Genomic DNA, 57,280 nt, shown 5'->3' on the forward strand with positions numbered 1-57,280 from the left:
GCCGGCAGCACCGCCGACGAGATCACTGGCAACGTGCTTGGTCGATTTATTGGTCTCTTCACCGGGCTCTTCATTGGCTTCTTCGGGACATTCGGGGAAGAAAATCTGAACCGATGTGCCCTCATCGGGACTGCTGTGAAGCTGAACATGGCCGCCCGATTGCATGACGAATCCATAAACCATCGGCAGCCCCAGACCCGATCCTTGGTCTTCTGGCTTGGTGGTGTAAAACGGTTCCCAGACGCGGGCGCGAACCTCTTCGGACATGCCGGTGCCTTCATCGCTGACCGTAAGCTGAACATGGCGTCCGGCACCCATATCGAGGAGCCTGCCGGGATCATACGACTCATCGGTTGAGATCAGCTCGGTCTGAAGGGTCAGCGTGCCGCCTTCGGGCATGGCATCGCGCGCGTTGATTGCGAGGTTGAGCAGGGCGCTTTCGAACTGGGTCCGATCCACCTTTATGTTGCACAGATCGTCGGCAAACACCCTTTCGATCCGGATCGACGAGGGCAGGGTGCGGCGGAACAGATCGTGCATGTCGCCGATCGCCTCGTTGATATCAAGCCGCTCTGGGTTGAGCTCTGATTTGCGCCCGATGGCCAGCAACTGCCGCGTCAAGGTGGCCCCCCGGAAAGCAGCCTCCAAGGCGGCATTCAGCAGGTTTTGCGCATCAGGCTCTTTGCATTCGAGCAACGCCAATTCGATGTTTCCGGTGACAACCGTGAGGATATTATTGAAATCATGCGAGATTCCCGCCGAGAGCCGACCCACCGACTCCAGCTTTTGCGCCTCGGAGAGCAGTTTTTCTGTGGCCTTGAGTTCGGTAATATCGCGCGACGCGCAAATCTCCCGCTCAATCTCGCCGGCCTCATTGCGGATCGGGTGGACAATGCAACGGAGCCAGCGCTCGCCGCCCGGACCGGCGAGCCGATAGACCATTTCGACCTGATTGCCGCGCTGCACCTTCTTGTACCAATCGCGCACCTTGTCGCGGTCGTCGGGATGAATCAGCTCATAACTGCCGTCCAAACGCGGGGCTTTTCGCAGATAGGTTTCCAACGAAACGCCATGATTGCGGGCATGTTGTTCGGAAACGACGATGGGCTCATCTTTTGGAACATTCCAGATGTAATAGCCCAAGCCGGTGATCTGACTGGCGATGTTCAGCGGCTCTTCGTGTTCGCGGCGCTGCTCTTCGAGCGCGCCGGTCATGCGCTGATCATGCCGTTTGAGCGCCAATCCGGTGAGATATCCACTCAGCGTATAGAGGGCCATGGCGACGGCGGCGTTGATCGGAGACCCGATCAGCGTTACGGGGCCGATCCCGACCCAATACACATGAAGGACGTTGGCCGCCGCCATCATCCCGGCGATCAGACCGCCAAGGCGACCGCCAAGGTATCCGGCAAACAAGACACTGGCCATAAGACAGACATAGGGCACAGGAATAAGCAGACCGGTGGTGTGACGCAGTTCGATGCCAACAAGGACAATCATCGCGGGCACGACCGAGAGTATACATTTCAACCACGCAGCCGAGTTCATATCACGCCGCATTAACCATTTTCCCCCTGTAAGCGGGCCGATTTACTGACTTCTGCAGTACTTTTAAGGGAAATTATTGACCGAAGGGTTAACAGGTCTGCCCCGCGCCGCGGCCTCTTATCTAAAATGTAAGACAAATGCGGGCTTCGGCTGGCATGGTTCGGCCGGCACGGTTCGGCGGGAAGGTTCGGCTGGCAAGCACTGCGCAGAGTTGTGGCGGAGTTGGTAGGCCCGGCAGGACTTGAAGTGGACCTGTCACGCTTTAGTGCCGCCCCAAGTGCTCGTTTATGCCACCTTTCGTTCAAAAGCGACCGGGCTTTTCCAGCCGAGTGCCGAGTGGCGTCGGCGAGGATTGTAGAAGCCGTTGATGTATTCGAAGATCGCCATCTCAGCCTTCCGTCGCGTTTCCCAAGGGTGTCTCCAGATCAGCTCAGCTTTGATGGTTTTGAAGAACGTCTCGACCGCTGCATTGTCGTAGCAATTTCCTTTACCGCTCATGGACACTTTGAATCCATGCTGACGCAGGATCTTCTGATAGTCGTGAGAGCAGTATTGGGCGGATTCAACTGGTCGTCGCAACGGTTGGTTTATATCTTACCGCAGGACGTCGTCCAATGCCTCTGCAGGCGTTCTCCAGCCAAGCGTTTTGCGGGGTCTGCTGTTGAGTGTGTGTGCCACGGCGTTCAACTCGTCCTCACCATGCGCACTTAGATCCGTTCCTTTGGGAAAGTATTGGCGCAGCAGGCCGTTGGTGTTTTCGTTAGAACCGCGTTGCCAGGGGCTTTGAGGTTCGCAAAAGTAGACGTCGATCCCGGTTTCAGACGTCAGCGTTTCGTGCTGAGCCATTTCAGCACCTTGGTCCCACGTGAGTGATTTACGCAAGTGTTCGGGCAGATCCTGAATGGATTTGGCGATGGCGTCGCGCACGGCTTCAGCGCCGTGCCCGGCAAGAGCTGGGCCGTTCTTGAGGCGCAGGCCCGTTCCATGGCCGGGCATAGGTGGCAAATGAAGCAGCAGCGTAAAGCGGGTTTTGCGTTCAACCAATGTGCCGATCGCAGAGCTTTTAAGACCGAGGATCAAATCTCCCTCCCAGTGTCCTGGAACCGCACGATCCTCGACTTCGGCTGGACGTTCACTGATCATTATCTCGTCCGTAACGTAAGCCTTGCCTTTACCCTTTCGTCGCGCGCGAGGAACGCGCAAGGCGCGGCCAGAGCGCAGGCAAGCGACCAATTCTCGACGCAGCGCACCACGCCCCTGAATAAACAAGGACTGATAAATGGCTTCATGGCTGATACGCATCAAGGGGTCATCCGGATAATCCAGCGGTAGGCGGCGTGCAATTTGCTCAGGGCTCCAAGCCAGGGCCCATTTGCGGTGCTGGCGCCGCACCGAACGCCGCTTTGTCCAGCGTACGGTAGGACCAGCGACAACATCCCCATCGGGGCCCGCTATCTGACCCGACAGCCGCTCTTCGACATAGTGCCGCAACATATCATGTCGTGCCAGTTTTGTTGTCTTGGGTCTGCGCGCTGCACGATCAGCGTGCCATTGGGCGGTTGTCGCGCGATACTCAAAACCGCCGCTGCGCGTTGCTGCATTACGACGCAATTCTCTGGAAATCGTAGAAGCAGCTCTGCCAATCTTACGGGCGATCGCGTTGACGCCCAAACCTTGAGCCCGACAAAGCGCAATCTCTTCACGTTCTGCAAAACAGAGATAGCGCCCCGAAGGTGGCGGTGCGGAACTGGAGTATTGTGATGGCGGCATGCCTCCGGCCTCTCGAAACCAACGACTGCCAACAGGGGCAGACGCTCCAGCTTGAACTGCGGCTTCTTCGCTGGAAATGCCCTGTTCAATCAATCGCCAAAACAAAACTTGCTGAGCGCGATCTGCCACTTTGGGCCGTCCTGGCGAGCGCATCTTGTCTCGGGTGCTTCGATCCGAAGCTCGTTTGTGTGTTGTCATCACAACCTCCAATCTGGAACCGTTGCGACGACCAGTTGAATCCGCCTTGGCTGCCGCGATCCGTGTGGTGGATGCAGTCTTTCGGCGGTGACCGGAACGCGATGGCCATTTTCAAAGCCCGGATCGCAAGATCGCGCTTCATGCGATTGCTCACAGCCCACCTGTTACCCGGCAGTGGTTTGCCTTTGCAAACCATGAGAGGGCGATGACACGACGGGAATGCAAATCTATGACCACAGCCAGATACAGCCATCCCTCACGGGTCCAGACGTAGCTTATGTCACCAGCCCATTTCTGATTTGGCCCATCTGCGTTGAAGTCACGATCCAGCAGGTTTGGCGCGATATTGAACTTGTGATTGCTGTCTGTGGTCACCTTGTGTTTGCGCGTCCTGACCACAGATATGCCGTTCTGACGCATCAAGCGCCCGACACGGCGGTGCCCGACATCCAGACCAATCTCTTTCAGTTCTTCGGTCATCCGTGGCCTTCCATAACTGCCCAAACTAAGACGGGACTGTTCTTTGATGTGGGCCAAGGTCACCAGATCTGACCGCTGCCGACGGCTGGCAGGACGACTGCGGAAGGCACGTAGACCGCGTGCGCTGACACCAACGACATCGCACAAGCGATTGGCTGGGAAGCTGGACATGTGCTCTTCGATGAACCTAAACCTCATTGCTTTAGACCCGCGAAGAATTGGGTGGCCTTCCTAAGAAACAGCCGCTGTCTCCGGGATGGGCGCCAATGCAAATCCGAGGGTCTTGGCGCGCCGTTGAAGGTTTGACAGCACACGTTGCCGATGTCGTTCGTCATAAGCTGCGGCGCCTTGATCTTGGTAAGTCATGCCGTGCCGCACAGCGTTGTAAAACAGAACTGCGATCTTGCGCGCCGTTGCGGTCACCGCCTTCTGCTTGCCGATCCGGGCCGAGAGGCGTCGATAGAACGCACCGAGGGCCGTGTCACTTCGGCCAATCGTGACGGCTGCAAGACGCAGAAGTGCAGCGGCGCGGCTTGAAGATCGGCGTGTCCGCGAAGACAGCAGCTTGCCACCAGAGATCTTGTTGCCCGGCGCCAGACAGAGCCACGACGTGAAGTGCTTGGCGCTCTTCCACGCGCGCAAATCCGTGCCGCATTCGGCCACCAGCTTCAAAGCCAGCGACGGCCCAAGGCCATGGATCTGCGTCAGGTCCGTGCCCAGCACCCCGTAAAGTGCAGCGCGCACATCGAAAGACGGCGCGTTGTGCTGCTTGCACTTGATCCGTGCCTTGGGCAGTGGGGCCAGATCTCCATCTGCCTTGGCAGTCAGCGCTCCGACCGCCGTCTCGAGCCTGCGGTCGCATGCTTCGATCTGCGATTTGTAGAAATCGTAAAGTTCCAGCGACTGTGTCAGGGCAAAGACATGCTCCTCACGGTCGTTGCCGACCAGCGCGGCCTTGATCGTGTCCATAGAGGATTTGCAGCGAACATCCCGGAACGCGGCGAGAGCCTCCGGATCACGCTCGCCAGCGACGATGGCGCGGATGATCCGCATACCGGTCCCGCCTGTGATATCGGAGACGACATGATGCAGTTGCAGGTTCATCTCCATCAGCGCCTTCTGCATGTGTTGGATGTGAGCGGCGGCATATTCTGTCAGGCGTTCGCGCTGGCGCATATAGGCGCGCAAGGTGGCGATCTCGGCCTCAGGCCGAAAACTGCCACGCAACAGACCATAGGAGTGTAGCTGACGCAGCCATCCGGCATCGCTGACATCGGTTTTGCGGCCAGGCACATTCTTGGCGTAACGGGCGTTCACGAGGATGACCTCGAAGCCATTCGCTTCCAAGATCTCGAAGGCCGGTATCCAGTAAACGCCGGTCGACTCCATGGCCACGCTGGTGACACCGCACGACCGGAACCAGTCGGCAAGGTCGTGCAAATCTTGTGTGAATGTCCCAAAGGCGCGCACTGGCATGATGTCGGTGTCAGGGTTCACAGCCGCCATGTGCATCGTCGAGCCGATGTCGATCGCGGCCGCATTGGGATTGACCATCTTCAAGTCCGGGTGGCCACCGGATTTACGCTTCGTCATGGCACCTCCTCCGTTCAAGGCGAAGGGCGTGGGCTATGCAAGTTCGTCATCTTCCTAACCGGGATCACCGCGATGGCGGCGTCACCACTCTCAAGTGCGCATCAGCCCATGTGCCACGTTTTTTAACGGGGTCCAGCCCACCAATAAGCCATCGGCAACTGCCCTTCAGGCGCAGCATAGCACAGGCTGTTTATACTGCGCACAGGCGGGCTGCGGCCGGGAACGGTTTTTTAAGATCTCCCTCTCCTCCTTGAGGAGCCTGATCTCGCGCCGAAGCCGATCATTCTCTTTGGCGAGGTCTAAATCCTCTTTGGAAACCACGTCTGTATCTCGGTGCGCGGTGATCCATTTGTTCAGCGTTGACATGCCAACACCCAGATCGTCAGCCACCTGCTTACGTGTTAGCCCACTGGTTAGTGCGATACGAACCGCATCTTGGCGGAATTCGTCCGTCCGTTTCAGTCCCATAGTCAATCTCCTTTGTTGCAGTAAATGCTATCAAAGGAGCGGCATCAAACCGCGACAGGTCCAAACCGCCAAACTCACCCGAAGGCATGGGATATGTTGTCGATATAGCATCGCTCTCAGCCACCAGGTCGATAAAACCGAAATCCATATCCTTGCCGGTAAAACGGAACTTGTTGGCGTTAGCTTCAAACCGGCACTCGATCACCGGACCGTGCTTGATCGGCACGTTCTGCTCATCCTTTACATGTTCGCTCACCTGCTCGAAGCGCTCTACGTTGCCACGGAAAGTGACGGAAACTGCATGGCTGCTGTTCTCGGTGTACATGTTGATTTGAGACCCATTGTTCACCACCGAAACATCTTTTCGCCAGACGTGCGAACAGCCACCGCCTGAACAACCGACGAAAGCGGCGCTGTAAAAGCGAGTTTCGTTCGGTTTTGGCGGGACGGATGCACGCGGAATGCTGCGGGAATGATGAAAGCGGTGTGTAATGACTTTGCTCGAACTGGTTGCATGTCCGCTCGGCAGGCCGATCGAGTAGTCGCGGTTGAGTTCTGCCCGCTGCACCCAGGCGAACTCAGCAATGGTGGCGGCAGCAAAGATCTCGCCTGAGATACGTGGTGCGATCGTAAACTTCAGTGGCTGAACCTTCCGGAATTTCTTGTCGAAGAACAGTAGACGATCCTTCTTGATCAGAATATCCAGTTCAGCATCCAAAGTGGTAATTGTGAAATCCGTCCTGTGTTCTTCGATGAATTCGATTGGAATGACGAACTCGACTTCACTGGCACTAAGTTCTGCGGCTGGAATTTTCAGCTTCGGCCCGTTAGGCTGTTTGATGATCAGTGTGAGTAAAGACTGAATGTCTTCGGAATCATAGCCTACGTTGAGGCCGGTGACGCGCAATCCCCAGTCAGATGAAACATCAGATAGTATGAGTGTACCGTTAATCTCATCTAAGGCAAAGTCCTCAGAATAGATCACTGTGCGGCTAAGAGTTTGCCGGAATCTGCGTATCGCCTCGTCAGTGACGTTGTCCAGTTCGTCTGAAATCATGTGAACCAGCTGTTCCGCTGCCAACGATAGACTATAGATCTGCACCCGAACCTGTTCTGTCACATCTCGGACCAGCTTATTCAGATCGTCGGATACCTCGCGCCAAATTTCTCGGAACGAAGACTGCATTTGCGAGATCAGATCCTCTACCACATTCGTAAAGATGATTGACGTGTTTTGTGCGATCCGGTCGACTGTTTCTTCAATCTGATCCAGCACAGAGCCTATCAATTCATTCCCAATTGCCGATGTGGCCGCTGATGCGGTGATGGTTGCCACCGATTCAATTACAGGCATCTTTTCCCTCCATAAAAAGTTCTAACTCATTGGATAGTGCGTTCAAATAAGTCTTGTGGCGGAGCCGGATCGACTCCGTCATTTCGACGCTACCCAGAAATGAGTGGGCAAAGTCGATTGCCTCAAAGCAGAACAAGAAATCGATCTGGGGCATCGTTTCCATCATCCGGTACAGCATTTCTGCATTTCGCCGGGCGATATGCGCTTCGTCGCCGGGGCCGAATTTCCAGTATTCGGGAGCAACGGTACAGACATATTGAAAGTCGTAGGGAACCGGGATCTGACGACCCTCGCTTGAGATCAAAAGCGTGTTGTGAAGCTGCAGGCGTCCTCTGTCGGAAAAATCGAAGTGGTAGTCGCTGTTCCCCACTAGGCATTGAAAAAGAAAAAAGTTAAAGACGTCTGTGGCTTCAAAACTGGGATCGCCGTCGTGGGACAGATGCCCCCTCCGATTGAGTGCGGCACTCGCGAAGTCTTCGATTAGAAGGCAGTCGAACCTGCGCCAGATTTCACCCTCCGTCTTGATGTCGGCAACGGTCAAAACCGCGTCGAGATTTACATCTGACAGAGCTCTGAGCATCAGATAGGAATAGCATTCGGCCGCAAATATTTCTTCTGAAACGACCCCTCTGAACGGATACAGACTGCCGTAATTCGCCTCGTCCAAATCACGAAAAATGACATGCGCGCGCAAAGGGGTAAGGGAACTCTCCACGGAGATGCCTAACATTGGCAAACCCAGTCTGTGTCGTCCGCGCACATGGAAAGTGGCAGGTTCCGAAAGACCGACACCCTGAAGCGACGATAATTTGCCGTGAATAGCGCCTTCGTCGGTCGAAAGCAGATCAGTCAGCAGATCTTGTAGATTTGAGTCGCCTTTAAGGCGAATTCCTGTTGCAAGCTGACTGAGGCTTGCATCTTTACGTGCAGTGTTCTGCCTTGTTCCAAAAGCAAGATTGCATCCCGTGAATTTAGCAACGGTGTTTTGTTCGACAAACATTCGATTAATAGATGGATAGTCGCGTCGACTATTTTCCTAAAAAAATTTAAATACAACTCAAGATTGCAACTTAAGAATTTAAGTTCAAGTTGTTTTTTCCGAAGTCGCCTTTTTCTGAGGTCATGATCCTTTGGCAAATCATCTGACGGCGGTTACTGCCTATCGGCATCCTCATCGAATCCGACATTCGCTGCACTACGGAAAGCTGGTACTCTGGGCTCTTAGCCGCCTTGCGGCGGTGCGGCACACGGTTTTCAGCCAAGACCGACCTTCAGCCCCGCTGCGGTTGACCGCTGCCAGCCCAGTCTGGACATTCGACCGATCCTGGAATCAACTGGCGCCACCCGCAAGTCGGGCGGAGAGCGGTCGTTCGCTGCGGGCGCAATAGAGCCCCCCGCGACATTAAGATCAGACGCTCGCGCAATGCATCTGACATACTTGTTTATGACGTCCTTGTGGTCATGTTAGGCTGCCGCGTCGCATGCTCTCGAAGCGGGGGCTGGCAGCAACTTGGCGACCTTAGAGCATCGAACCGATATCCGACGCCCCCGTTGGATACGCCGCGGGCATCGTCTTGATCTGACCGACCGTGAGCCCCAGCTTAATCGCCAGAGAAAAGAAGTTGATAAGTTCCGCGTAGTCCGGACCGAACATATGTGCGCCCAAGATCTTGCCCTCTAAAGTCGAGATGATCTTGGCACCTGCATGGGTCTCGCCCAGACGTTTCTGAGAGAACCAGCCGGAAGTATCTGTGAATGACACCTCTAAATCGCCGGTCTCGCGCGCTTCTTCTTCCAGCATGCCGACCCGTGCGAGTTCAGGGATGGTGAACACCACGCTGGGCACGCCCGTGTAATCCGGCTCGGTCTGCTTGCCTTTCAGCATGTTGGACGTGGCGATCTTGGCTTCGAAGACAGCCACCGGGGTTAGAGGCTTGCCCGGGGAGGCCGCGGCGTCTCCGGCTGCGTAGACGCGGGGGTTGGAGGCAGATTGCAGCCATGCGGTAACCTTCACGCCGCCATGCTCGGTTTCGATCCCGGCTGCGTTTAAATTCAACTCATCAACGGCGGGCACCCGACCTGCGCCGTGAACGATAAGATCGGCCTCTTTGACATGAGTATTGCCGTCTTTGCTGTAAAAGATGCGCTGCGCCTTGGCGGCAGCTTCAATCTTTTCGGGGGTTGCTTCGGAAATGATCTCGATCCCCACCGCACGACTGCGCTCCAGCAGCATATCGACCAGATCGGGATCGAACATTTTCAGCTGCCGTGCGCTGTGATCAAGGATCGTGACCTCGGCACCTGCTCGTGTGGCGATATGCGCAAACTCAAAAGAGATATAGCCACCCCCAACGAAGATGATGCGCTTTGGCAGTTCCGGCAGGTTCAAAAAGTCTGTGCTGTCGATGAGATGATCAACACCGGGAAAATCCAGCGGACGCGGTTTCGCGCCAGTGGCGATCAGCGCATAACCGAATGTGATTTCGCCATGGCCCTCGATTTCGATCCGATCCGCTGCGGTGAAGCGGGCTGATCCATGCAAGGTTTGCACACCGGCTTTCTTTAGCCCGTCTTCCATGTTCTCCGGCACCGGGTTGGTAAAGCTTTCCTTGTGCTTCATCAGCGCGGGCCAATCGATCCGCGTGTCTCCGGCCACTCCCTTGCCGCTCAGCAGTCGCGCGGCGTCGACCGCCTCGGCCCCGGCGCGCAGCATCTTCTTCGGATCACAGCCCCGCAGGGCGCAGGTGCCGCCGTAGGGCAGTTCGTCCACGATGGCGACAGACCAGCCTGCCTGCGCGGCCTTTTTCGCTGCGTTGACCCCAGCCATGCCGGCGCCGATGACGATCAGATCAAGTGTTTCGGTCATGAGGCTTCCGTGGTCCTGAATGGTAAGAGGGGTCGGCTCGACGGCTTAACGATAGCGGCCAAGCAATCGTTCACTAAGCCACCAAATCCCAGCCATCCCGAGACCCGTCGTCAGGCCCAACCAGAGCCAGCCTTGTTCTCCGAGCGACAGCAAGCCGGACCCATGGCCCAGCACCGGCAAGATCATGGCCAGTAGAAATGGGCCGGTATAGCGGCAATGCACACGTCCGCAGCGGCGGGAGTTTGCCACGCAGGCCCCACCCATCCAAGCCAGGGCGGCGACCCAGATGACAGTTTTAAGCCCATCGCCAAAGGAGATGGCGACCAGCATGGCACCAAGCGGCAGCCACCACGCAAGGATACTGTTTCGCATCGTGCCGAGCAGGTCTTTCGAAGATCGATCTATCATGTTTTCACCCCGCACAGCACGACAGAGCGGCAACGTCCTTCTCGAAAGTTTGGGCCGCCAGCTTCATCCCTTCAACGGTGGTGAGATAAGGCATGATGGTATCGCCAAGTTCCTCGTAGGTCAGCCCCGCCTTCAGCGCCATCGATGCGGTCTGGATGCTGTCGGCACCCTCCGGCGCGATGATCTGCGCGCCCAGCAGCCGTTTGCTCCCGGCCTCGGCCACCAGTTTGATCAACCCGCGCGTGTCGCGGGCCGCCAGCGCACGCGGCACGGCGTCAAGGGGGAGGACGGAGGTCACGACCTCATGGCCCGCGGAGCGGGCCTGGGCTTCGCCAAGCCCGACACCGGCTACCTGCGGATCAGAGAAGACGACCCAAGGCATGGTTGCGTTGTCGTAGGTGCGTGTCTCACCCGCCACAGCATTCCGGGCGGCGATCTTGGCGCCATAGGCGGCCATATAGACGAACTGATCGCGGCCAGTGACATCACCTGCCGCCCAGATGTTGGGGCTCGTGGTGCGCATCTGAGCATCAGTCTGGATACCCCCGCGCACATCCACCGTAATCCCGGCGGCAGCGAGGTTCAGCCCGTCACTGTTTGGCACGCGGCCCGTTGCGAGCACGAGCCGTTCTGCTGTCAGGAATTCGTCATCCGAGAGGTGCAGTGCGATGGCGTTGTCCTGCTTCGAGATGCGATCGTAACCTTTTGCGCGCACCAGTCGGATGCCCTCGTCGGCCAAGTAACCTTCAAGCGCTGACGAGACCTCAGGCTCCGCTTCGGGAAGCACACCACGGCGGCTAACCAGCGTCACGGCAACACCGGCGCGCGCGAAAAGCTGCGCCAGTTCCACGCCGATATAGCCCGCGCCGAGAACCAGCATGGAGGCAGGCAGAGCGGTCAACTCCAGCGCTGACGTGCTGTCGAGCGTGTCAACTTCCTCAATCCCCGGAATCGCAGGCGCATGCGGGCGGGAGCCGGTGGCAATGATGATTTTTGCCGCCGGGAAGAGGCTGCCATCGACCGTCAACTTGCCTTCATCATCGAATGTCGCCCGGCCTTCGACATAATCGACATTCTCATGCCGGGTCAGAACATCCGCGTATTTCGCCCCGCGCAATTCTTCGACCAGCGCTTGTTTCTGCGCAACTGTAGCCGCCCAATCAGTCACGCGGGCCTCGGCCTCAATCCCACCAAACCGGGTCGCAGCACGCGCGTGATGCAGGCTCTCGACCGCGCGGATCAGGGCTTTGGACGGCACGCAGCCCACGTTAACGCAGGTGCCGCCGATGGTGCCTGCGCCGATCAGTGCCACGCGGGCACCGGCCTCGGCGGCGGTGATGGCGGCGGAGAAGCCAGCGGAGCCGGCGCCGATCACGGCGAGATCATAGGAGCGGTTCTTGGGGGAAGTGCTGTCTTTCATGAGGGGTTCTCCGAATTGCGGCGCTTCCAGAGCGCGTAAATTGTAATAGCGATGAAGATGGCGAGTGCAGGCAGCAGCACGTAGTCGAGCCAGCCCAGCAACGCCGACAGTCCGACCGCGCCAAATAGGATCACCAGCACAGGCGTGAAACAGCAGAGGGCGACAATGACCGTGCCGATAAGACCGACCTTCAGCAGACGGCTCTGGTTATCGGGTGCCTTTTCCTCATTCACGATCCGCTCTCCGCGGCCAATGACGCGCCATAGCCAACGCCAGTCACGGCGGCGATGATGGCCTCCGGATCGGTGAGCGCATCATCGTAGCGCAGGACATAAAGACCGGTTTCCGCATCGCCCTCGATGAACTCCAGGATTTCAACGCTTTCCACGCGCTTCATGGCGGTGGCGACGATGTAGCTGCACGAAGGACAGGTGAGCCCTTCGACAGCCACGCTTGTGGTGGCCTCTGCGGCCATTGCTGCGCCGGCCGAAAGGATAAGGGCCGTGATGGAGATAAGAAGTTTCATAGGAGACCTCATGGTCAGAATGTCAAAAGGAAGGGCGAGAGTGCCGGAAAGGCAAGGGCGAGAAGCACGACAAGCAATGCGCCCCAAAGCATCCCGCGCATCAGCCCGCGATCAATCGGGCGCGCACAGGTGCCGTCCGTGCAGGTTTCAGTGGGCACCGGGCTGTAGGCCTTCCAGAACCCGTAGGCGAGCGCTGCTGCCGCGAAGCTCAAAGTCACCCACTTGTAGGCATAGAGAGCGGTAAGCTGCCCGATGAAGACCCCGGTCACACCCAGACTGACCAGAACAAGCGGTAGGATGCAGCAGGATGTCATGGCGAGCGCGCCGAGAACGCCAGCGCCGGTGGCGAACCAACCGGATCGGTCTTCGTGCTGGTTGGTGGTCGCGGTGGTGTGATCTGTCATCGCTTTGCTCTTTGTTGCCCTGTGATGACTTGCAAGATAGGGTCTGTAGCAACTACAGGATCAAGGAGGAAATGCATGTCTGGTGATCACGGTATTGCGAGCGACCTTAAACGCTCTGACCTTGCGCGCCTGACCGGCTGCAACCTCGAGACCATCCGCTATTATGAAGGCGTCGGCCTGATGCCCGACCCACCGCGCAGCCCCGCCGGGCACCGCCGCTATGGGGCGGCACATGTTGAGCGGCTTGGCTTCATCATGCGGGCGCGTGAACTTGGCTTTACGATGGAGGAAATCCGAGGGCTGCTCAGCCTGGTAGATCGCGGCAGCCACACTTGCGCAGAATTTGAGAAGCGTGGGCAGCATCATCTCGACGTCGTGCGGGCAAAGATAAGTGATCTTCAGAACATCGAGACTATCTTGGCGCAAACGATTGCGAAGTGCAGCGGTTCGGACGCGCCAGAGTGTCCTCTCCTCACAGTTCTGTCGGATGCGGCTGTGGCCGAAGCAGATTAACCCGCACCGGACGAGACATGATGAATTGGTGTTTTAAACGTTTGAAGGCGCGGCAAACACGCGAAGATTGCCCAGAACGGATTTCGACGGTTCCGAACGTTCGCCGACCGCAGTGGAATGTCGGCTTTCTGCATGCTGTTGCGCAGCAAGTTTCTAAGACCCGGACGGCAGCTACGGGCCGTCTTTGTCAGTGATGGCGCGCGCCAGATGTGAAAATGCTGCAAACGATCTAATGGCGGCAGAGAGCCCCAATATACATGATGCTGCGCAGGGCACGAATGGCAGCTCCCGCGCGCCTCTTACTTCTCCCACTCCATCATCGTGAGGTAAGGCATATTGTCGTAGGACTTTACGCGCTCCGGCGGTCCCCCCGAAGGAGAAGGCTCATCAAAATAGCGCAATGTGAGGCCCGCAGAAAGAAACGCACGCATGTAGGTTGAAAGTGGTCTGTGCCAGTTTTGAATTCGTAACCCATCCCATTCGAACCATGCCTTTTCTGTCGCAAGGTATTTTCCAAGCGGGCGTAGTTGCTCACCTGTTTCTCTACAATGGCGTTTGCCAAAGATGGCACTGGACGTGGAGAAACTGGAAAGATTTGCAATAAGAAGTCGCCCGCCCGGCTTCAGGACACGCGTCATTTCCGCGACGGCGTCGTCCAATAGATCTATGTCAATCAAAGATAAATATGACACTGCAAGATCGAAAGTGCCTTCGCCGAAGGGTAAATCCTCTGCAAAGGCGACTTGGTACTCTCCATACGGATGACGAGTTCTCGCCTCTTGAATCATCGCTTCAATAGGGTCGATGCCAACGGTCGAAACTTGATGCTGTGCAAGCATACGGCAGAATCGACCCTCTCCGCATCCGACGTCCAGCGCACTTGCCGGTCGCTTGGATAAGACGCGAGCGAGCATTGGCTGATCGAGAACATGCTGGCGCGAGAAATCTCCATCATCTCCCATGCGCTTTATCCAAGCAGGCGCGGAAGACGTCCAGCCATTCTCATCCGATTCTGGCATTGTTTCTGTACCTGACAAGGAACTTTGTGTCCTTATACTCAATGCTCCCTCGTAAAGCAGCCATTCAAATTACTTTGATCGACGCCGGCTTGTCCCGCGCTCCGGTCTATCAGCCGCCGAAAATGCTGCGAGATGCACAAACGGTTGGTCTGGGGAAGCCGCGCTGCGGCATTGGAAGGCTGGTCCAAAGTCTGCTGTGGGCCGAGGTTGCTATTTAGCCTGTGGGGTTTTAACGCCGATATCGGCTCGGCTTCGCGCAACTCGTGGATCAGCCAGTCCCGAAATGCGATGGTCCCAACCGCTCCACCACGCCCTGCGCCAAGCGGTGCGACGCCTCACCGAAGCAGTCGTGCAGGGAGTCGGCGGCCACAACGCTACCCAGTGCCAAACGGCCTAAAAGACAAAGCCCCGGTGACCTCTTTCCTTCCCGACCGATAAGCTGGCCATCCTTGGCGGTATGCGCAGCAAGCCCATCCGTGATTGGGCACAGCCGTCCTTCGTCTATCAGCCCAACCAGCAATGGGGTGCGCAAGATCGAAATTCGACATTTCCAGCACCAAGAGCGCATACTGAACAGGCGAAAAATTATGGGCCCGCCTGACGAAATAATTTGCCCACAGTACGCCTGTAGGTCGTTGCGCTGTAGTCTCTCGAACGAAAAAATACGCGCACCCCTACAACTGGGCGGGGATCACATCCAGCCGTTCCGACACATCTTCACCGATCACATGGCGTTCGGTCCCGCGAGCGCAGGTGGTCGCTTCCGGCTCGATCACCTCTTCGATCCGCGGCAGGTGTTTCGGCAGTGAACCGCGGTTGGTCTTGCGGGGCCAAGAGGTCTGTGTCGGCGTGACCAGCTCATTGGTTTCGCCCTCCGCCTCGACCACGGCGATCCCAGCCTCGATATCCTCCAGCGCCAGTTCGAACAGATCGGGATCGATCTTCTGGGATTTGCGCCCCAACATGGCTTGCCTGAGGGCCGCAATCAGAGCCTCCAGCCGCGCGTTCTGTTCACTCTGGGCCAAGCGTCTCGGCCACGATCCGCCCCTTGATCTCGTCCGGCCAGCGACGATGACCCTTGGCACCGATCACGATCTCACCGATGAAACCGGGCTCCAAATGGATATCCCGACGATCTCCCATGGAGCCCTCCAAACAAATCTACGCCCGAGCAGGGTCTCGCAAATTGTCAGGACGACCGGAAGGTGGGGCCGGGAAACTGCTTACTTTCTGGCGTGACGGGGACAAGCTCGAGATTGTCCCGTCTGTTGGGATCGACGGGTCAACGGTGACTCAGGCAGCACAGCGCCATTAAGTGACGCGGCAGCAGATTTACGCTTGGCGGCACGACCTCAAGAAGAAAGGCTGACCGCTGGCCCTGCCTGATGGGTTCCGCAAACCAAGTTCCTATCAGCAATGCGGGCTATGATGCCCGCGCCATTCTGAAGGAACGGTCGGGCTTGGAATGAGGACTGCCCGGCTGCCAAGGCGCGCAACGATACCCTGCGCGCCACGTGTCACTACGGTCGGGCATTCTGGAAGCAGTGGACCGGATACCACGCCCACAGCCGCGTGGAGGCCAAGATGCGATGTCTAAAGGCCTTCGGTGAGCGCATCGCCGCGCGGGATCCCGATCGCCAAACTGCCGAAATCCACATCCGGGTCGCCCTTATCAATCGCTTCAACGCGCTCGGCACCGCCGAGGTCGTCCGCGGGGCCTGAGCCTGCACGGGCAAGTGGAACTAAACGCCTCAGGCCGCCTTTCTGCAACAGCGCCCATTTTATATGACGACGGACAGTTGCAACAGTGTCGTAGGCGAACTTAGGGTCAGGACTCGTTCTCGTTTCATAGCCAGAACATGACGGTTGCGGCGAGGGCGATGGCGGAGAGGAAGACTTTCGGGCATCGGTCGTAGCGTGTGGCAATCCTGCGCCAGTCCTTCAGGCGCCCGAACATGATCTCGATCCTGTTGCGGCGTTTGTAGCGGCGCTTGTCGTATTTGACGGGCTTGGCGCGGGACTTCCGGCCAGGGATGCAGGGCTTTATCTCCTTGTCTTTCAACGCTTCCCTGAACCAGTCGGCGTCATAGCCCCGGTCGGCCAGAAGCCATTGTGCCGATGGCAGGCTGCCAAGAAGGGCCGCAGCGCCGGTGTAGTCGCTGACCTGGCCCGCGGTCATGAAAAACCGGATCGGTCGTCCCTCGGCATCGGTGACGGCATGCAGCTTGGTGTTCATGCCGCCTTTGGTTCGGCCGATCGCGCGCCCCCGCTGGTCGTCGGGCCCCCCTTTTTCGACCGCAGACTGCTCGCCGTGCGGTGCGCCTTCAGATAGGTCGCGTCGATCATCGCCGTCTTTGGAACCGCTGCCTCCGACGCAAGGCCGTGCATCATCCTCGCGAAAATGCCCTTGTCGCTCCATCGTTTCCAGCGGTTATAGAGCGTTTTGGCCGGGCCGTATTCCGCGGGCGCGTCGCACCAGCGCAAGCCATTGCGATTGATGAATATTATTCCACTCAGAACACGCCGGTCATCCACCCGCGGCTTGCCATGGCTCTTGGGAAAAAACGGCCGAAGCCGGTCCATCTGCGCGTCCGTTAGCCAGAAAAGGTTGCTCATCATCACCCCCGTCAGTTTGGGAGCTTGAATCACGCTGCCGACGTAGCCTCAAGCAGATCAATGGGTCCTGAGCCTAAGCACAAAGCCAATCGCGAGGTTCATCACCTAATGGACCCGATATCTGCTTGTTTTTCTTGGTCTCGCTCATCGGACACAAGACTATGATACCTTTCGTAATTTCTCAAACTTCGTCCTTAGATCAGACAGCACCGTGTCCGAATTTTCTTTAACAAAAATTGCAAATTCAGGCTCGATTTTTCGATCAATAGTTATTGATGTCTGCGTGCTTGTGAAGTGAATGCCAACACCGCTTTGAAGGTCGCGTTCGGCGATCACTTCATGTTCGGGATCGTATGCAAGTAACGGTGTAACGTCGAGTGCAGCCGCCTCAGCACGAAGAAAATCAGGTTGATAACGAGCATAGACTTTAAAAGTCTGTTGTATTGAGGAATGGCCGAGGTACTGACTAATTCGCTGAATTGATGAGCCAGACTCCAACATCCAAACCGCCGATGTATGGCGAATGTCATGAACTCTTACGTCTTGGAGCCCCGCTCTTTCTAAGGCTGCATAAAACGCCGTTTTGATAGATTTGATGTAACCGCTCCGTTGCTACCGCCTGCCTGATTTTGGCGTGATGGGCTAAGACACGTGCATAACGACGTCGTTTGCGACGTGTCTTATGCGGGGGTGTTGATGCGGGGTGAAATTCTTGGACTTGAGCGGCGGCGGCGGTGGAGCGATGAAGAGAAGCTCGGGATCGTCATGTCGGTCGGGATCGATAATGCGACAGTGACGCAAGTTGCGCAGCGCCATGATGTGACACGGCAACAAATTTATGCCTGGCGCCATGATCTGAAGAAGAAAGGGCTTTTGCCGCCGGAGAGCGGCGTGCTGTTCCTTGCTGTCGATATTCCACCCGCGCACCGCGTTCCCGCCATCTCCGAAGCGTCCCCCGGAGCAGAGCCCAAGCCGGTCGAATTGCGTCTACGCAGCGGGCGCTGCCTGCGCTTTGACAGCAACATGGACGCGGCGTTGCTGACGCTGCTGATCCGAGCGGTGGAGGCGGCATGATCGGCCCGGGGACCGGCGTTCGGGTGTATCTGGCCTGCGGCGTCACGGACATGAGGAAGGGCATCGCCGGTCTGGCAGCTCTGGTCCAAGATGTCTTGCGCCAGAAGCCGACAGGCGGTGCGGTTTTTGCCTTCCGGGGGCGCAGGGGCGACCGGCTGAAGCTTCTCTATTGGGACGGTCAGGGGTTCTGCCTCTATTACAAAGTGCTCGAACGCGGTCGATTTCCCTGGCCCGCAGCGACAGAGGGCGCGGCGCGGCTGACCTCGGCGCAGTTGGCAATGTTGTGGGAAGGGATAGATTGGCGTCGCCCGAACTGGGGCGCACCACCGGCTCGAGTTGGGTGAATTATCCGCCTGATTAGCCTTGTTTTTATGGCGCTTCCACTTGCGCCATGGTAGTTGGACGCATGTCAAACCATGTTGTAAATCTTCCTGATGATCCCGCTGTTCTGAAGGCAATGATCGCTGCTTTGCAGGCAGAGAATGCCAAGATATCGGCCACGTTGCGTGTCCATGACCAACTTGTTCAGGCACTGCGTTTGCGGATCGCCAAGCTGCAGAAACTGGCCTTTGGCAAAACGTCGGAAAAGATCGAGCGCGAGATCGAACAATTGGAACTGGCGCTGGAAGACCTGTTGGTCGCTGTCGCCGAAGGGGATGATGACCTCATCGATGAAGGTCAGAATGAGCCAGCACCCGATGAGACGGCAGTTCCGAAGCTCCGCCGTCGTCCGCGCGTCTCTGACGCAACGCCGCGCGAGCGTCGTGAACTCGATCCTGGCACTTGCTGCCCTGATTGCGGTGGTGATTTACGTGTAGTGGGCGAGGATGTCAGCGAACTGCTTGATATGATCGCAGCCCAGATGAAGGTGATCCAGATTGCCCGCATCAAAAAGTCCTGTCGTCGCTGCGAGAAGATGGTGCAGGAGCCCGCTCCAAGCCGCCCGATCCCCGGCAGCATGGCGGGTCCGAACCTGCTGGCCCATATTCTGGTCTCAAAGTTTGACGATCATCTTCCTTTGTATCGCCAGCACGAGATCTTTGCCCGCATGGGCGCAGATATTCCCGAAAGCACGCTTGTCAGCTGGTGTGGACGTGCCATGAAAACCCTCCAGCCGCTTATCGAGCGGATCGAGGCTGATATTATGGGCAGTGATCTGCTGCATGCGGACGACACGCCAATCCGTGTGCTGGACCGGTCCTTGCGCGACAAGGGCCTCGGCAAGGGCGTAAAAAGGGGCCGGATATGGGCCTATGTTCGTGATCAGCGCCCATGGGCGGGTTCAGCGCCACCGGGGGCGATCTATTACTTCGCCCCGGACTGGAAAGAAGAGCATGTTTTGCGGCACCTCTCGGAAGGCTGCGGCATCCTGCAGGCTGACGGTTATAAGGGGTATGCCAAGCTTTATGACCCAGAACCGGACGGAACCACGCGCTTCCGCGAGGCCGCCTGTTGGGCGCACCTGCGACGCGACTTCCATGACGTCTGGGCATCCACCAAATCCGAGATCGCCCGTGAAGCGCTCGACCGGATTGGGGCGTTCTACGATATCGAGCGCGACATCGCAGGCCAGCCTGCCGATCTGCGCCTTGCCGCGCGCCAAAAGCTGAGCAAACCGAAGGTCGAAGCCTTCCTCGCTTGGTCGGAACAACAGCTCCTGCGCATCCCCGGCAAAGGCGATCTCGCCAAGGCATTCCGCTATGGTCTGAGCCGTCAGACGCCGTTCTGCTTGTTCCTTGAGGATGGCCGCGTGGCAATCGACAACAACCCGGCCGAACGCGCCCTGAGACCGATTGGCATAGGCCGCAAAAATTGGCTTTTTGCCGGGGCCGATACCGGTGCGGAAACCCTTGTCCGGGCCATGACGATCGTTGAGACCGCCAAGCTCAACGGCCTCAATCCGCAGGCCTATCTGGCCAACATTCTCGACCGCATCCATGATCACAAGATCAACCGTCTCGACGAATTGCTACCTTGGAATTGGGTGCCCGTTGGAACCGCGCAATCGAAGGCAGCCTGATGGCAGCAGTGACGCATGTTTGCACAATCGCCCACGTCGCGAAAATGCTTGGCGAAGACCAAGACCTCCTCGAGGCAATCATCCGCAACGATGATAATCTGACCTACGGCAGCATCATCCGCATCTATACAGGGCAAGAGGAGGGCATGACTGGCCTCACCGATTACGGCATCGAAGAGCTGGCTGACATGATCAGAGAAGCACGCCTGACAACCCAGACCTGGCACGACTTCCTCGACGACTTTGTCGATGACACCGACCTTGTCGCCCGGATCAAGGCAAAATCACCGCGGTAGCAACGGAGCGGTTACGATTTGATTGGTTCATCATGATAGGATACAACTGTATCGCATTCTGAAACTCGCTGCCATTTCAGAAGTTCGGTTTTTAGGCCAGCATTCATGGGGACTACCGCTCGCCCCTTTCGCGGCCCTTTTTTCTCCAACCTCAAGTCAATGATATCTCGCTCGAAATCAACTCGGCTCCAATCTAATTCGAGGACCGCCAACAGCCGGCCCGCTGTGCCCAAAAGCAGCAATAATGCAATGTAGAGGTGTGGTACGGATTGAGATGCTTGCAGAAGTTTCGCCACTTCAGGTCTCGAGAGCGGCTTATCCCTCGGCGCAGGTTTAGATGGTCGGGGAATGTATGGTACGTCTTCAACCGATATCATTTTCCGTTTGCGAGCGTAGTTAAAGGCGTCACGGAGGGAACCCAGCTCTGTCCAAAGCGTTTCATCGGAAACTGGCTCTCCAGTTCGCACATGAACTCGACTCTTTTGGTAGCTTAATACCAGCTCTTCCGTGATTTGATGCGGTTTGAATGGACCAAAGAATTTTCGAAAAGCTTGATTTTCCGTCAATCGCTTCGCCGTTGGTCGATCTCCAAGGCTTTTTCGGTAAGCTGCGCAGATCTCATCGGTGGTTATCTCGGTCGGTGCCTTTTTAAAGAATTCAGTTACAATCTCCACTGCTTCAGGCGTCGCATCCTTCTTATTTTTTGCCTTAAGGGAGTATCGATGCCTTGTCCCGTCGGAGCTGTTGAATGTGACAGCGAGCCCACCCCGATATTTCCCAATTCTGAAAGGTTGCATGCTTCTATCTCCTCAATAACCGTTATCTCTATGCGGACATGGCTTGTGCGGTTTCGAACCGCCTTCAACTCGCCGTCTCGAATTAGTTTTCGTATTGTGTTGGGTGAACAGGACCAACGCTTTGCGAGTTGCGTTGAAGTCATGGACGAGATCCTATCGCCATCGCTAAGCTTACTGATCGTCCTCAAGTCCTATTTTTTCAGCTATTTGGCACGAATCGCCGCTCGAAATTTTCAACCGATTCTTGTGGAATGCGAAGAAGTCGACCGACACGAAAGGCCTGTAACTCTCCAGAAATGATAGCATTTCTGATTGTGTTGCTACAGCAGCTCCAACGCTCAGCAAGCTGGTTTGGGGTATAAACTTTCATTCTGACGTCTCCATTTCGTTCGGTACGTTTCGGGTGGGGCAGTGAAGTAATGATTCAGGATATGATGCTTCGTAATTTTGAAAAATCTCGACCTTTTATTCCGAATGAACCCTAAGCAAACCGCCAAACCTCGGTTTCTCTAAGGCGAAACAATAGCAATGTTTTCCAACTACCTTCATTAGATTTATCCACCAAACCTGTGCCATATCGGTTCCTCGTTAAATGCAAGATACATCTGATCTAATTGGCGTCAACATAATTATTTAACAATATCAACGACTTATTTTCTTTGGTTTCTCGAGGAATGGCCAATATAGATAGATTTTCGTTTTTTTTCCTGAATTTTGAGAGACCACGGGGGGGGGTGTCGAAGTTGGAGGGCGAAACGGATCAACGCATGATTTGAGAATTTTAAACGCTCAATGCCGAATACCTTTTTTGTGTCATGTTTCCCGCTCTTGGCCCTTCTCCAAAAAATGATTTCTCCGTAAGAAAGGGACAAATCTTACGTTTGATAAACTTTCTTTCAAAATCGGTTTCGTCATTTGAAGAAAGCGCCAATATATTCCCCAGAGGCGGCCGGATACGAAAACACTCAGTCCGCCTTCTTTCTTGTCAGCCGTGGCGACGCTTATCGTCGCCCAATCCGACGCGGCTATCGAGCGGAATGCTCCGGACTCTCAAATTCGAGGTTCGCAATGAACTTAACGACCATCGTAAATCCCGACTTATCTGCGCCGTGCTTTTCCCATGCAGAAAACGCGCTTTACAGGCTAAGCGTGTGGCTTGTTTCCGAGCGCGAACTGTTGGGACGCGTTATCACTAATTCGGGACATCGGCAGGCTCTTGGCGCACTTGCTGCGCTTGATCAGTTGCATATCGAGCCAGATGCGACGGATCAGGACCTCATCGAGTTTTTTGAGCATGCTCAGAGCTGCCTGAAGACCATTCTTAATGCCCTGTTTGCGTTGCCAACCGACTATCAGGTTTCGAAGCAGTCTCCCCAGTCAGATTCAGCGCCGGTTGAAACGCAAGTGTTGTGGTGCTCTGCACGTATCCACGAGGTTATTTTTTCAGTTGAGAGCGCTGTAAAACTTTAAAACCGGTAGGATGTGGATCTCAAAAAAAACTGGGGTCCACATCATATGCTTGAGGAGTATCCTGACTTTACAAATTCCCGGATTCGAGCGGCATTGTTGCAGAGCTCTGTCTGCATGGATTCACAATGTGAATCCATGCAGTTAGACGGGGTGAATGAGCAAGCCTGCACCCGCCCGCTGCCGCACGACGAACTGGTCCAGCTACACGGATTCGCTTCGCAAGCGCGGGTCGCTACTGATCTGGTTGGACAAGGAGATGACCTGGCTCGCACCGCATGACAGCAGCCCCGGTCGCCCCGCGTTGTTCTCAGATGCGGCGATCCAGTTCTGTCTGACCATCAAGATCCTGTTCAAGCTGCCGCTCCGGCAAACGACCGGGATAGTTGTCAGCCTGCTGAAGTTGGCGGGCCTGGACTGGGCGGTGCCGGATTACACGACCCTGTGCAGTCGGCAGAAGACGCTCGCCGTTAAGATCCCGTATCGGCGCGCCGATGGCCCCCTAAACCTGCTGAAATCATAAGACAAGAGGGATCGACCGACAGGCCACGCCGATCATCCCCATCCGCAAAAACAGCCGGCCGTGGAAAGAGGATTGCCAGGCGGCAATCACCCGAAACGAAACCCTTCGCGCAACCCGCCACTGTGGCAGGGCGCTCTGGAAGCGATGGACCGGATACCATGTCCGAAGCCGGATCGAGGCGAAAATGCGTTGCCTTAAGGCCTTCGGCGAGCGCATCGCCGCAAGAGACCCGGATCGACAAACCGCCTAAATCCACATCCGCATCTCCCTCATCAATCGCTTCAATGCGCTCGGCACCGCTAAGATCGTTCGAGTGGCATGACGCCGACGGGGAAAAGGGGCATCATGCCTCAGGCATGAGTTGCGCAACAACGCCGATTCGAGCGCTAAAACTAAGACTTGGTTCAATGAACCAAATCTTAGAATCGGGAGTTTAGGCTAAGTCTTTGAAAAGTATGGTAGGCCCGGCAGGACTTGAACCCGCAACCAAAGCGTTATGAGCGCTCTGCTCTAACCAATTGAGCTACAGGCCCGCCGTCGCCTGAATTAGCCAGCCCGGAAGGGGGCGTCAAGGCTTTCAGATTGCGTGTTGGCGCGCGATGTTCTAACCCGACCAGAACTCTACAAGCAGAACCTTGAACATGACGGAGCGGGCGATGAGCGCGGATGCGGGCAAGAGCGGGCTGACATATAGCCAGGCAGGTGTGGATATTGATGCGGGCAATGCGCTTGTCGAGCGGATCAAACCGGCGGCAAAGCGCACGACGCGCCCCGGCGTGATGTCGGGCCTGGGCGGCTTTGGCGCGCTGTTTGATCTCAAGGGCGCAGGGTATAAAGACCCGATCTTGGTGGCGGCCACCGATGGCGTTGGCACCAAACTGCGGATTGCGATTGATACCGGCGAAGTCGATGGCGTGGGCATCGATCTGGTGGCGATGTGCGTCAATGACCTTGTGTGTCAGGGTGCGGAGCCGCTGTTTTTCCTTGATTATTTCGCCACGGGCAAGCTTGAGACCGAGACCGCCGCGCGGATCATCGAAGGCATTGCCGAGGGCTGTGTGCAGTCGGGCTGTGCGCTGATTGGCGGCGAAACGGCGGAAATGCCGGGGATGTATCCCGAGGGCGATTTCGATCTGGCGGGCTTTTCTGTCGGCGCGATGGAGCGGGGCACGGCCTTGCCCGAGGGGGTGAAGCCAGGCGATGTGCTGCTTGGGCTGGCGAGCAATGGCGTGCATTCCAACGGCTACTCGCTGGTGCGCAAGATTGTCGAGATTTCGGGGCTTGGCTGGGACGATGATTGCCCTTGGGGCGAGGGCACGCTGGGTGCGGCGCTGCTGACGCCGACGCGGCTGTATGTGAAACAGGCGCTGGCGGCGGTGCGGGCGGGCGGCGTGCATGCGCTGGCGCATATCACCGGCGGCGGGCTGACGGAAAACCTGCCACGGGTGTTAAACGACGGGCAGGGTGCCGAGATTGATCTCGATGCCTGGGAGATGCCGCCTGTGTTCAAGTGGTTGTCGGAGCAGGGTGAATTGGCCGAGGCCGAGATGCTCAAGACCTTCAACTCGGGCATTGGCATGGTGCTGGTGGTCGACAAAGACCGCGCGCGCGACATCATCAAGGTGTTGATCGAGGCGGGCGAGCAGGTCCATGCGCTGGGCCATGTGACCGAAGGCACGGGGGTGAACTATCGCGGGTCTCTTGCATGAGCTTGCGGGTTGCGATTCTGATTTCCGGCGGCGGGTCGAATATGGTCACGTTGGTCGACAGCATGACCGGCGATCATCCGGCGCGGCCCTGTCTGGTGCTGTCGAACCGGCCTGACGCGGGCGGGCTTGATAAAGCGCGGGCGCGGGGCGTGCCGACTGCGGTGGTGGATCACCGGCCCCACGGCAAAGACCGCGCGGCGTTTGAACAGCAATTGCAACTGGCGCTGGAAACGGCGCGGCCTGATATCATCTGTCTGGCCGGCTTCATGCGGGTGCTGACGGCGGATTTCGTCACTCGTTGGGAGGGGCGGATGCTCAACATCCACCCGTCTCTTTTGCCTAAATACAAAGGGTTACACACCCATGCCCGCGCGATTGAGGCGGGCGACGCCGAGGCGGGATGTTCGGTGCATCTGGTCACGCCCGCGCTCGATGATGGCCCGGTTCTGGGGCAGGCGCGGGTGCCTGTTGCGGCGGATGACACGCCCGATACACTGGCGGCGCGGGTGCTGATCCAAGAACACCGGCTCTACCCGGACATGCTCCGGAACTTTGCGAAAACGTTGAAACAACCGTAATTGGTCCGCGCCTTTTCATCCGGGCGTATTGGTCATATGCTCGGATTAATGGAAGCGCCACGACAACAGAAAAGAGCGCCTATGCGTATCATTACAACGACTGCGGAGCTGGCCGAATTTTGCACGGCTGCGCGTCAGGAACGTTATGTGACGGTGGATACGGAATTCCTGCGGGAACGGACGTATTACTCGAAACTCTGCCTCATCCAGATGGCGATGCCGGGCAAGGATGACAGCACCGCCGCGCTGATCGACCCGCTGGCCGGGGACCTCTCGCTTGAGCCGATGTACGAGCTGTTTCGCGATGAGAACGTGGTGAAAGTGTTCCACGCCGCGCGGCAGGATCTTGAGATCTTTTTCGTCGATGCCGGGGTGATTCCGCATCCGCTGTTTGACACGCAGGTCGCGGCGATGGTCTGTGGCTTTGGCGAACAGGTTGGCTATGAAAAGCTGGTGCGCTCGATTGCGCGCAAGGGGCTGGACAAGACGTCGCGTTTTACCGACTGGTCGCGCCGCCCGCTGACCGAGGCGCAGCAGGTTTATGCGCTCGCCGATGTGACGCATCTGCGCACGATTTATGAATTCCTCGCCAAGAAAATCGAAGAGACCGGACGCGCGCCCTGGGTACGTGAGGAAATGTCGATTCTCGAAGCGCCGGAAACCTATGTGGTGCAGCCCGAGGATGCCTGGAAACGGGTTAAGACCCGCACAACCACGCCGAAATTCCTTGCCGTTGTCAAAGAGTTGGCGCGGTTCCGCGAAACCTATGCGCAAGAGCGCGATGTGCCGCGCAACCGGGTGTACAAAGACGATGCGCTGTTGGAGCTGGCCTCGACCAAGCCGCAATCGGCCGCCGATCTTGGCCGGTCCCGGCTGTTGCTGCGTGAGGCGCGGCGGGGCGATATTGCGGATGGTATCATTGCGGCGGTCGCGGCTGGGCTGAATTGCCCGCCCGAGGATATGCCGCAACTGGACCGGTCGCGCGACAAGCTTCAGGTCAACCCGGCGCTGGCCGATTTGCTGCGCGTGCTGCTTAAGGCCAAGACCGAGGCCAGCGATGTGGCGCCGCGTCTGGTGGCACCCTCTGCCGATCTTGATGCTTTGGCGGCGGGCTTGCGCGATGTGGCGGCGCTGCGCGGCTGGCGGATGGAGGTCTTTGGCCGCGATGCGCTTCGGCTGTGCGATGGTAAGGTTGCGTTGACCGTGCGCGGCAACGACGTGGCCATCGTCGAATTGGACAGCTAAAACCGGGCGTTACGAGGTGCGATAGGGGGGCTTTACCGCCCCCTTGGCACCACCTCGTATCCGGGTTCTTCCGGTTCCTCATCGGTCATTTCCGGCGGAAATCCCGGCGCGCGAATGTCGAGCCCGGTGGCGTCTTCCAACCTGCGGATGATGTTTGGCGAAAGCTCGCGCGGGCCATAGCGCGCGATGCCGTCGTCGATGATCTGCATCATCAGCGGGTTCATCTCGAGTGGCACGCCGGCCCGGTTGGCCACGTCCTGAAACAGGCCAATGTCCTTTTTCACCAGATCCAGCGTAAACGAAATATCGCGTGAGCCGTTGAGGATAACCTGACTTTCAGTCTCATGCACAAAGCTGGTTCCCGAGCTGATGGCGATGGCCTCATAAGCGGTGGCGAGGTCCATTCCGGCGCCTTTGCAGGTCACCAAAGCCTCGGCGCAGGTGATCAGATTGGCGGTGGCCAGGTAGTTGGTCACGACCTTCAACACCGAGGCCGAGCCGAGATCGCCAGTGTGCAACACCCGGCGGCCCATGCAGGTGAGCAGCGGCAAGACCCGCTCAAATGTCGCGCGATCACAGCCGGCGAAAATCGCGATATTGCCGGTGTCGGCGCGGTGGCAGCCGCCGGACACAGGGCAATCCACCGCCGCACCGCCGCGCGCCATGACCAGCGCGCCAAGGCGTTTGACCTCGGCCTCATCGGTGGTCGACATTTCGAGCCAGATCTTGCCGGGGCCAACCTCGGGCAGCATCGCATCAACCACCGCGGCGCTGGCGGCGGGCGAGGGCAGGCAGGTGATCACAACCTCGCAGTCGCGCATCACCGCGGCGGGGCTTTGGCCATCGCGCGCGCCACGCGCCACGAAACCGGCGACGAACTCAGGATTGAGGTCGTGCACCGCCAGATCGTGGCCATTGCGCAAAAGACTGCCAGACAGTTTGCCGCCGACATTGCCGAGGCCGATAAACCCGATTTTCAAGACCTGTTCTCCCGTCTGATATGTGCGCCAATTCGGCGGCAAAACAGCCGGGGGGTCAATGGAAATCGGGCCGTTTGGTCAGGGCGCGACGGGATGGTTGAGCAGTTCCGACATATGCGAGGCACAGCCCAAGAGCGCGGCCTCGTCATTTTCGATCAGAAACACCGGGAATTGCTGCATGAAATCGGCAAAGCGGCCTTTGTCGCGGAAGGCATCGCCAAAGCCCATCGTATCGAAATACGGCGCGAGAGAGCGGCTGACACCGCCGATGAAATAGATCCCGCCGAACGGCAGTTGCGCCAGCGCCAGATCGCCCGCGACCCGCCCGGTAAAGCGGACGTGATAGCCCACCGCCTCGACCGCCTGAGCATCGCTGCCATCGGCGGCCCCGGCCATGATCTCGGCGGGAGGCTTGGCACCGGGGTTGCCGGCCTCTTGACGGCGCCAGCGATAAAGCGCCTGCAAGCCGCGCCCGGCAAGTGCCTCTTCTACCGAGGGAAATCCGCCTTCGGAGATCAGAAAATCTACGAGCTTCTGCTCATCTTCTCCGCGCAGGGGCAGGCTGATGTGGCCCGCTTCGGAGGGTGGCACCAGGGTCAGACCGCCGCTTTGAAACACCATCGCAATGTTGACACCAGTGCCGAGGCCGATCACCAGCCGCGTCGTGCGGTTGCTGTCTTTGGCGGCGTCGGCGTGCAGCAGCGGGCGCAGATCATCGTCGCCCAACAGCCCAAGCGCGTGGCCCTGCGCCTGTAGATCGTTGAGCACAGCAACGCGGGTCACGCCCGAGGCCGCGCGCACGCTGTCGCCATCGATCACCCAATCAAGGTTGGTCATCCGCAAAACACCGTCCATCACCGGACCGGCCCCGGCGACGCAGGCGGCCACGGGCTTGGCCCAGGTCTCGGACAGATAAGCCTCGAACACCTCGGTCAGCGAGGCATTTTCTGCATTGCGGTAGCGGCGGATCGAGCCGTCGACCAGCCGAGTGCCCTCGGCAAGCGCCACGCGGGTGTTGGTGCCGCCGATGTCGGCAACCAGTGTCAGATCGTTGGTTTTTGTCATAGTGTCACCCTGTGAGCGCTAACATTGCCCGTCTTTATGGCGTTTGGCCGTCATAATGCAAGTCCGGCGGCGGCGCGTCAGGCCACGGGGACCGGTCCGCTGGTGGCACCGACAAGCAGCCGGTGGGGGATCATTTCCGTCCCGGGCGGGGCGAGCGGGTTGGAAATCCGCTCGAGCAGGATGCGCGCGACGCAGCGGCCCGCCTCGCTGACCGAGCTTTGCACGGCCGAAAACACCGGTTCGGCCTCGGTGCCATTGCGCAGATACGACAGGTCATCGTCGAAGGTGCAGACCGAGACATCGCGCCCTACGCTCAGCCCCGCAGCTTCGACCGCGCGGCGCACGCCAAGCGCGGTGATCAGCGACGAGACTACGATGCCGGTGGGCGGCGCGGGCAGGGCGAGCATCCGGGTTGCAGCGTTGTAGCCATAGGTCTCGGTCATGTCGCCGGTGGCCATCAACTCGGGCTGCGCCTCGACCCCGGCGGCACTTAGCGCGGCCTGATACCCGGCGCGGCGGCGGTGGGCAAAGTCCATCACCTCGACCCCGTTGATCAGGGCAATCCGCGTGTGGCCAAGGCCGGTCAGATGCGCCGTCAGATCCTGAAGCGCCGTCACATTGGCCACATCGACCCAGGAATAGGGCACCGTCACATCAGAGGCCCGGCCATGCACCACAAACGGCAGGCCGAGATCGTTCAACAGATCAATCCGCGAATCATTCATTTTCGGGCTATGCACCACGATGCCATCGACGTTGCCCTTGATTTTGAGGTCGCGGTAGAAGGTTTCCTCGTCTGAATCCGGCACCAGAGACAGCAACATGTCATAACCATTGGCGGAATAAATCTCGCCCGCGCCGGCGACAAAATCGCCAAAAATCGGGTTCACCATTTCCTGCTGGGTCGACACCGGGATCACATGGCCAATGGTCATCGACCGCCCGGTGGCCAAAGACCGCGCCCGCGTATTGGGGGTATAGTTGTTGTCGCGCGCCGCCGTAAGAACGCGTTTGCGTGTCTTTTCACTGACTTCCGGGTAGCCGTTCAAAGCGCGGCTCACGGTGGTCTGCGACAGTCCTAGCTGCTCGGAGAGCTGTTTCAAATTCATAGCGTCAAGCAGCCTTTCTGGTGGGGCAGGATGGGAGTGTTGTACTACGCAAATCCTGTGACACAAATAGCCGTCTGCCAGACCTGCCAATGCTGCACCGCAGAGAGATCATTGATATCGCTCAGCAATAATTCGTTGACTTTTTCGCGATTGTAAACCAAATTCAATTTACCAAAGCGCTTTGGGAGTGCGGGGCAGGCCGCTAGACAAGCCTTGTAAAAAAGCGTGACACGGTGTTCGATAAAGTGTGCGACTATCGCACAGGGAGGAAATAATATGAAAAATTCGCTTTATGCGAGTGTTGCGGTTTTTGCGATATCCGCGTCTCTTGCACAGGCCGCTGGCCATCTGCCGTTTGCCGAAGGCGAGGGTGGTTTCAACTGGGACAGCCTGTCGGGATTTGCCGAGGCCAACGACTTCTCTGGCGAGAATGTCACCATTCTTGGCCCTTGGCTGGCCGCCGAAGCCGAAGCCTTTGAGTCGCTGGTTGCCTATTACAACGAGGCCACCGGGGCGAACGCCACCTATGTCGGTTCGGACTCGATGGAACAGCAGATCGTGATCGACGCCGAGGCTGGCTCGGCGCCCAACATCGCAGTGTTCCCGCAGCCCGGCCTTGCCGCCAACCTTGCCTCGCGCGGGTTTCTGGCGCCGCTTGGCGATGACTTTGGCAATTGGGTCACCGAAAATTACGCCGCCGGGCAGTCCTGGGTCGACCTTGGCACCTATGCGGGCAAAGATGGCAGCGACAGCCTCTATGGTTTCTTCTTTAACGTGAACGTCAAATCCTTGGTCTGGTATGTGCCGGAAAACTTTGAGGATTTCGGCTACGACGTCCCCGAAACCATGGAAGACCTCAAGGCGCTGACACAGCAGATGGTCGACGATGGCGAAACGCCGTGGTGCATCGGTTTGGGGTCTGGCGGGGCAACTGGATGGCCGGCGACCGACTGGGTCGAAGACATGATGCTGCGCACGCAACCGCCTGCGGTTTATGACCAATGGGTGAGCAATGAGATCCCGTTCAATGATCCCGCCGTTGTGGGCGCGATTGAAGAATTTGGCTATTTCGCGCTGAACGACGACTATGTCGCCGGTGGCGCTGGCTCGGTCGCCGCGACCGATTTCCGCGACTCGCCCAAGGGTATGTTTGACTCGCCGCCGCAGTGCATGATGCACCGCCAGGCCTCGTTCATTCCGGCCTATTTCCCCGAAGGCACCGAAGTTGGCCTCGACGCTGATTTCTTCTACTTCCCGGCCTATGCGGGCAAAGAGCTGGGCAACCCGGTGCTCGGCGCAGGCACTTTGATGGCGATGACCGAAGAAAACGATGCGGCGCGTGGCTTCCTCGAATTCCTCAAAACGCCGTTTGCGCATGAAGTCATGATGGCGCGCCCCGGCTTCCTGACCCCGCACAGCGGCGTCAATCTGGAAACCTATGCGGGAGCCACGCAGCGTGCGCTTGGCGAAGTGCTGCTGAACGCGACGACCTTCCGCTTTGACGGCTCGGATCTGATGCCCGGCGGCGTGGGTGCTGGCACCTTCTGGACTGGCATGGTCGAATATGTTGGCGGCAAGCCCGCGGATGAAGTGGCCACTGAAATCCAGGACAGCTGGGACGCGCTGAAGTAAGCGCCCCCTGTCCCTCGGGGCGCGCGCAATTCTGTGAGCGCGCCCCGAAACCCAGACTTTTCGAACTGTATTTTGATCTCCAAAGGAGGGCGCGCCATGCATCCGGCGTTACTTGGTTTATTAACCATTGTCATTGGCGTGGGCGCTTGTCTGGCCTACTTTTACTTCTCTAACATCTTGGTGGACAAGGTGCTTTTCCCCGCCAAGGGGCCAAACGCCGGGCGTAACATCAACCGCGCCAATATGATCCGGCCTTGGTTGTTCCTGTTTCCCGCGCTTTTCGCGCTGACGCTGTATCTGGCCTACCCGGTGGTGGAAACGCTGCGCCTGTCGCTGACCGACAGGGATGCGGGCGGGGCCTTTGTTGGGTTTGATAATTACAGGACCATGATGGCCGATCCCAAGTTCTGGGAGGCGATGGGCAACAACATGTTGTGGCTGATTGTGGTGCCTGCGGCCTCGACCGCCTTTGGCCTGCTCGCGGCGCAACTGACCGACCGGATCAGCTGGGGCAATATCGCCAAGTCGCTGATTTTCATGCCGATGGCGATCTCGTTTGTCGGCGCGGCGGTGATCTGGAAGCTGGTCTATGACGCCCGCCCCGAAGGCGCGGATCAGATCGGCGTGCTGAATGCGATCTATGTCTGGCTGTCGGGCGAAGGCCCGGTTCAATGGCTGACGGTGCCGTTCTGGAACAACTTCTTTCTGATGGCGGTGCTGATCTGGATCCAGACCGGTTTTGCCATGGTGATCCTCTCGGCGGCCCTGCGCGGTATCCCCGAGGAAACCATCGAGGCCGCCATCGTGGATGGGGCCGGACCGATGCAGATATTCTTCAAGATCAAGGTGCCGCAGATCATGTCGACGATCATGGTGGTCTGGACGACGATCACGCTGGTGGTGCTCAAGGTGTTCGACATCGTGTTCGCGATGACCAACGGCCAATGGCAGACGCAGGTTCTGGCCAACTACATGTATGACAAGCTGTTTCGCTCCAATGATTGGGGTGTGGGGTCGGCCTCGGCAATTGTGATCATGCTGCTGGTGACGCCGATCCTGGTCTGGAACGTGCGCAATGCGCGCAAAGAAATGCGCTGAGGAGGCATACTTCGATGGATAATATTGCTGGTACCAAATCCTCGCTGACGTGGATTGTGCATATCTCGGTCGTGCTGCTTGTTGGGCTGTGGCTGTTTCCGACGGTGGGGCTGTTTGTCTCGTCGTTTCGCACCGCGGATCAGATTTCAGGCTCTGGCTGGTGGAACGCGCTGTTCCCGACCGAGCAGAACCTGACGCTGCGCACCGCCGACCCCGACAGCCAGACCCGCGACGGCGCGCTTTATGTGATCGAGGGCAATCTGTTTGCCGTTGATGGCACCAAACCTGCGCCGATTTCCGCCTTTGGCACCTCGTCGCGCGATGTGTCGGCCTTTGCGGCGGGTGAGACCGCCGAGATGCGCGGAGGTGAAACGATCACCGTGTTGGAAAACGGCGATTACCGCATGGTGTCGGAGGAGGAATTCACCGGCGGGCGCGGGGCGCGGGTGTTTGTCACCGCCACAACGCCGCCGGAGTTCACCCTGCGCAATTATGAAAACATGCTGTTTGACGGGCGCAATTCCGAGGGCATGACCAAGGCGTTTTTCAACACGATGACGGTCACGATCCCGGCGACAATCATCCCGATCATCGTCGCGGCCTTTGCGGCTTATGCCTTGGCATGGATGGATTTTCCCGGTCGCGCGCTGCTTATCGCCTTTATCGTCGGGCTCTTGGTGGTGCCGCTGCAATTGGCACTAATCCCGTTGTTGAAACTGCATCTGGGGATTGGCATCGGCAAGGGATACCTCGGCGTCTGGCTGGCGCATACCGGCTTTGGCCTGCCGCTCGCGGTGTACCTGCTGCGCAACTACATGGTCGGCCTGCCACGTGACGTGATCGAAAACGCGCGGGTTGATGGGGCGACGGAATTCCAGATCTTTACCAAGATCATCCTGCCGCTCAGCTTTCCCGCGCTGGCCTCTTTCGCGATCTTTCAGTTCCTGTGGACGTGGAATGATCTGCTGGTGGCCAAGGTGTTCCTGATTGATGCTTCGGGGCAGACCACGGTGATGACCAACCAGATCATCGAGCTTTTGGGCACCCGTGGCGGCAACTGGGAAATCCTCGCAACAGCGGCGTTTGTGTCAATCGTGGTGCCGCTGATCGTCTTCTTCGCAATGCAAAAATACCTCGTACGCGGCTTGCTGGCCGGATCGGTGAAATAATGAACGCACATATGGATATGAAAATGAAACCGTCTCGTGAACAAGATCAGGATTGGTGGCGCGGGGGCGTGATCTATCAGATTTATCCGCGCTCGTACCAAGACAGCAATGGCGACGGCATCGGCGATCTGAACGGCATCACCCAACGCCTGCCGCATATCGCCTCGCTCGGGGTGGATGCGATCTGGATCTCGCCGTTCTTCACCTCGCCGATGAAGGATTTCGGCTATGATGTGAGCGATTACTGCGATGTTGATCCGATGTTCGGCACGCTGGCGGATTTCGATACGATGGTCGACACCGCGCATAAGCTTGGCCTCAAGGTGATGATCGATCAGGTGCTGTCGCACACCGCCTCGGCGCATCCTTGGTTTGTCGAAAGCCGGTCGAGCCGCGACAATGACAAGGCCGATTGGTACGTCTGGGCCGATCCCAAACCCGATGGCAACCCGCCCAACAACTGGCTGTCGATCTTTGGCGGTTCGGCCTGGCAATGGGATGGGCGGCGCGAGCAGTATTACCTGCACAACTTCCTTGTGTCGCAGCCTGATCTGAATTTCCATTGCCCGGCGGTGCAGGACGCTTTGCTCGACGCGGTGCGGTTCTGGCTGGATCGCGGGGTGGATGGGTTCCGCCTTGATACGATCAATTTCTACATCCACGACAAGGGCTTGCGCGACAATCCTCCGCTGGCGAAAGACCAGCGCAACTCCTCGATCGCGCCGTCGGTGAACCCGTATAACCATCAGGAGCATCTCTACGATAAGAACCAGCCTGAGAACTTGGCCTTCCTCAAACGCTTCCGGGCGCTGTTGGATGAATATCCCGGCACGACGGCGGTGGGCGAAGTGGGCGATGCGCAGCGCGGGCTTGAGATTATGGGCGAATACACCTCGGGCGGCGACAAGGCGCATATGTGCTACGCGTTCGAATTCCTTTCGGGCAGCGATCTGACAGCGGCGCGGGTGGCCGAGGTACTGCACGCGGTGGATGAGGCCGCGCCGGATGGCTGGCCGTGCTGGGCGTTTTCCAACCACGATGTGCCGCGCCATGTGTCGCGCTGGGGGCTGACCCCGGCGGCGACCAAAGCCTATGCGACGCTGATCCATTGCCTGCGCGGCTCGGTCTGTTTGTATCAGGGCGAGGAGCTGGGATTGCCCGAGGCCGATGTGGCGTTTGAAGACCTGCAAGACCCCTATGGCATTGAATTCTGGCCTGAATTCAAGGGGCGCGACGGATGCCGCACGCCGATGGTTTGGGAGCCGTCCAACCAGAGCGGCGGGTTCACCACCGGTGCGCCTTGGCTTCCGGTGAGCCGTGAACATCTGCCGCGTTCCGTGGCCGCGCAAGAGGACGATCCCGGCGCAATCCTGCATCATTACCGCCGCGCGCTCCAGTTTCGGCACGCGCATAAGGCGCTGGTCAAAGGCGCGCACAGCGGGATTTCGGCGCAGGGCGACGTGCTGCATTTCCAGCGGTCGCATGAGGGCGAGACGATTTTTTGCGCCTTCAACCTCAGCGATGCGCCGGGGGCGATTGAGATGCCGGAGGGGGATTGGCTTCAGATCGGCGCTGAGCTTGGATCGGCGGCACCGCAGGCGGATGGCAAACTGCATCTTGGGCCGTGGCAACCTGCTTTGGCGATCAAACAATAACCCCCGCGGAAGGAGATAAGACCAATGGCCAATCTTAAACTGACCAACGTCGAAAAGACCTATGCGGGTGCAGTGAATGTGCTCAACGACGTTAACCTCGACATCACGACCGGCGAATTGATCGTGTTTGTCGGGCCGTCTGGTTGTGGCAAATCAACGTTGCTGCGGATGATTGCCGGGCTGGAAAAGATCACCTCGGGCACGCTGGAAATCGACGGGCAGGTGGTGAATGACGTGCCCCCGTCGTTGCGCGGCATTGCGATGGTGTTCCAATCCTACGCGCTTTATCCGCATATGACGGTGCGCGAAAACATGCAGTTCGCGCTGAAGATCGCCAAGAAGCCACAGGCCGAGATTGACGCCGCGGTGGACCGGGCCGCCAACCTTTTGCAGCTTGGCGACTATCTTGACCGGTTGCCCAAGGCGCTGTCGGGCGGGCAACGGCAACGGGTGGCGATTGGCCGCTCGATTGTGCGCGATCCCAAGGTGTATCTGTTCGATGAGCCACTTTCCAATCTGGATGCCGCGCTGCGCGTGGCGACCCGGCTGGAGATTGCCAAGCTCAAAGAGCAGATGCCCGACTCGACGATGATCTATGTCACCCATGATCAGGTTGAGGCGATGACCTTGGCGACGCGGATTGTGGTGCTGGCGAACAAAGGCGTGGCGCAGGTTGGCAGCCCGCTGGAGCTGTATGAACGGCCCAACAGCGAGTTTGTGGCGCAGTTTATCGGCTCGCCGGCGATGAACCTTTTGCCGGGGCAGGTGGTTGGGACCGGGGCGCAAACGACGGTGCGGCTCGACGGCGGCGGCACGGCGGTGTCGGACTATCCCACCAAGGATGGCGATATGGGGATGATGGTGAATGTCGGGGTGCGGCCCGAGGATCTTGTGGAAACCACGGGTGAGGCGATCTTTGAGGGTAAGGTCGATATCATCGAGGCGCTTGGGGAAGTGACGCTTTTGTACTTTGAAAAGCAGGGCGACGGCGATGCGGTGATTGGCAAGTTGCAGGGCATCCATACCGATGTACGCGGTAAATCGGTGCGGCTCGCGGCGGTGCCGGCGAAGGTGCATCTTTTCGCCAATGGGGTGTCGCTGCTGTATCGGTAGCGCGGACTTCAGGTGAGTTTCGCCACGCCTTGCGCGTGTCGACAGGCTGGGGGCTGCGCCCCCAGACCCCCACTAAGGCTAGGGATTAAAACCAGGGGGCCTTGCCCCCCGGACCCCCCAAGGTATTTATAAACAGAAGAAGACCCTGCCGGGGACGGGGGGCAGGGACGGTGTTTTGTCTGCGCGGGTGGGCCGATTGGGGCTGGCACATGACGGGGGGCAGATGGGGCTTGCGGCTTGGGGCGAAGGGGGCTATACGCGCGCCATTAATCCGCAGGTGTGGGCGGGCTTTTGGGGGAGACATCCCCAATCGTCCACCGGTTGAAGCAACCGCTTCTCATCCCGCACCGAGGCGTAAACCGGAAAGGAAAAGAAGCATGGCTCTTCCCGAGTTCACCATGCGTCAGCTGCTTGAAGCTGGCGTTCACTTTGGCCACCAAACACAACGCTGGAACCCCCGTATGGGTCCGTTCATCTATGGTGCGCGTAATGGCATCCATATCATGGACCTTACTCAGACCGTCCCGATGCTGGACCAGGCTCTGAACGCGATCCGCGACACCGTTGCCAAAGGCGGCCGTGTTCTGTTTGTCGGCACCAAGCGTCAGGCGGCACAGCCCGTTGCAGATGCGGCCGAGAAATGCGCACAGTATTACATGAACCACCGTTGGTTGGGCGGCACGCTCACCAACTGGAAAACCGTTTCCCAGTCCATCAACCGTCTGAAGCAAATCGACGAAAAGATGGAAACCGGTGCCGAGGGCCTTACCAAGAAAGAGCGCCTCGGTATGGAACGTGACCAGACCAAGCTTGAAGCTTCGCTGGGCGGCATTCGCGAAATGGGCGGCGTGCCCGATCTGCTGTTTGTCATCGACGTGAAAAAAGAAGCGCTGGCCGTGGCCGAAGCCAACAAACTGGGTATTCCGGTTGTTGCCATCGTCGACACCAACTGCTCGCCCGATGGTGTGGATTACATCATCCCCGGCAACGACGACGCGGCCCGTGCCATTGCGCTGTATTGCGATCTGGCCTCGCGCGCGGCGCTTGACGGCATGTCGGCCCAACTGGGCGCGGCTGGCGTTGACATCGGCGCAATGGAAGAAGCTCCGGCTGAAGAAGTTGTGGCCGAAGACGCGCCTGCCGCAGGCTAATCGCCCGGCAGTGTCGCAAAAGCGACATGTTATTTCCAGATCAGGGGGCAGAGGCAACTTTGCCCCCACGACCTTTCGAGATGAGGAGAGCCAATATGGCGATTGCTGCTAAGCAGGTAAAAGAACTGCGCGAGATGACCGGCGCAGGCATGATGGACGCCAAAAAAGCGCTGACCGAAACTGACGGCGATATCGAAGCCGCGGTTGACTGGCTGCGCACCAAAGGTTTGGCCAAAGCTGCCAAGAAATCCGGCCGTACCGCCGCCGAGGGCCTTGTTGCCGTCGTCGTCGAAGCGGGCAAGGGTGTGGCCGTTGAAGTGAACTCGGAAACCGACTTTGTCGGCAAGAACGCCGAATTCCAAGGCATGGTTTCGAAAATTGCCACCGCAGCTTTGGGCGTGTCGACAGTGGAAGAACTGGCCGCGGCCGATATCGGTGGCAAAACCGTGTCCGAAACGCTGACCGACAAGATCGCCACCATTGGCGAAAACATGTCGCTGCGCCGGATGTCCAAGCTCGAAGGTGGGTCGGTTGTGTCGTATGTGCACAACGCTGCTGCGACAGACATGGGCAAAATCGGTGTTCTGGTTGCGCTTTCCGGCGAAAACGACGCCTTTGGCAAACAGGTTGCGATGCACATCGCAGCGGCCAACCCGGCATCGCTGTCCGAGGCAGACCTTGATCCGGCGGTTGTTGAAAAAGAACGTCAGGTTCAGATCGACATCGCCAAGGAATTGGGCAAGCCCGACGCCGTGATCGAAAAGATGATCGTGGGCCGCATGAAGAAATTCATGAGCGAGATCACCTTGCTGAACCAAGCCTTTGTTGTTGACCCCGACAAGACCGTTGCCCAAGCCGCAACCGACGCGGGTGTTGAGATCACCGGCTACGTCCGTCTTGAAGTGGGCGAAGGCATCGAGAAAAAGACCGAAGATTTCGCGGCTGAAGTCGCCAAAGCCGTAAAAGGCTGATCTTCCGGCCCTGCGTTCTGCGCGGGGCCACCAAGACAAAAAAATGCGGAGCTGGCTGCGACGGCCAGCTCCGCTTTTTTATGGGCCACCCCGGACTAATGGGGATGAGACGAAGCAGCCCGAGTTGGCCGGCCTGAAGCGATAAATACACCCCAGACCGACCTCCGGTTACCCGGGCAGAATAGCGGAACCTTGAAATCACAAGGGGCACGATCCTGACGTTCCCTGGCTGAATTGCCACCACTCACGGAACTTCTATAGAGTGCCCCATTTCCGCAGCGTAATGAAGTCCGGTTTTCCCTACTTGGGTAAATCAGTTGCATTCAAAGCGCTGTGAAGCGTGAAAAATGCGTTAACGTAGGTGCGGCCTTACGTAACGTCAGAGGTCGAGCACGAACATTTGGTTCTGAAACGATGCTTTAAGCACCGCTTGGGCCGTTGTTTCGACATTTAGCGCTTCGCGTGCGAGTCGGAGGTGTTTTTCTACCGTTGCGGCAGTCAGTCCCATTAACAGCGCGATGTCCTGAGTCGTTTTGCCATCGCCGACCCATTCGAGCGCTTCGCGTTGGCGCGGTGTCAGCGGCTTGCCGAATCCGGTGAAGGGCAGGGTGAGGATCTTGAGGTGCGCGACATTGTTGATCGTCACGATGTCGTCGCCAAACTCGGCCCAGATTTCATCGACCTGCGTTTGACTGATGCCATCTTTGGCCGTAAGCGCAATCGCCCCCTTGGACCGCAGAGACACCGCTTTGAATGAGATCGTATAGCCGGCCGTCACGCCCATCTTCTGGTTGAACTTGACCACCGCCATCTCGGCATTGGTAAGCGCGCCCTGACGCGCCAGATCGCCCACCATACGCCAGCTGGCCACGCCTTCGTGGTCCATCGCCCAACGGGTCATCGGAGCATTCTTGTAGAGTTCGCCCCCCAAGAATTCGTCGGTGTACGACGGGTCATGGTTGGTCAGCATCAGAAAATCGTTGGGATCGCCCAGCGAGGTTTGCGTGCGATAATAGGTGAACCCATACAGCAGCCGGTCAAAGCCGTATTCGGCCAGCTTCTTGGTGTGCATGTCCCAAAGCGCCTCGATCGAGGGGGCGTTGGTCAGGGCCAGAAGATACTTGTTCCGGTCTTTCGACATGCGCTTTGGCTCCTGTTGCGCCAGGCGTCAGAGCAGCAAAACCGGACGTCAAAACCGGACTGGACAAACGAGTGGCGGAAAATCTTTCTGCCATTAGACAGGCTTAGAATTTCCTGTCCAGAAAAATAGCGGGGTAGGGGCCGGATGTACCGGCCCCCGTGTCCCTTAATCCCCGTGTCCCTTAGTCTACAACGCGCACAGCCCCTTTGGCCGCCGATGTCGTCAGCGCCGCATAAGCTTTCAGCGCTGTCGAAACTTTACGCTTGCGCGGCTTGGCGGGTTTCCAGCCTTCAACGTCACGTTTTTCACGCCGTGCTGCCAGCTCGCCATCGTCGACTGCGAGGTGGATCTTGCGGTTGGGAATGTCGATCTCGATCTTGTCGCCATGTTCCACCAGCCCGATGGTACCGCCCTCGGCCGCCTCGGGCGACACATGGCCAATCGACAGACCCGAGGTGCCGCCGGAAAAGCGGCCATCGGTCAGCAAGGCGCAATCTTTGCCCAGACCTTTGGATTTCAGATAGCTGGTCGGATAGAGCATTTCCTGCATGCCCGGGCCGCCGCGCGGACCCTCATAGCGGATCACAACCACGTCGCCCGCCTTGACCTTGCCAGTCAGAATATCGCTCACCGCGGCGTCCTGGCTTTCGCAAACATAGGCGCTGCCGGTGAATTGCAGAATGCTCGCATCCACACCTGCGGTCTTCACGATACAGCCTTCTTCGGCGATATTGCCGAACAACACGGCTAAACCGCCATCTTGGCTAAACGCATGTTTCTGCGACCGAATAATGCCACCTTCGCGGTCAGTATCGAGCTCCTTATAGCGGTTCTCGGTGCTGAAGGCTTGCGTGGTGCGCACGCCGCCGGGTGCCGCTTTGAAAAGCCGCTCGGCCTCGGGGTTGTTGGCCACCTTGATGTCCCAATGCGCAATCGCCTCGGACATGGTCGAGCTGTGCACCGTCCGCGTGTCACCGTGCAAGAGGTTCGCCCTGTAAAGCTCTCCAAGGATTGAGAAAATCCCGCCAGCGCGGTGAACGTCTTCCATATGGACGTTCTCGATATTCGGCGAAACCTTGCACAAACACGGCACTTTGCGCGACAGACGGTCGATGTCTTGCATGGTGAAATCGATGCCGCCTTCATAGGCAATCGCCAGCAGGTGCAGCACCGTATTGGTCGATCCACCCATCGCGATATCAAGGCTCATGGCGTTCTCAAACGCTTCGAACGTGGCGATCTCACGCGGAAGAAAGCCTTTTTCCTCAAGCTGATAGTGGCGTTTGGTGATCTCAACGATCTGACGGCCAGCCTCAAGGAACAGATGCTTGCGGTCCGCATGTGTCGCGAGCGTCGATCCGTTGCCCGGCAGCGCAAGGCCAAGCGCCTCGGCCAGACAGTTCATCGAGTTGGCGGTGAACATGCCCGAGCACGATCCACAGGTCGGACAGGCGTTTTCTTCGATGTGCTGAACCTGAGCGTCGGTCATGGTTTCAGACGCGGCGGCGACCATGGCATCAACCAGATCAACCTTTTTCATATCAAGGTCTTCGATGTCGATCTTGCCAGCTTCCATCGGGCCGCCAGAGACAAAGATCGCCGGGATGTTCAGGCGCATCGCGGCCATCATCATACCGGGCGTGATCTTGTCGCAATTCGAGATACAGACCATCGCATCGGCGCAGTGGGCGTTGACCATATACTCGACACTGTCGGCAATGATTTCGCGCGACGGCAAGGAATAGAGCATGCCGTCGTGGCCCATGGCGATGCCGTCATCAACGGCGATGGTGTTGAATTCCTTGGCAACACCGCCAGCGGCTTCAACCTCACGCGCGACCATCTGGCCGAGATCTTTCAGGTGAACGTGGCCGGGCACGAACTGGGTGAAGGAGTTGACGATGGCGATGATCGGTTTGCCGAAATCGTCGTCTGTCATGCCGGTCGCGCGCCAAAGCCCGCGCGCACCGGCCATATTGCGTCCATGGGTCGAGGTTCTGGATCGGTAATGCGGCATGTCGGAGTTCCTTTACGGTTTGTGGACAGGAACAATATTCACGCCCCAAAGGCAAGAGGAGCGCGTTCAAATCCGGTTTTATAGACCACAATATATTACATAATACTGATTATGAGGCTTAGATATGTAACCGCAAAGCGATAATGTCACCCCTGTGCAATTCAGGAATGTCACTCTCTTGTTCAAGTGAGCAACGGGAGATCGGACATGGGATGGGTGATGATGAGCGAACGCGAGTTGAACCGTGTGGAAGTTTTAGCGCAGGTCGATGATGGTCGGCTTAGCGTCGACAACGCGGCAAACATGTTGGATTTGACGTGTCGTCAGGTTTTCAGATTGCTGAAGCGTTATCGCCAAGATGGTGCGGCGGCGATCCGACACAAGGCGCGTGGGAAGCCCCCAAACAACCTGATCCATAAAGCTAAGCGAGAGTACGCGCTGTCGCTGATCAAGGAGAGTTACCCGGATTTCGGGCCGACACTGGCCGCTGAGATGCTGGCGGAACATCACGGGTTCAAGGTGTCACGCGAGACGCTGCGCAAATGGATGCAGGACGACGGCATCTGGCTCTCGCGCAAGCAGCGGCGCAGGTTTCATCAACCCAGATTGCGACGGGAATGTATGGGCGAACTGATCCAAATTGATGGCTCAGATCACAGATGGTTTGAAGATCGTGCGGGCCCCTGCACCCTGCTCGTCTTCATCGACGATGCCACCAGCACGTTGATGGAACTGCGGTTTGTAAAGTCGGAGAGCACGTTCAGCTATTTCGAAGCGCTGGAAAGCTACCTGCTTGCACATGGCCGCCCGGTCGCCTTCTACAGCGACAAGCACACGGTGTTCCGCGTGGCCAAGAAAGACGCGAAGGCTGGTGCGGGTATGACCCAGTTTGGGCGTGCACTGAACGCGTTGAACGTTGAGATTCTCTGCGCGAACAGCTCTCAGGCCAAGGGCCGCGTCGAACGGGCAAACCGGACGTTGCAAGATCGGCTGGTGAAGGAATTGCGGCTGGCAAGCATCTCGGACATGGAGGCTGGAAACGCCTATTTGCGAGGCTTCAAAGAACGTTTCAACGCGCAATTCGCCAAAGCACCGGCCAAGCCTGACAACCTGCACCGCACTCTCAATGTCGAACCTGATCGGCTCGATGAAGTACTGTGCTGGCGCGAGTACAGGTACGTCGGCAGGCAGCTGACGTTTTCCTATGACCGCAAACGGATCATGCTTGAAGAAAGTGATGTCACACGCGGCTTGGTCGGCAAATACGTGGACACCTATGCTTTCGTGGATGGGCGGTTCGAAGTGCGTTCAAAAGGCCAATCCCTGCCCTATAAGATCTTCGATATGGATCAGCGCGTCACTCATGCCGCTATCACCGACAACAAGCGCCTTGGTGCCGTGCTGGAACACATCAAAGAGATGCAAGATAAGGCACCACCAAAATACCCGGTCAGGACAAATTCTGAGAAGATGGGCTATAAGCCGAGTGGTAAAACGCCGGGTCGGCCGTCAGGGGCGCGGAACAAAAAGACGATTGTACAGGCCGCAGAATAGGCTCAAGATTGGAGCTATGAATGCTGAAGAAGAACCTGAGATCATCATGTCCGATCTGTGCGCCGATATCGAAATAGACGGGCACTTCCTGACAATCGATATCTACAAGAGCGACATCGACCCTGGCTGGATTCTGGAAGTCATAAATGAGTTCGGCACATCCACTGTCTTCGACGATCCATTCATCGCGGACGGCCTCGCTTGGCAGCAATTCGAGAAGACCTTGCACGAAGAAGGCTTGGCCGCGTTCCTCACCAGAAAAGAGAAACGGCAGCTCTTGCACTGACCCCTGCAAAGCCAGCCAGGTCTCCGATATCTGAGGTCTACGCCCTGTCAGGCTTTGCTACCGTCAGCGCCCAAAGTGTCATTCCTGCTTTGCGCAGCCAGTGACATTTCTGAATCGCGTTTACAAGATAGTGCCGGTGGACAGCATCACCAACCATCGCCTGCCGGACCTCTATGGCAGACCCAGACCACCAGCGCGCACGCAGCACAGTATCATATGAACGCCATGTCTGATCCTGCCAATCCAAAGAAAGCGCACGCGGCCACCGCGCGTTGACGCAAAAGCGACAGCGTGTCGCAAACAAGCCAGACCAGCCGGATTTTCTCGGCAAACCTTGGGCAGGATCAGGAGGCGCGGATGACGGGCAGAACTTGCCTTTATATCATCACATGCAGAACCATCGGCGCAGGCCGTGGTCGCGCGGCCCGTGGAAGGCCCGGCGTGGTGTAACGCCACCCTTTCCTCTTTTCCGGAGCCTGACATGACAGATCTTTCGCCTTCGAAATCGCCCCGCATGGGCGGACGCGCCGCGCGCCGTGCCGCACGGTCCACCAAGCTCGCAGAGCATCTGCGCCCCATTCGCCCTGGTCTGAGCGGCGGCGCATTTCGCCCGTTGAACGACGCCGCTGTTGCGCGCATCCATGCCGCTGTGCTCGACCTGTTGGAAACCGTTGGCCTAGCTGATGCGCCCGAAAGCGGCGTGGCCGCGCTCACCGGTGCCGGTGCGATCCTGGGCGACGATGGTCGGTTGCGGTTTCCCCGCGCGCTGATCGAAGACACCATCGCGCGCGCCAACCGCGAGATCACGCTGTTTGGCCGCGACCCGGTGCATGATCTGCATCTGTCGGAGCAGAAAGTACACTACGGCACCGCAGGCGCTGCTGTGCATATGGTGGATGTCGACGGGCGCAATTACCGCGAAAGCCTGTTGCAAGACCTGCATGACGCCACCCGGATTGCCGATACGCTCGACAATATCCACTTTGTCCAGCGCCCGATGGTGCCGCGTGACATTCCCGATCCGTTTGAAATGGACGTGAACACCGCCTACGCCTGCGTCTCGGGCACCACCAAACACATCGGAACCTCGTTCACCGAGGCGGATTTCGTCGGCCCCATCGTCGACATGCTGCACACTGTTGCAGGCGGCGAAGCGGCCTGGCGCGCGCGGCCTTTCATGTCGAACTCCAATTGCTTTGTCGTGCCGCCGATGAAATTCGCCACCGAAAGCTGTCTGGTGATGGAGGCTTGTATTCGCGCCGGTATGCCCGTTCTGCTGCTCAGTGCAGGTCAGGCTGGCGCCACCGCGCCCGCCTCGATCGCCGGAGCCATCGTGCAAGCCATGGCCGAGTGTCTGGCCGGTCTGGTCTATGTCAATGCCATCGTGCCGGGCCATCCGGCGATCTTTGGCACCTGGCCGTTTGTCAGCGATCTGCGCACCGGGGCGATGTCGGGTGGATCGGGCGAACAAGCGCTGCTGACGGCCGGATGCGCCCAGATGCATGCGTTTTACAACCTTCCGGGCGGCGCGGCGGCGGGCATTGCCGATTCCAAACTGCCGGATATGCAGGCCGGATGGGAGCAGATGTGCTCGAACGTCATGGCCGGGCTTGCCGGGCTTAATATGGTGTACGAATCCGCCGGGATGCACGCCTCGCTGCTGGGATTCTGTCACGAAAGCCTGATCCTTGGCGATGATCTGATTGGCCAGGCGTTGCGCTGTGTGCGTGGGATCGAGGTGACCGAGGAGAATGTCTCGGTCGAGGTGATCCGCGATGTCTGTCTCAATGGACCGGGGCATTATCTTGGCACCGATCAGACGCTGGGGCTGATGCAGACGGATTATGTTTATCCGTCGCTGGGCAACCGATCCTCGCCCAAGGAATGGGAAGAGCAAGGGCGGCCCGAATTGTTGGCGCGCGCCACGGCGCGGAAAGAAGAGATTTTGGCGTCCCGCGCCCCTGCCCGGCTGGCTCCGGATCTTGACCGGGAAATCCGGGCGCGACTGCCGATCCACTTGCCGGCGTAACGCAAGTGTGAAAGGTCGGACTGGGGGCCAGCCCCCAGACCCCCGAGGTATTTTTAAACAGAAGAAGTTAAAAAGGGGGATTTCTGAGGTCTTTTGCGGAGGTTTGTGATGCCGGCGTATCTTGCACTTGTGATTGCGGTCGCGTTTGAGACTGCCGGGACTACCGCGCTGCAGGCCAGCCAGCAGTTTACCCGTTTGGGGCCGTCGATCATTGTCTTGATCGCCTATGGGTTGGCGTTTTATTTCCTGGCACTTTGTCTAAAAACCATACCAGTTGGTGTGGCCTATGCGCTGTGGTCGGGGATGGGCATTGTGTTCATCGCGTTGATCGGGCTGGTGCTTTTTGGCCAGAGGCTTGATCTGCCCGCGGTGCTTGGCATGGGACTAATTGTCGCCGGTATCGCCGTGATACAGCTGTTTTCACACACCGCCACACATTAGGGCTGGCTTTTCGGGGCGCACGACGATAGGTGCCGCGCAACTCCGACATAAAGGCATCCCTAATGGACCTTCGCAATATTGCGATTATCGCACACGTTGACCATGGCAAAACGACACTCGTTGACGAACTTCTGAAACAATCCGGCGCGTTCCGGGCCAACCAGGCCGTGGAAGAACGCGCCATGGACAGCAACGATCTGGAGCGCGAACGTGGTATCACCATCTTCGCCAAGCCGACGTCTGTCGAGTGGAAAGGCCTTCGGATCAACATCGTTGATACGCCGGGCCACGCCGACTTTGGTGGCGAGGTTGAGCGCATCCTGTCGATGGTCGATGGTGTTGTACTGCTGGTTGATGCCGCCGAAGGCCCGATGCCGCAAACCAAATTTGTGACGTCCAAGGCCCTCGCGCTGGGCCTGCGTCCGATTGTGGTGCTCAACAAGGTTGATAAGCCCGACGCCGAGCCTGACCGGGCGCTGGACGAATGCTTTGACCTCTTTGCCTCGCTCGACGCCGATGACGACCAGCTTGATTTCCCGCATATGTACGCCTCGGGCCGCAATGGCTGGGCTGATCATGAGCTTGACGGGCCGCGCAAAGATCTCTCGGCGCTGTTCAACCTGATCGTCAATCACGTCCCTGCCCCGCGTCAGGTCAAGCGTCAGGACGAAGATTTCACCATGCTGGCCACCACGCTGGGCGCTGACCCCTTTGTGGGCCGCATCCTGACCGGCCGCGTCGAAAGCGGCAAGCTCAAGGTTGGCGCAACCGTGCAGGCCCTGAGCCGCATCGGCCAAAAGATCGAACAGTTCCGCGTCACCAAGATCCAAGCGTTCCGCGGCCTTGCGCAGCAGGACATCGAAGAGGCGCAAGCCGGTGACATCGTTTCGCTTGCGGGCATGTCCAAGGCCACCGTGGCCGACACCATCTGTGCGCTGGCCGTTGACCAAGCGCTGGACGCCCAGCCGATCGATCCGCCCACCATCACCGTGACCTTTGGCATCAACGACAGCCCACTGGCCGGTCGTGAAGGCAAAAAGGTCCAATCGCGGGTGATCCGCGAGCGTCTGATGAAAGAAGCCGAAAGCAACGTCGCGATCAAGATCGCTGACACCCCCGGCGGCGAGGCCTTTGAGGTTTCGGGCCGTGGCGAATTGCAGATGGGCGTTCTGATTGAGAACATGCGCCGCGAAGGGTTCGAACTGTCGATCTCGCGCCCGCAGGTGATCATGAAGGAGCAAGACGGCAAGACGATGGAACCGGTCGAAGAGGCCACCATCGACGTGGATGACGAATACTCTGGCGCGGTGATCGAAAAGCTGACCGGCAACCGGAAGGCCGAACTGGTCGAAATGCGCCCCGCTGGCGCCGGCAAGACCCGGATCATCGCACATGTTCCCTCGCGTGGCCTGATCGGCTATCACGGCGAATTCCTGACCGACACCCGCGGCACCGGCGTTCTTAACCGCGTGTTCCACGGCTGGACCCCACACAAAGGTCCGATCCCGGGCCGTCGTGCCGGTGTTCTGATCTCGATGGAAAACGGTGATGCGGTGGCCTATGCGCTGTGGAACCTCGAAGATCGTGGCAAGATGTTCATCGGGGCGCAGGCCAAGGTTTATACCGGCATGGTCATCGGCGAACACTCGCGCGAAAACGATCTGGAAGTGAACCCGCTCAAAGGGAAAAAGCTGACCAACGTGCGGGCCTCTGGCACCGACGAAGCGGTCCGCCTGACCACGCCGATCACGCTCTCGCTGGAAGAGGCAATCGCCTATATCAACGACGACGAGCTGGTGGAAGTCACGCCGACCTCGATCCGTATGCGTAAGCGCTACCTCGACCCGCATGAGCGCAAGCGGATGTCCAAGAAACTCTGATCCGCCAATCGGATAGAGCGACGAAAAAGGCCGGGCACATTGCCCGGCCTTTTTGTTGTCCGTAGGATGTTTCGCGAAATCCGTAGGCGGCTTCGCAAAATTGGCGCGCGTTGCTCAGACGCCTTCGACAATCACCAGATCGCGTTCCGAGGCACCTTTGGCGTGGCTCAACGCCTCTTGGTAAGACTCTGAATGATAACAATCATGTGCCGCCTGAAGCGAGGGAAACAGCGCCACCACATGGCGCGCGCGTTCCTTGCCCTCAAGCGTTTCATAGGCCCCGCCGCGCGCAACAAATTTGCCGCCGTGGTCTGCAATCGCTGGCCCGGCCAGCTTGGCATAGCGGCCATAGGCTTCGTCATCGGTCACGTGCACATGTGCAATCCAATAGGCGCTCATCTTATCCTCCCAACACGGCTTTTGCCGCTGCAATTGCCTTGTCCGCGTTCGACGCATCGGCGCCGCCGCCTTGGGCCATATCAGGCCGGCCACCGCCGCCCTTGCCGCCCAGTTCCGCAACAGCCGCACGCACCAGATCGACCGCCGACACTTTGTCGGTCAGGTCCTTGGTCACACCCGCGGCCACCGCCACTTTGCCGCCGGTGTCAGCGATCAACAAGATCGCCACCGAGCCCAGCTTTTCCTTCTGCGCATCGATCAACGGCGGCAGGTCCTTGCCGGTCACACCAGTCAAAACCTGCGCCACAAACGGCACGCCGCCGATGTCTTCGGCCGAAGCTTCGGGGCCACCCGAGCCGCCCGCCATCGCCAGCTCACGACGCAATTGCGCCACTTCGCCCTGCAACGCCTTGCGCTCGTCCAACAGCGCGCGCACCCGGTCGGGCACATCCGCTGTCTGTGCCTTCAACTCGGCGGCCGTCTGCGCCAAACGCCGGTCCTGCGCCCGCAGATAGTCCATCGCCGCCTGCCCGGTCAGTGCCTCGATCCGGCGCACACCAGCCGACGACGCGCTGTCGCCCAGCGTGACAAACGCCCCGATGTCGCCGGTCTGGCGCACATGGGTGCCGCCGCACAGCTCGAGCGAATAGGTCGCCTTGTCGCTGCCCTTGCCCGAGCCCGCCTTGCGGCCCATCGACACCACACGCACCTCGTCGCCGTATTTCTCGCCAAACAGCGCCTGCGCCCCGATGCCGCGCGCATCATCCGGCGTCATGATCCGGGTTTCGACCGGCGCATTCTGGCGGATATAGGTGTTCACATCGCGTTCAACCTGCGACAGCTCATCAGACGACAGCGCCTTGGCGTGGCTGAAATCAAACCGCAGCCGGTCGTCAGCATTCAGCGACCCACGCTGCGCCACATGATCGCCAAGCGCCTCGCGCAGGGCTTCGTGCAACAGGTGCGTCGCTGAGTGGTTGGCGCGAATATTGCTGCGCCGCGCGTGATCGACCCGCAATTCAACGGCATCGCCTTTGGCCAGCGCCGATTTATCAGGCGTCAGGCGATGGGCGAAAACCCCACCCGCCATCTTGTGCGTATCGGCAATTACGCCGCCGCCATCAGACTTGAGATATGTGCCGTTGTCCCCGACCTGACCGCCGGATTCAGCATAAAACGGCGTTTGGTTCACAACCATCCAGCCCTCTTCACCGGGCTGCAAAGCCGCAACTTCCGCGCCATCCTTGACCAGTGCCAGCACCTGCCCCTCGGCCACCTCGGTGTCATACCCAAGGAAATCCGTGGCGCCGTGCTTGTCGGCCACGTCAAACCAAACCTCGGCGTCCTTGGTTTCGCCCGAACCAGACCAAGCCGCCCGCGCCTTGGCCTTTTGCTCAGCCATCGCCGCATCGAACCCATCGGTATCCACGCCACGGCCCTTTTCGCGCAGCGCATCCTGCGTCAGATCGAGCGGGAAACCATAGGTGTCGTACAGCTTGAACGCCGTTTCGCCCGGAAGCGCGGCATCCTCCGGCAGATCGGCCAGCTCATCGTCAAGCAGCTTGAGCCCGCGGTCGAGCGTTGTCTTGAACCGGGTTTCTTCCAGCCGCAGCGTCTCTTCGATCAGCGCCTGCGCCTGCCCGAGTTCCGGATAAGCCGCCCCCATCTGGCGCACCAGCGCTGGCACCAACCGGTGCATCATCGGGTCTTTCACCCCGAGCAAATGCGCGTGCCGCATCGCGCGGCGCATGATCCGGCGCAGCACATACCCGCGGCCTTCGTTCGACGGCATCACGCCATCGGCCAGCAGGAACGAGGTCGACCGCAGGTGATCCGCGATCACCCGGTGGTGCACATTGCCCGGCCCATCAGGATCAGAGCTCGACGCATCGGCGCTCGCCTCGATCAGGCTGCGCATCAGATCGGTGTCGTAATTGTCGTGTTTGCCCTGCAACAGCGCGCCAATCCGCTCCAGCCCCATGCCGGTGTCGATCGACTGCATGTCGAGCGGCTTCATCGAGCCGTCTTCAAACTGCTGGTTTTGCATGAAAACCACGTTCCAGATCTCGATGAACCGGTCGCCATCTTCCTCGGGGCTGCCCGGAGGCCCACCCCAGATGTGATCGCCGTGGTCATAGAAAATCTCGGTGCACGGCCCGCAAGGCCCGGTCGGCCCCATCTGCCAGAAATTGTCAGAGGTGGCGATGCGGATGATCCGGTCTTCGGGCACGCCGACCTTTTTCCAAATCTCAAACGCCTCATCATCGGTATGATACACAGTCGCCAGCAACCGCTTGGGATCAATGCCGAATTCGCGGGTGATCAGTTCCCAGGCATAGGGGATGGCTTCGGTTTTGAAGTAGTCCCCAAAGCTGAAATTCCCCAGCATTTCAAAGAACGTATGGTGCCGCGCGGTATAGCCGACATTGTCGAGGTCGTTGTGCTTGCCGCCGGCGCGCACGCATTTCTGGCTGGTGGTCGCGCGCTGGTAATCGCGGGTCTCGACCCCGGTAAACAGGTTTTTGAACTGCACCATGCCCGAGTTGACGAACATCAGCGTCGGGTCATTGCGCGGCACAAGCGGGCTCGAGGGCACAACCTCGTGGCCGTTCTTGGCAAAATAATCGAGGAAGGTGGAGCGGATATCGTTCAGCGTGGCCATGGGATCAACTTCTTGCAAGGTCGGGCAAAGATGTATCGTCCCGTCCCGGCACTGTCCATGGGCGCGATCCCCCGAAAACGAGACAAGGCGCAGCCGTCGCCGCGCCTCGTCCCGGGTATTCTCGTTCGTGCGGCCACGAACGGGGGGTTTAAGCAGTCCCCATCTGCGACTTTTGGTTACGCTTCGACGATGTCGTCGTTCTGTTCATCGGGCGGCATGTCGAATTCAAGCCCATGCGCGGCACGGATCTTGTCTTCAATCTCCAGCGCCATCCGCTTGTTTTCGCGCAAGAAGGTCTTGGCATTCTCACGCCCCTGCCCGATCCGTTCGTCGCCATAGCTATACCAGGCACCGGATTTATCGACGACCCCGGCCTTGACACCAAGATCGATCAGCTCGCCCATCTTCGAGATGCCTTCGCCATACATGATGTCGAATTCCACCTGTTTGAACGGCGGCGCGACCTTATTCTTAACCACTTTCACGCGCGTCGCATTGCCGACAATCTCGTCGCGGTCTTTGACCGAACCAATGCGGCGGATGTCCAAACGGACCGAGCTGTAGAATTTCAGCGCGTTGCCGCCTGTCGTCGTTTCCGGGCTGCCGAACATCACGCCGATTTTCATCCGGATCTGGTTGATGAAGATCACCATGCAATTGCTGCGCGAAATCGAGCCGGTCAACTTGCGCATCGCTTGGCTCATCAGGCGGGCATGAACGCCAAGGGAACTGTCCCCCATGTCGCCTTCAAGCTCGGATTTCGGGGTCAGCGCCGCGACCGAATCGACAACCACAAGGTTAACCGCACCCGAACGCACCAGCGTATCGACGATCTCCAACGCCTGTTCGCCTGTGTCGGGCTGCGAAATCAGCAGTTCATTAATATCAACGCCAAGCTTCTTGGCATACTGCGGATCAAGTGCGTGTTCCGCATCGACAAATGCACAAACGCCGCCCTTTTTCTGTTCTTCGGCCACACAGTGCAGCGTTAATGTGGTCTTGCCCGAGGATTCCGGGCCGTAAATTTCGATAATCCGCCCCTTCGGCAGACCCCCAATACCCAAGGCAATGTCCAAACCGAGAGATCCGGTCGACGTCGCTTCGATATCTGGCAGCGCGTTTTCGCCGCCAAGTTTCATGATTGATCCCTTACCGAACTGCCGTTCGATCTGGGCCAGGGCGCTGTCGAGCGCCTTCTGCTTGTCGGGATTACTCTTTTTGTTCATTGAGAGAAGATCTGCCGTTGCCATTGGTTGAGCCCCTTATTTCATACCACCCGAAGGGCGGCAATGCTACCAAATGTTCTTGCCTTGTTCCTATTTGCGATCAAAACGAGAACATTTCAAGAGAATTCTATGTTAATCCAGTTTTCATCATAAACCTTAAAGAGTGGTTTACGCTGGAAAGATCGAGGCATATGATTGGATGAAGCTTGATCTTGAACATTAAGAGGAATTCATAAGTGCTTGTCTTTTGGAAAGAAAGGCTGGCCTTCCTAGCGGTTCCCAAGACTGGAACGTCAGCCTATGAAAAGGCTCTCGCGTCACGGGCGGACATGGCGATCCTTAATCCTCCCGAACTGAAACATGCGCCGGTCTATCGCTACAATCGTTTCTTTCGCCCGATGTTCGAAAAAATGGGTGCGACCGACATGGAGAGCGTGGCCGTGATGCGCGAGCCAATATCCTGGCTGTCGAGCTGGTATCGCTATCGTCAACGGCCGTTCATGAGTGGCAAACAGAATTCGACCGAGGCCTTAAGCTTTGACGAATTCGTCGAGGGATACTGCATGGGCAGCCGTCCGGGATTTGCCAATGTCGGAAGCCAATCCAAGTTTCTCGAACCTCGACCGAATGGCACCCAGATCACCCATCTGTTCCGATACGAATCCCAGTCTCGTCTGATCGGCTTCCTCGAAGACCGCTTGTCCATGACGCTAGATCTGCCACGCGAGAACGTCTCGCCGACTCTCGACGTCGCGCTCTCACCAGACATCGAAAGAAAATTACGCCGCAAATGTGCGGCAGAATTCAAACTCTATGACAGTATCGTCTGATCTCGCTAGTGTAGCTGACGCTGAACGGTGTCAGTGAGTTCTACGAGCGAGAACGGCTTGGGCAGGAAGATCGAGTTTGGGATATTTGCCTGGTCGTCGTGAAAACTTTCCTGAGCATAGCCGGACACAAATACGACCCTGACCTCTGGACGGTCTTCTAGTGCTTGGCGCACCCAGCTTGGCCCGTCCAAACCGGGCATCACAACATCGGTTACAAAGACGTTCACCTCGATCTCCGGGTCACGCAAAAGCTCAAGCGCTTCCTCGGCGGAGGCGGCTTCCAACACCTTGAAACCACGCATGCGCAAGGCCCGACTGGCAAATGCGCGCACTGGTGCCTCGTCTTCGACCAAGAGAATGACAGCGTCATGTTCTGTCGCATTCAGAGGGTGTTCTTCACTCATAGCAATGGGTGCAGACTTGGGCGAAACTTCGCTAAAGACCGGGAACAGCAACGAAAAGCACGTGCCGTCATCAATCACGGAATCGACAAAAATGAAGCCTCCGGTCTGTTTGACGATACCATAGACGGTCGACAAACCCAGTCCGGTCCCCTCGCCGGTGCGTTTGGTCGTGTAAAACGGCTCGAACACTTTTTGCAGCATGTCGGGTGCAATTCCGACGCCCTTGTCCTGCACTTTCACCAGAACATAATCACCCGGCGGTACAGTGGCCCGATCGCGCTTGAGGGGAGAGGTCAAGGTAAGACCTTCTGTAGTAATCCGGATTTCGCCACCCTCTGGCATAGCATCCCGAGCATTAACCACGAGGTTCATCAGAACCTGTTCCAACTGCCGTTTGTCAGCGCGAATGGTTCGAAGGACAGGATCATGTTCAAGCGCGAGCGCCACCCGTTCACCGACAAGCCGGTTCAGAAGGTGCGTGAGATCCGAAAGAGTATCCCTTAAATCAAGCACTTCAGGGCAGAGTGTCTGCTTGCGGGAAAACGCCAATAGCTGCCCCACCAGTGCCGCCGCGCGATTGGCGTTCTGGTTGATTTGGACGAGGTCGCCATAATCCGGATCGCCCTGATCGTGACGCAGCAACAACAGATCACAATGGCCAGAAATCGCAGTTAGGAGATTGTTGAAATCATGCGCAACGCCCCCGGCCAACTGGCCAATGGCCTGCATCTTCTGGCTCTGCACGAATTGCGCCTCAAGCGTCTTTAGCTCGGTCGCGTCATTCAGCACGGCAATCAGCGAGGCTTCACCATCCTCAAACACCCGGTTAAGGACAACCTGGACAAAAACTTCACGATCCCGGCGGGAAATGCGGAGAAATTCGGAGTGATTTTGATTACGCCCCGCCGCGGCGTCTTTCAGCCAGTCGGTAACAGGACGGCCCAGCCCCTCCATCAAATCTGCGAGCTTACGCCCCGCGACATCCTCGACATTGAGCAGCTTCAGCGCGTCCTTATTGGCCCGGATAACGCAGCCATTTTGCGACACCTTCATCAGGGGCACGCGAAGCCCGTCAAAAGTGGTGCTGCCGCCGGATTCGGCCGGAGGTGGCAGGAAAAACAACTCGCGTCGCCCGCCATTCAGCGCAACCTCGCTGATCAGCCGGGCACAAGGCCCGCCAGCGGCATCAAGCGTTGCAACCTTGCCGTTTTCCAGCGCGCCGGAGCTTAGTCGGTCAAGCGAAGACACCCGACGCCCGATCATTTTACGCGCTGCCGCATTCATAAACAGAATCGTCCCGCCACGGCCAACCGTGACCCGTGGCAGCAACCCATTGTCGGACTGCTCGGCGGGCGTGCCGCGGCTTTCTTCGATCCGCCAAAGCCGCAAGCCGGCAGTGACCTCATGCACCGAAATGGTAACCTGCCCGCTTCGCGTGCTCACCACATCCTCGGCACCGCCTTTTTCATCGGCCTTTTTCTGCAGCCGGTAAACGACACTGGCCGGATTGGCCATCATACCGCGCAACAATGACGCGACATTGCCGCCCTCGCCCGTCTCTTCTTCTGAGGGAACATCACTGTTCTGAAACCGGGTCTGCGCAGCCGGATTGAAGTGGTGCACCGTGCCCTCGGCATCCGCAATGACACTGACAGCCGGATCAGCGGCAATCAGCGTGCGCAGATGATGAAGGGACCTAAGCTGCCCGCGCCGCTGCAAGACGGTGCGACTGTGCAGCACCAGCGCCGAGGCGAACATGCCGATCCCCAGCGCCAAGACCCCGAGTGCCACGCCGCCACTGAAAACCAGCCCGGAGGCCACGATAAGCGCGACCGATCCCGCAATCATGTACAATGATCGACGATCTTGGGGCGCAGGCGACTGCACTTCGGATAGCTCGGCGCTGACAGTTTCGGCCAATTCGGCTCTCCCGGCGAAATTGCGTTCCCGCATATTACACCGAAAGACCGTTAATGACGAGTTAACCGCACCTGCGACAATTGCAGGTTTCTGCCAGTTTATTTGCGCTGCATGACCGCCACAAAAAATCCATCCGCGCCATCGGCCAGCTTAAACTGCCGCGCCTCTTGCAAAACCCAATCCGGATTGCGCGCGACAAAGGCCGAAATCTGCGCTGCATTCTCACAGTCCAACAGCGAACATGTGGCATAGGCCAGCCGCCCACCAGAGGCGACAAGGGCCTGTGCTGTCTCAAGAATTTCGGCCTGCATCTCGCAAAGCTCATCAAGCCGGGACGGGTCGAGCCGCCACTTTGCTTCGGGGGCGCGACGCCAGCTGCCGCTGCCCGAACAGGGCGCGTCACAGACCACAAGATCATAGGCCCCCGTCAGTTGCTCTACGGTCTCGATCAAGGCACCGGCACGGTCCGCGCGCTTGGGAATATCCTGCATCCGGTCCGGGCTGACATCATGCGCCACCACGGCGGTGCCGGTCAAAGCCGCAATCGCCAGCGCCTTGCCGCCGCCACCCGCGCAATAATCCAGCACCGTCTGCCCCGCTTGCGGCGCGATGAAATCGACAACCGCCTGCGATGCGGCGTCCTGTAATTCGACCAACCCATCGGCAAACGCAGCAGACAGATGGACGCGCCGCGCGCCCTCTTTCACCCGCAACGCTGTCGGAGACAGAACATGCGGCTCGGTCAGAATACCCTCTTCGGCCAGCCGCGACTGGGCGGTTTCCATGTCAGATTTCAACCGGTTCACCCGGAGGAACACCTCCGCACGGTCGCGCAGCAACAATGCCTCGGCCGTGGCATTGTCGCCCAAAGAGCGCTCGAATTCCGGCCAGAGCCAATCGGGAAAGTCGCGGGCCTCAACGGCGTCAGGCGTGCCAAAAGCAGCCCGTTCCTCATCGGTAAGGGCCTCGGGGGTATGGCGCGTGCCAGTAAAGCTTTCGTCGAGTTCCGCATCAGCCGCACGCAGGGCGCCAATCATCAAACCACGGCCCGTCATTGCGCCGCCATAGGCCGCATAAGAGCGCTTGCGCCGCAGCGCATCGAACACCAGATCGCGGATCGCGGCCCGGTCTTTCGAGCCCGCATAGCGATTGCCGCGCGCCCAACGGGTCAGCGCCTGCTCGGCGGGCTGTCCATCAAGGATCGCATCCAGCAATTCCGAGGCCGAGTGAATACGCGCCGCCGGGATCATTGCTGCGCCCCGGCGATGCGGGTCATTCCAAGCGTTTGGCATGGGCGAAAGGTGATCATCATCTTACTATATTCCATTGATTTTGGTCACCTTTTCAGGCGTTATCCGGCGAGACTTGTGCAACCGACAAACCGAAACAGGTCAGTCGTCGCCCTGCGCCTCGGCCCGGCTTTTGCCCGAGACATCCATCGCCAAAGTCGCCGCCATAAACCCATCAAGATCGCCGTCGAGCACACCTTTGGTGTCGCTGGTCTCATGCGAGGTACGCAGGTCTTTGACCATCTGATAGGGCTGCAGCACATACGACCGGATCTGGTTGCCCCAGCCCGCATCGCCTTTGGCCTCATGCGCGGCGTTGATATCGGCGTTGCGGCGGTCAAGCTCAAGCTGATACAGCCGCGATTTC

General features: G+C 58.4%; 51 protein-coding genes, 1 tRNA gene and 6 pseudogenes (2 of these 58 cut by a window edge). 24 read left to right on the forward strand and 34 right to left on the reverse strand.

All coding sequences use genetic code 11. The features are described from left to right. From ACW9UO_RS02500 to ACW9UO_RS02565, 14 genes and pseudogenes are all read right to left on the reverse strand, one after another. Positions 1-1,560, reverse strand: partial view of an ATP-binding protein gene (locus ACW9UO_RS02500; RefSeq protein ID WP_457087426.1) — the 5' portion only. 60 nt of this gene lie to the left of the window's left edge; the window shows 1,560 of its 1,620 coding nt (coding positions 1-1,560); it begins with the start codon at positions 1,558-1,560; its stop codon lies beyond the left edge, outside the window. Between the two features lie 273 nt (positions 1,561-1,833). Then, positions 1,834-2,106 (reverse strand): annotated as a pseudogene (locus tag ACW9UO_RS02505) (integrase core domain-containing protein); the annotation flags it as partial. Between the two features lie 36 nt (positions 2,107-2,142). Beyond that, complete coding sequence (locus tag ACW9UO_RS02510) at positions 2,143-3,516, reverse strand: IS30 family transposase (protein WP_457085814.1); 1,374 nt, start codon at positions 3,514-3,516, stop codon at positions 2,143-2,145. 46 nt (positions 3,517-3,562) lie between these two features. Beyond that, a pseudogene (locus tag ACW9UO_RS02515) lies at positions 3,563-4,227 on the reverse strand (IS3 family transposase); the annotation flags it as partial. Further along, positions 4,228-5,589, reverse strand: a complete 1,362-nt coding sequence (locus ACW9UO_RS02520) for an IS110 family RNA-guided transposase (RefSeq protein ID WP_457085813.1) — start codon at positions 5,587-5,589, stop codon at positions 4,228-4,230. Between the two features lie 213 nt (positions 5,590-5,802). Beyond that, positions 5,803-6,057: pseudogene (locus ACW9UO_RS02525) on the reverse strand (transposase); the annotation flags it as partial. Further along, a complete protein-coding gene (locus ACW9UO_RS02530; RefSeq protein WP_457087427.1) occupies positions 5,984-7,411 on the reverse strand; it encodes a hypothetical protein in 1,428 nt (475 codons plus the stop codon). The pseudogene ACW9UO_RS02525 and the gene ACW9UO_RS02530, both read right to left, overlap by 74 nt. Next, positions 7,398-8,411 carry a hypothetical protein gene (locus ACW9UO_RS02535; RefSeq protein WP_457087428.1) on the reverse strand — a complete coding sequence of 338 codons (1,014 nt, stop codon included), beginning with the start codon at positions 8,409-8,411 and terminating at the stop codon, positions 7,398-7,400. Before ACW9UO_RS02535 ends, ACW9UO_RS02530 begins: the two co-directional genes overlap by 14 nt. A gap of 519 nt (positions 8,412-8,930) precedes the next feature. Further along, on the reverse strand, positions 8,931-10,277 hold the full coding sequence (locus ACW9UO_RS02540; protein ID WP_457087429.1) for a dihydrolipoyl dehydrogenase family protein: 1,347 nt from the start codon (positions 10,275-10,277) through the stop codon (positions 8,931-8,933). 45 nt (positions 10,278-10,322) lie between these two features. Further along, positions 10,323-10,685, reverse strand: a complete 363-nt coding sequence (locus tag ACW9UO_RS02545; RefSeq protein ID WP_457087430.1) for a hypothetical protein — start codon at positions 10,683-10,685, stop codon at positions 10,323-10,325. 4 nt (positions 10,686-10,689) lie between these two features. Continuing rightward, complete coding sequence (gene merA / locus ACW9UO_RS02550; protein WP_457087431.1) at positions 10,690-12,105, reverse strand: mercury(II) reductase; 1,416 nt, start codon at positions 12,103-12,105, stop codon at positions 10,690-10,692. Then, positions 12,102-12,338 (reverse strand): mercury resistance system transport protein MerF, encoded by a 237-nt coding sequence (merF, locus tag ACW9UO_RS02555; RefSeq protein ID WP_457087432.1) that lies wholly within the window; start codon positions 12,336-12,338, stop codon positions 12,102-12,104. The genes merA and merF overlap by 4 nt, the downstream gene beginning before the upstream one ends. Beyond that, positions 12,335-12,631 (reverse strand): heavy-metal-associated domain-containing protein, encoded by a 297-nt coding sequence (locus tag ACW9UO_RS02560; protein ID WP_457087433.1) that lies wholly within the window; start codon positions 12,629-12,631, stop codon positions 12,335-12,337. The genes merF and ACW9UO_RS02560 overlap by 4 nt, the downstream gene beginning before the upstream one ends. Positions 12,632-12,645: 14 nt before the next feature. Next, positions 12,646-13,035, reverse strand: a complete 390-nt coding sequence (locus tag ACW9UO_RS02565; RefSeq protein WP_457087434.1) for a mercuric transporter MerT family protein — start codon at positions 13,033-13,035, stop codon at positions 12,646-12,648. Positions 13,036-13,110: 75 nt separating this feature from the next. On the opposite strand from ACW9UO_RS02565, the gene ACW9UO_RS02570 reads away from it, so the two are divergent. After that, a complete protein-coding gene (locus ACW9UO_RS02570; protein WP_457087435.1) occupies positions 13,111-13,548 on the forward strand; it encodes a MerR family transcriptional regulator in 438 nt (145 codons plus the stop codon). A gap of 299 nt (positions 13,549-13,847) precedes the next feature. On the opposite strand, the gene ACW9UO_RS02575 is transcribed toward ACW9UO_RS02570, so the two are convergent. From ACW9UO_RS02575 to ACW9UO_RS02585, 3 genes are all read right to left on the reverse strand, one after another. After that, complete coding sequence (locus ACW9UO_RS02575) at positions 13,848-14,585, reverse strand: class I SAM-dependent methyltransferase (RefSeq protein ID WP_457087436.1); 738 nt, start codon at positions 14,583-14,585, stop codon at positions 13,848-13,850. 656 nt (positions 14,586-15,241) lie between these two features. Then, positions 15,242-15,592, reverse strand: coding sequence for an IS66 family transposase (locus tag ACW9UO_RS02580; protein ID WP_457087437.1), 351 nt, complete (start codon positions 15,590-15,592; stop codon positions 15,242-15,244). Beyond that, a complete protein-coding gene (locus ACW9UO_RS02585) occupies positions 15,579-15,710 on the reverse strand; it encodes a hypothetical protein (protein ID WP_457087438.1) in 132 nt (43 codons plus the stop codon). The genes ACW9UO_RS02580 and ACW9UO_RS02585 overlap by 14 nt, the downstream gene beginning before the upstream one ends. 303 nt (positions 15,711-16,013) lie before the next feature. On the opposite strand from ACW9UO_RS02585, the pseudogene ACW9UO_RS02590 reads away from it, so the two are divergent. Beyond that, positions 16,014-16,289, forward strand: a pseudogene (locus ACW9UO_RS02590) (IS5/IS1182 family transposase); the annotation flags it as partial. 124 nt (positions 16,290-16,413) lie between these two features. Here ACW9UO_RS02590 and ACW9UO_RS02595 read toward each other — a convergent pair. Both ACW9UO_RS02595 and ACW9UO_RS02600 read right to left on the reverse strand, forming a co-directional pair. After that, positions 16,414-17,183, reverse strand: a protein-coding gene (locus tag ACW9UO_RS02595) for an IS5 family transposase (protein ID WP_457088589.1) whose coding sequence is annotated in 2 segments (ribosomal slippage) — positions 16,414-16,847 and positions 16,847-17,183 — 771 coding nt in all. Because the reading frame shifts where the segments join, the coding sequence is not laid out codon by codon here. A gap of 159 nt (positions 17,184-17,342) precedes the next feature. After that, positions 17,343-17,780: a tyrosine-type recombinase/integrase gene (locus ACW9UO_RS02600; protein ID WP_457088590.1), complete on the reverse strand. Its 438-nt coding sequence runs from the start codon at positions 17,778-17,780 to the stop codon at positions 17,343-17,345. A gap of 99 nt (positions 17,781-17,879) precedes the next feature. On the opposite strand from ACW9UO_RS02600, the gene tnpA reads away from it, so the two are divergent. From tnpA to ACW9UO_RS02620, 4 genes are all read left to right on the forward strand, one after another. Beyond that, on the forward strand, positions 17,880-18,257 hold the full coding sequence (gene tnpA / locus ACW9UO_RS02605) for an IS66-like element accessory protein TnpA (protein ID WP_457085816.1): 378 nt from the start codon (positions 17,880-17,882) through the stop codon (positions 18,255-18,257). Further along, positions 18,254-18,601 (forward strand): IS66 family insertion sequence element accessory protein TnpB, encoded by a 348-nt coding sequence (tnpB, locus tag ACW9UO_RS02610; protein ID WP_457085817.1) that lies wholly within the window; start codon positions 18,254-18,256, stop codon positions 18,599-18,601. Before tnpA ends, tnpB begins: the two co-directional genes overlap by 4 nt. Before the next feature lie 62 nt (positions 18,602-18,663). Then, positions 18,664-20,277 carry an IS66 family transposase gene (gene tnpC / locus ACW9UO_RS02615; protein WP_457085818.1) on the forward strand — a complete coding sequence of 538 codons (1,614 nt, stop codon included), beginning with the start codon at positions 18,664-18,666 and terminating at the stop codon, positions 20,275-20,277. Continuing rightward, complete coding sequence (locus ACW9UO_RS02620; protein WP_457085819.1) at positions 20,277-20,573, forward strand: hypothetical protein; 297 nt, start codon at positions 20,277-20,279, stop codon at positions 20,571-20,573. Before tnpC ends, ACW9UO_RS02620 begins: the two co-directional genes overlap by 1 nt. Positions 20,574-20,584: 11 nt before the next feature. On the opposite strand, the gene ACW9UO_RS02625 is transcribed toward ACW9UO_RS02620, so the two are convergent. The 3 genes and pseudogenes from ACW9UO_RS02625 to ACW9UO_RS02635 form a co-directional block, all read right to left on the reverse strand. Beyond that, the gene (locus ACW9UO_RS02625; RefSeq protein WP_457088691.1) at positions 20,585-21,370 is read right to left on the reverse strand and encodes a tyrosine-type recombinase/integrase; all 786 of its coding nucleotides are present in this window, start codon (positions 21,368-21,370) and stop codon (positions 20,585-20,587) included. 68 nt (positions 21,371-21,438) lie between these two features. Continuing rightward, positions 21,439-21,513, reverse strand: a pseudogene (locus ACW9UO_RS02630) (hypothetical protein); the annotation flags it as partial. Between the two features lie 56 nt (positions 21,514-21,569). Next, positions 21,570-21,740: a helix-turn-helix domain-containing protein gene (locus tag ACW9UO_RS02635; protein ID WP_457087439.1), complete on the reverse strand. Its 171-nt coding sequence runs from the start codon at positions 21,738-21,740 to the stop codon at positions 21,570-21,572. Positions 21,741-22,438: 698 nt separating this feature from the next. On the opposite strand from ACW9UO_RS02635, the gene ACW9UO_RS02640 reads away from it, so the two are divergent. Next, a complete protein-coding gene (locus tag ACW9UO_RS02640; protein WP_457087440.1) occupies positions 22,439-22,840 on the forward strand; it encodes a hypothetical protein in 402 nt (133 codons plus the stop codon). Positions 22,841-22,994: 154 nt separating this feature from the next. After that, a pseudogene (locus tag ACW9UO_RS02645) lies at positions 22,995-23,682 on the forward strand (transposase). 134 nt (positions 23,683-23,816) lie between these two features. Here the strand turns inward: ACW9UO_RS02645 and ACW9UO_RS02650 are convergent. Then, positions 23,817-23,893 (reverse strand) — tRNA-Ile (locus tag ACW9UO_RS02650). A 123-nt stretch (positions 23,894-24,016) separates the two neighbouring features. On the opposite strand from ACW9UO_RS02650, the gene purM reads away from it, so the two are divergent. The 3 genes from purM to rnd all read left to right on the forward strand — a co-directional run bounded on the left by purM (position 24,017) and on the right by rnd (position 26,892). Beyond that, positions 24,017-25,069 carry a phosphoribosylformylglycinamidine cyclo-ligase gene (purM, locus tag ACW9UO_RS02655; RefSeq protein WP_457087441.1) on the forward strand — a complete coding sequence of 351 codons (1,053 nt, stop codon included), beginning with the start codon at positions 24,017-24,019 and terminating at the stop codon, positions 25,067-25,069. Further along, complete coding sequence (gene purN / locus ACW9UO_RS02660; RefSeq protein ID WP_457087442.1) at positions 25,066-25,647, forward strand: phosphoribosylglycinamide formyltransferase; 582 nt, start codon at positions 25,066-25,068, stop codon at positions 25,645-25,647. The genes purM and purN overlap by 4 nt, the downstream gene beginning before the upstream one ends. A gap of 81 nt (positions 25,648-25,728) precedes the next feature. Continuing rightward, positions 25,729-26,892, forward strand: a complete 1,164-nt coding sequence (gene rnd / locus ACW9UO_RS02665) for a ribonuclease D (protein WP_457087443.1) — start codon at positions 25,729-25,731, stop codon at positions 26,890-26,892. Positions 26,893-26,924: 32 nt separating this feature from the next. Here the strand turns inward: rnd and ACW9UO_RS02670 are convergent, their stop codons facing one another. The 3 genes from ACW9UO_RS02670 to ACW9UO_RS02680 form a co-directional block, all read right to left on the reverse strand. Beyond that, on the reverse strand, positions 26,925-27,872 hold the full coding sequence (locus tag ACW9UO_RS02670) for an NAD(P)-dependent oxidoreductase (RefSeq protein ID WP_457087444.1): 948 nt from the start codon (positions 27,870-27,872) through the stop codon (positions 26,925-26,927). A 78-nt stretch (positions 27,873-27,950) separates the two neighbouring features. Then, the gene (locus tag ACW9UO_RS02675; RefSeq protein WP_457087445.1) at positions 27,951-28,937 is read right to left on the reverse strand and encodes a glucokinase; all 987 of its coding nucleotides are present in this window, start codon (positions 28,935-28,937) and stop codon (positions 27,951-27,953) included. Between the two features lie 77 nt (positions 28,938-29,014). Beyond that, positions 29,015-30,046 carry a LacI family DNA-binding transcriptional regulator gene (locus ACW9UO_RS02680; RefSeq protein ID WP_457087446.1) on the reverse strand — a complete coding sequence of 344 codons (1,032 nt, stop codon included), beginning with the start codon at positions 30,044-30,046 and terminating at the stop codon, positions 29,015-29,017. A gap of 276 nt (positions 30,047-30,322) precedes the next feature. Between ACW9UO_RS02680 and ACW9UO_RS02685 the strand changes: the two genes are divergently transcribed. The 7 genes from ACW9UO_RS02685 to tsf all read left to right on the forward strand — a co-directional run bounded on the left by ACW9UO_RS02685 (position 30,323) and on the right by tsf (position 38,835). Further along, a complete protein-coding gene (locus ACW9UO_RS02685; protein WP_457087447.1) occupies positions 30,323-31,678 on the forward strand; it encodes an ABC transporter substrate-binding protein in 1,356 nt (451 codons plus the stop codon). Between the two features lie 96 nt (positions 31,679-31,774). Further along, complete coding sequence (locus ACW9UO_RS02690; RefSeq protein ID WP_457087448.1) at positions 31,775-32,776, forward strand: carbohydrate ABC transporter permease; 1,002 nt, start codon at positions 31,775-31,777, stop codon at positions 32,774-32,776. Between the two features lie 14 nt (positions 32,777-32,790). After that, complete coding sequence (locus ACW9UO_RS02695) at positions 32,791-33,945, forward strand: carbohydrate ABC transporter permease (RefSeq protein ID WP_457087449.1); 1,155 nt, start codon at positions 32,791-32,793, stop codon at positions 33,943-33,945. Then, a complete protein-coding gene (gene bglA, locus ACW9UO_RS02700) occupies positions 33,945-35,600 on the forward strand; it encodes a beta-galactosidase BglA (protein ID WP_457087450.1) in 1,656 nt (551 codons plus the stop codon). Before ACW9UO_RS02695 ends, bglA begins: the two co-directional genes overlap by 1 nt. A gap of 24 nt (positions 35,601-35,624) precedes the next feature. Then, positions 35,625-36,713, forward strand: coding sequence for an ABC transporter ATP-binding protein (locus ACW9UO_RS02705; protein ID WP_457087451.1), 1,089 nt, complete (start codon positions 35,625-35,627; stop codon positions 36,711-36,713). A gap of 377 nt (positions 36,714-37,090) precedes the next feature. Continuing rightward, positions 37,091-37,864 (forward strand): 30S ribosomal protein S2, encoded by a 774-nt coding sequence (rpsB, locus tag ACW9UO_RS02710; RefSeq protein WP_457087452.1) that lies wholly within the window; start codon positions 37,091-37,093, stop codon positions 37,862-37,864. Positions 37,865-37,959: 95 nt separating this feature from the next. Further along, positions 37,960-38,835: a translation elongation factor Ts gene (tsf, locus tag ACW9UO_RS02715; protein WP_457087453.1), complete on the forward strand. Its 876-nt coding sequence runs from the start codon at positions 37,960-37,962 to the stop codon at positions 38,833-38,835. 379 nt (positions 38,836-39,214) lie between these two features. On the opposite strand, the gene ACW9UO_RS02720 is transcribed toward tsf, so the two are convergent. Further along, positions 39,215-39,976, reverse strand: coding sequence for a helix-turn-helix transcriptional regulator (locus ACW9UO_RS02720; protein WP_457087454.1), 762 nt, complete (start codon positions 39,974-39,976; stop codon positions 39,215-39,217). Between the two features lie 181 nt (positions 39,977-40,157). Then, positions 40,158-41,993, reverse strand: a complete 1,836-nt coding sequence (gene ilvD / locus ACW9UO_RS02725) for a dihydroxy-acid dehydratase (protein ID WP_457087455.1) — start codon at positions 41,991-41,993, stop codon at positions 40,158-40,160. A gap of 207 nt (positions 41,994-42,200) precedes the next feature. Between ilvD and ACW9UO_RS02730 the strand changes: the two genes are divergently transcribed. The 5 genes from ACW9UO_RS02730 to typA all read left to right on the forward strand — a co-directional run bounded on the left by ACW9UO_RS02730 (position 42,201) and on the right by typA (position 48,183). Further along, positions 42,201-43,547, forward strand: coding sequence for an ISNCY family transposase (locus ACW9UO_RS02730; RefSeq protein ID WP_457087456.1), 1,347 nt, complete (start codon positions 42,201-42,203; stop codon positions 43,545-43,547). Positions 43,548-43,563: 16 nt separating this feature from the next. Next, positions 43,564-43,833, forward strand: a complete 270-nt coding sequence (locus ACW9UO_RS02735; RefSeq protein WP_457087457.1) for a hypothetical protein — start codon at positions 43,564-43,566, stop codon at positions 43,831-43,833. 481 nt (positions 43,834-44,314) lie between these two features. Beyond that, positions 44,315-45,862 (forward strand): trimethylamine methyltransferase family protein, encoded by a 1,548-nt coding sequence (locus ACW9UO_RS02740; protein WP_457087458.1) that lies wholly within the window; start codon positions 44,315-44,317, stop codon positions 45,860-45,862. Positions 45,863-45,970: 108 nt separating this feature from the next. Then, positions 45,971-46,303, forward strand: a complete 333-nt coding sequence (locus tag ACW9UO_RS02745; protein WP_457087459.1) for a DMT family transporter — start codon at positions 45,971-45,973, stop codon at positions 46,301-46,303. A gap of 62 nt (positions 46,304-46,365) precedes the next feature. Further along, positions 46,366-48,183: a translational GTPase TypA gene (gene typA, locus ACW9UO_RS02750; protein ID WP_457087460.1), complete on the forward strand. Its 1,818-nt coding sequence runs from the start codon at positions 46,366-46,368 to the stop codon at positions 48,181-48,183. Between the two features lie 114 nt (positions 48,184-48,297). Here typA and ACW9UO_RS02755 read toward each other — a convergent pair whose 3' ends face one another. The 3 genes from ACW9UO_RS02755 to recA all read right to left on the reverse strand — a co-directional run bounded on the left by ACW9UO_RS02755 (position 48,298) and on the right by recA (position 52,494). After that, positions 48,298-48,582, reverse strand: coding sequence for a DUF1330 domain-containing protein (locus ACW9UO_RS02755; protein WP_457087461.1), 285 nt, complete (start codon positions 48,580-48,582; stop codon positions 48,298-48,300). A gap of 1 nt (position 48,583) precedes the next feature. After that, entirely contained in the window at positions 48,584-51,244 is a 2,661-nt protein-coding gene (gene alaS, locus ACW9UO_RS02760) for an alanine--tRNA ligase (RefSeq protein WP_457087462.1), read from the reverse strand. 176 nt (positions 51,245-51,420) lie between these two features. After that, the gene (gene recA, locus ACW9UO_RS02765) at positions 51,421-52,494 is read right to left on the reverse strand and encodes a recombinase RecA (protein WP_457087463.1); all 1,074 of its coding nucleotides are present in this window, start codon (positions 52,492-52,494) and stop codon (positions 51,421-51,423) included. Positions 52,495-52,706: 212 nt separating this feature from the next. Here recA and ACW9UO_RS02770 point away from each other — a divergent pair, with 212 nt between their 5' ends. After that, positions 52,707-53,300, forward strand: a complete 594-nt coding sequence (locus ACW9UO_RS02770; protein ID WP_457087464.1) for a gamma-glutamyl kinase — start codon at positions 52,707-52,709, stop codon at positions 53,298-53,300. 5 nt (positions 53,301-53,305) lie between these two features. On the opposite strand, the gene ACW9UO_RS02775 is transcribed toward ACW9UO_RS02770, so the two are convergent. From ACW9UO_RS02775 to prfB, 3 genes are all read right to left on the reverse strand, one after another. Continuing rightward, on the reverse strand, positions 53,306-55,624 hold the full coding sequence (locus tag ACW9UO_RS02775; RefSeq protein ID WP_457087465.1) for an ATP-binding protein: 2,319 nt from the start codon (positions 55,622-55,624) through the stop codon (positions 53,306-53,308). A 98-nt stretch (positions 55,625-55,722) separates the two neighbouring features. Further along, positions 55,723-56,916 carry an RsmB/NOP family class I SAM-dependent RNA methyltransferase gene (locus ACW9UO_RS02780; RefSeq protein ID WP_457087466.1) on the reverse strand — a complete coding sequence of 398 codons (1,194 nt, stop codon included), beginning with the start codon at positions 56,914-56,916 and terminating at the stop codon, positions 55,723-55,725. Between the two features lie 99 nt (positions 56,917-57,015). Beyond that, positions 57,016-57,280: the 3' portion of a peptide chain release factor 2 gene (gene prfB, locus ACW9UO_RS02785; RefSeq protein ID WP_457087467.1), read on the reverse strand. Its footprint extends 863 nt past the window's final position; only the last 265 of its 1,128 coding nucleotides appear in the window; its start codon lies off the right edge, out of view; its stop codon occupies positions 57,016-57,018.

It is taken from the genome of Marinovum sedimenti (genome assembly GCF_054052205.1).

Excerpts from the sequence above, each read along its gene's own strand:
- purN (WP_457087442.1), top strand. The coding sequence starts at position 25,066 with ATGAGCTTGCGGGTTGCGATTCTGATTTCCGGCGGCGGGTCGAATATG.
- tnpB (WP_457085817.1), top strand. The coding sequence starts at position 18,254 with ATGATCGGCCCGGGGACCGGCGTTCGGGTGTATCTGGCCTGCGGCGTC.
- ilvD (WP_457087455.1), bottom strand. The coding sequence starts at position 41,993 with ATGCCGCATTACCGATCCAGAACCTCGACCCATGGACGCAATATGGCC.
- ACW9UO_RS02635 (WP_457087439.1), bottom strand. The coding sequence starts at position 21,740 with ATGAAAGTTTATACCCCAAACCAGCTTGCTGAGCGTTGGAGCTGCTGT.
- ACW9UO_RS02640 (WP_457087440.1), top strand. The coding sequence starts at position 22,439 with ATGAACTTAACGACCATCGTAAATCCCGACTTATCTGCGCCGTGCTTT.
- ACW9UO_RS02520 (WP_457085813.1), bottom strand. The coding sequence starts at position 5,589 with ATGACGAAGCGTAAATCCGGTGGCCACCCGGACTTGAAGATGGTCAAT.
- ACW9UO_RS02675 (WP_457087445.1), bottom strand. The coding sequence starts at position 28,937 with ATGACAAAAACCAACGATCTGACACTGGTTGCCGACATCGGCGGCACC.
- ACW9UO_RS02545 (WP_457087430.1), bottom strand. The coding sequence starts at position 10,685 with ATGATAGATCGATCTTCGAAAGACCTGCTCGGCACGATGCGAAACAGT.
- ACW9UO_RS02780 (WP_457087466.1), bottom strand. The coding sequence starts at position 56,916 with ATGCCAAACGCTTGGAATGACCCGCATCGCCGGGGCGCAGCAATGATC.
- ACW9UO_RS02695 (WP_457087449.1), top strand. The coding sequence starts at position 32,791 with ATGGATAATATTGCTGGTACCAAATCCTCGCTGACGTGGATTGTGCAT.
- ACW9UO_RS02690 (WP_457087448.1), top strand. The coding sequence starts at position 31,775 with ATGCATCCGGCGTTACTTGGTTTATTAACCATTGTCATTGGCGTGGGC.
- ACW9UO_RS02730 (WP_457087456.1), top strand. The coding sequence starts at position 42,201 with ATGGGATGGGTGATGATGAGCGAACGCGAGTTGAACCGTGTGGAAGTT.
- ACW9UO_RS02735 (WP_457087457.1), top strand. The coding sequence starts at position 43,564 with ATGAATGCTGAAGAAGAACCTGAGATCATCATGTCCGATCTGTGCGCC.
- tnpA (WP_457085816.1), top strand. The coding sequence starts at position 17,880 with ATGCGGGGTGAAATTCTTGGACTTGAGCGGCGGCGGCGGTGGAGCGAT.
- typA (WP_457087460.1), top strand. The coding sequence starts at position 46,366 with ATGGACCTTCGCAATATTGCGATTATCGCACACGTTGACCATGGCAAA.
- ACW9UO_RS02720 (WP_457087454.1), bottom strand. The coding sequence starts at position 39,976 with ATGTCGAAAGACCGGAACAAGTATCTTCTGGCCCTGACCAACGCCCCC.
- ACW9UO_RS02570 (WP_457087435.1), top strand. The coding sequence starts at position 13,111 with ATGTCTGGTGATCACGGTATTGCGAGCGACCTTAAACGCTCTGACCTT.
- purM (WP_457087441.1), top strand. The coding sequence starts at position 24,017 with ATGAGCGCGGATGCGGGCAAGAGCGGGCTGACATATAGCCAGGCAGGT.
- tnpC (WP_457085818.1), top strand. The coding sequence starts at position 18,664 with ATGTCAAACCATGTTGTAAATCTTCCTGATGATCCCGCTGTTCTGAAG.
- ACW9UO_RS02685 (WP_457087447.1), top strand. The coding sequence starts at position 30,323 with ATGAAAAATTCGCTTTATGCGAGTGTTGCGGTTTTTGCGATATCCGCG.
- ACW9UO_RS02705 (WP_457087451.1), top strand. The coding sequence starts at position 35,625 with ATGGCCAATCTTAAACTGACCAACGTCGAAAAGACCTATGCGGGTGCA.
- ACW9UO_RS02585 (WP_457087438.1), bottom strand. The coding sequence starts at position 15,710 with ATGGGAGATCGTCGGGATATCCATTTGGAGCCCGGTTTCATCGGTGAG.
- tsf (WP_457087453.1), top strand. The coding sequence starts at position 37,960 with ATGGCGATTGCTGCTAAGCAGGTAAAAGAACTGCGCGAGATGACCGGC.
- bglA (WP_457087450.1), top strand. The coding sequence starts at position 33,945 with ATGAACGCACATATGGATATGAAAATGAAACCGTCTCGTGAACAAGAT.
- recA (WP_457087463.1), bottom strand. The coding sequence starts at position 52,494 with ATGGCAACGGCAGATCTTCTCTCAATGAACAAAAAGAGTAATCCCGAC.
- ACW9UO_RS02530 (WP_457087427.1), bottom strand. The coding sequence starts at position 7,411 with ATGCCTGTAATTGAATCGGTGGCAACCATCACCGCATCAGCGGCCACA.
- ACW9UO_RS02560 (WP_457087433.1), bottom strand. The coding sequence starts at position 12,631 with ATGAAACTTCTTATCTCCATCACGGCCCTTATCCTTTCGGCCGGCGCA.
- rnd (WP_457087443.1), top strand. The coding sequence starts at position 25,729 with ATGCGTATCATTACAACGACTGCGGAGCTGGCCGAATTTTGCACGGCT.
- alaS (WP_457087462.1), bottom strand. The coding sequence starts at position 51,244 with ATGGCCACGCTGAACGATATCCGCTCCACCTTCCTCGATTATTTTGCC.
- ACW9UO_RS02620 (WP_457085819.1), top strand. The coding sequence starts at position 20,277 with ATGGCAGCAGTGACGCATGTTTGCACAATCGCCCACGTCGCGAAAATG.
- ACW9UO_RS02625 (WP_457088691.1), bottom strand. The coding sequence starts at position 21,370 with ATGCAACCTTTCAGAATTGGGAAATATCGGGGTGGGCTCGCTGTCACA.
- ACW9UO_RS02680 (WP_457087446.1), bottom strand. The coding sequence starts at position 30,046 with ATGAATTTGAAACAGCTCTCCGAGCAGCTAGGACTGTCGCAGACCACC.
- rpsB (WP_457087452.1), top strand. The coding sequence starts at position 37,091 with ATGGCTCTTCCCGAGTTCACCATGCGTCAGCTGCTTGAAGCTGGCGTT.
- ACW9UO_RS02510 (WP_457085814.1), bottom strand. The coding sequence starts at position 3,516 with ATGACAACACACAAACGAGCTTCGGATCGAAGCACCCGAGACAAGATG.
- ACW9UO_RS02535 (WP_457087428.1), bottom strand. The coding sequence starts at position 8,411 with ATGTTTGTCGAACAAAACACCGTTGCTAAATTCACGGGATGCAATCTT.
- ACW9UO_RS02740 (WP_457087458.1), top strand. The coding sequence starts at position 44,315 with ATGACAGATCTTTCGCCTTCGAAATCGCCCCGCATGGGCGGACGCGCC.
- ACW9UO_RS02565 (WP_457087434.1), bottom strand. The coding sequence starts at position 13,035 with ATGACAGATCACACCACCGCGACCACCAACCAGCACGAAGACCGATCC.
- merA (WP_457087431.1), bottom strand. The coding sequence starts at position 12,105 with ATGAAAGACAGCACTTCCCCCAAGAACCGCTCCTATGATCTCGCCGTG.
- ACW9UO_RS02755 (WP_457087461.1), bottom strand. The coding sequence starts at position 48,582 with ATGAGCGCCTATTGGATTGCACATGTGCACGTGACCGATGACGAAGCC.
- ACW9UO_RS02540 (WP_457087429.1), bottom strand. The coding sequence starts at position 10,277 with ATGACCGAAACACTTGATCTGATCGTCATCGGCGCCGGCATGGCTGGG.
- ACW9UO_RS02745 (WP_457087459.1), top strand. The coding sequence starts at position 45,971 with ATGCCGGCGTATCTTGCACTTGTGATTGCGGTCGCGTTTGAGACTGCC.